This is a genomic window from Xenorhabdus ehlersii (assembly GCF_003610465.1).
In the GTDB taxonomy this organism is placed as follows: Bacteria; Pseudomonadota; Gammaproteobacteria; order Enterobacterales; family Enterobacteriaceae; genus Xenorhabdus; species Xenorhabdus ehlersii.
In genome coordinates this window covers 57,672-115,342 of the sequence record NZ_RAQI01000002.1, presented here as the reverse complement: position 1 = coordinate 115,342, position 57,671 = coordinate 57,672, and the positions used below count along the sequence as shown (strand labels likewise).

52 protein-coding genes, 1 tRNA gene, 1 pseudogene and 1 other annotated feature (1 of these 55 only partly in view) are annotated in these 57,671 nt (G+C 41.6%); of the genes and pseudogenes, 24 read left to right on the top strand and 30 right to left on the bottom strand.

The window, feature by feature from the left end:
- A protein-coding gene (locus BDE27_RS06375; protein WP_099132390.1) for an L-threonylcarbamoyladenylate synthase crosses the window boundary here: on the bottom strand, positions 1–110 show its 5' end (the start). Its footprint begins 511 nt before the window's first position; 110 of the gene's 621 nt are visible here — the first part of the coding sequence; its start codon is at positions 108–110; its stop codon lies off the left edge, out of view.
- A gap of 19 nt (positions 111–129) precedes the next feature.
- Positions 130–1,002 carry an RNase RNM gene (rnm, locus tag BDE27_RS06370; RefSeq protein ID WP_099132389.1) on the bottom strand — a complete coding sequence of 291 codons (873 nt, stop codon included), beginning with the start codon at positions 1,000–1,002 and terminating at the stop codon, positions 130–132.
- Between the two features lie 244 nt (positions 1,003–1,246).
- Positions 1,247–1,353, top strand: a sequence feature (Trp leader region).
- A 57-nt stretch (positions 1,354–1,410) separates the two neighbouring features.
- Between rnm and BDE27_RS06365 the strand changes: the two genes are divergently transcribed.
- From BDE27_RS06365 to trpA, 6 genes are all read left to right on the top strand, one after another.
- On the top strand, positions 1,411–2,970 hold the full coding sequence (locus tag BDE27_RS06365; RefSeq protein ID WP_099132388.1) for an anthranilate synthase component 1: 1,560 nt from the start codon (positions 1,411–1,413) through the stop codon (positions 2,968–2,970).
- Positions 2,970–3,548, top strand: coding sequence for a glutamine amidotransferase-related protein (locus tag BDE27_RS06360; RefSeq protein ID WP_099132387.1), 579 nt, complete (start codon positions 2,970–2,972; stop codon positions 3,546–3,548). The genes BDE27_RS06365 and BDE27_RS06360 overlap by 1 nt, the downstream gene beginning before the upstream one ends.
- Positions 3,549–3,610: 62 nt before the next feature.
- The gene (trpD, locus tag BDE27_RS06355; protein WP_099132386.1) at positions 3,611–4,615 is read left to right on the top strand and encodes an anthranilate phosphoribosyltransferase; all 1,005 of its coding nucleotides are present in this window, start codon (positions 3,611–3,613) and stop codon (positions 4,613–4,615) included.
- Complete coding sequence (trpCF, locus tag BDE27_RS06350) at positions 4,612–5,976, top strand: bifunctional indole-3-glycerol-phosphate synthase TrpC/phosphoribosylanthranilate isomerase TrpF (protein ID WP_099132385.1); 1,365 nt, start codon at positions 4,612–4,614, stop codon at positions 5,974–5,976. Before trpD ends, trpCF begins: the two co-directional genes overlap by 4 nt.
- A 30-nt stretch (positions 5,977–6,006) precedes the next feature.
- Positions 6,007–7,197, top strand: coding sequence for a tryptophan synthase subunit beta (trpB, locus tag BDE27_RS06345; protein ID WP_099132384.1), 1,191 nt, complete (start codon positions 6,007–6,009; stop codon positions 7,195–7,197).
- The gene (gene trpA / locus BDE27_RS06340) at positions 7,197–8,003 is read left to right on the top strand and encodes a tryptophan synthase subunit alpha (protein ID WP_099132383.1); all 807 of its coding nucleotides are present in this window, start codon (positions 7,197–7,199) and stop codon (positions 8,001–8,003) included. Before trpB ends, trpA begins: the two co-directional genes overlap by 1 nt.
- A 90-nt stretch (positions 8,004–8,093) precedes the next feature.
- On the opposite strand, the gene ompW is transcribed toward trpA, so the two are convergent.
- Complete coding sequence (gene ompW, locus BDE27_RS06335) at positions 8,094–8,735, bottom strand: outer membrane protein OmpW (RefSeq protein ID WP_099132382.1); 642 nt, start codon at positions 8,733–8,735, stop codon at positions 8,094–8,096.
- 494 nt (positions 8,736–9,229) lie between these two features.
- On the opposite strand from ompW, the gene BDE27_RS06330 reads away from it, so the two are divergent.
- Complete coding sequence (locus BDE27_RS06330) at positions 9,230–9,985, top strand: YciC family protein (RefSeq protein WP_099132381.1); 756 nt, start codon at positions 9,230–9,232, stop codon at positions 9,983–9,985.
- A gap of 65 nt (positions 9,986–10,050) precedes the next feature.
- Here the strand turns inward: BDE27_RS06330 and BDE27_RS06325 are convergent, their stop codons facing one another.
- Positions 10,051–11,757, bottom strand: coding sequence for a SulP family inorganic anion transporter (locus BDE27_RS06325; protein WP_099132380.1), 1,707 nt, complete (start codon positions 11,755–11,757; stop codon positions 10,051–10,053).
- A gap of 228 nt (positions 11,758–11,985) precedes the next feature.
- On the opposite strand from BDE27_RS06325, the gene BDE27_RS06320 reads away from it, so the two are divergent.
- Complete coding sequence (locus BDE27_RS06320) at positions 11,986–12,522, top strand: septation protein A (RefSeq protein WP_099132379.1); 537 nt, start codon at positions 11,986–11,988, stop codon at positions 12,520–12,522.
- 77 nt (positions 12,523–12,599) lie between these two features.
- On the top strand, positions 12,600–13,037 hold the full coding sequence (gene yciA, locus BDE27_RS06315) for an acyl-CoA thioester hydrolase YciA (protein WP_099132441.1): 438 nt from the start codon (positions 12,600–12,602) through the stop codon (positions 13,035–13,037).
- A 67-nt stretch (positions 13,038–13,104) separates the two neighbouring features.
- Here the strand turns inward: yciA and tonB are convergent, their stop codons facing one another.
- Together tonB and BDE27_RS06305 are read right to left on the bottom strand one after the other, a co-directional pair.
- Complete coding sequence (gene tonB, locus BDE27_RS06310) at positions 13,105–13,794, bottom strand: TonB system transport protein TonB (protein ID WP_099132378.1); 690 nt, start codon at positions 13,792–13,794, stop codon at positions 13,105–13,107.
- 252 nt (positions 13,795–14,046) lie between these two features.
- Positions 14,047–14,226 (bottom strand): YciY family protein, encoded by a 180-nt coding sequence (locus tag BDE27_RS06305; RefSeq protein WP_099132377.1) that lies wholly within the window; start codon positions 14,224–14,226, stop codon positions 14,047–14,049.
- A gap of 374 nt (positions 14,227–14,600) precedes the next feature.
- Between BDE27_RS06305 and cls the strand changes: the two genes are divergently transcribed.
- A complete protein-coding gene (gene cls / locus BDE27_RS06300; protein ID WP_099132376.1) occupies positions 14,601–16,061 on the top strand; it encodes a cardiolipin synthase in 1,461 nt (486 codons plus the stop codon).
- A gap of 148 nt (positions 16,062–16,209) precedes the next feature.
- Entirely contained in the window at positions 16,210–16,539 is a 330-nt protein-coding gene (locus BDE27_RS06295) for an HI1450 family dsDNA-mimic protein (protein WP_187652256.1), read from the top strand.
- 106 nt (positions 16,540–16,645) lie between these two features.
- Here the strand turns inward: BDE27_RS06295 and oppF are convergent, their stop codons facing one another.
- From oppF to BDE27_RS06265, 6 genes are all read right to left on the bottom strand, one after another.
- Positions 16,646–17,647: a murein tripeptide/oligopeptide ABC transporter ATP binding protein OppF gene (gene oppF / locus BDE27_RS06290; RefSeq protein WP_099132374.1), complete on the bottom strand. Its 1,002-nt coding sequence runs from the start codon at positions 17,645–17,647 to the stop codon at positions 16,646–16,648.
- Positions 17,644–18,642, bottom strand: a complete 999-nt coding sequence (oppD, locus tag BDE27_RS06285) for an ABC transporter ATP-binding protein (RefSeq protein ID WP_099132373.1) — start codon at positions 18,640–18,642, stop codon at positions 17,644–17,646. The genes oppF and oppD overlap by 4 nt, the downstream gene beginning before the upstream one ends.
- 9 nt (positions 18,643–18,651) lie before the next feature.
- A complete protein-coding gene (oppC, locus tag BDE27_RS06280; protein WP_099132372.1) occupies positions 18,652–19,560 on the bottom strand; it encodes an oligopeptide ABC transporter permease OppC in 909 nt (302 codons plus the stop codon).
- A 14-nt stretch (positions 19,561–19,574) separates the two neighbouring features.
- Positions 19,575–20,495 (bottom strand): oligopeptide ABC transporter permease OppB, encoded by a 921-nt coding sequence (gene oppB / locus BDE27_RS06275; RefSeq protein WP_099132371.1) that lies wholly within the window; start codon positions 20,493–20,495, stop codon positions 19,575–19,577.
- 81 nt (positions 20,496–20,576) lie between these two features.
- On the bottom strand, positions 20,577–22,220 hold the full coding sequence (oppA, locus tag BDE27_RS06270; protein ID WP_099132370.1) for an oligopeptide ABC transporter substrate-binding protein OppA: 1,644 nt from the start codon (positions 22,218–22,220) through the stop codon (positions 20,577–20,579).
- Between the two features lie 122 nt (positions 22,221–22,342).
- Positions 22,343–23,983, bottom strand: a complete 1,641-nt coding sequence (locus tag BDE27_RS06265) for an ABC transporter substrate-binding protein (protein ID WP_099132369.1) — start codon at positions 23,981–23,983, stop codon at positions 22,343–22,345.
- Between the two features lie 1,022 nt (positions 23,984–25,005).
- Between BDE27_RS06265 and adhE the strand changes: the two genes are divergently transcribed.
- Positions 25,006–27,669: a bifunctional acetaldehyde-CoA/alcohol dehydrogenase gene (gene adhE / locus BDE27_RS06260; protein ID WP_099132368.1), complete on the top strand. Its 2,664-nt coding sequence runs from the start codon at positions 25,006–25,008 to the stop codon at positions 27,667–27,669.
- 126 nt (positions 27,670–27,795) lie between these two features.
- Here the strand turns inward: adhE and BDE27_RS06255 are convergent, their stop codons facing one another.
- Positions 27,796–28,392, bottom strand: a complete 597-nt coding sequence (locus BDE27_RS06255; RefSeq protein WP_099132367.1) for a thymidine kinase — start codon at positions 28,390–28,392, stop codon at positions 27,796–27,798.
- A 644-nt stretch (positions 28,393–29,036) separates the two neighbouring features.
- Between BDE27_RS06255 and BDE27_RS06250 the strand changes: the two genes are divergently transcribed.
- A complete protein-coding gene (locus BDE27_RS06250; RefSeq protein ID WP_099132366.1) occupies positions 29,037–29,438 on the top strand; it encodes an H-NS family histone-like protein in 402 nt (133 codons plus the stop codon).
- Between the two features lie 238 nt (positions 29,439–29,676).
- Here the strand turns inward: BDE27_RS06250 and BDE27_RS06245 are convergent, their stop codons facing one another.
- The 3 genes from BDE27_RS06245 to galU are packed head-to-tail and all read right to left on the bottom strand — an operon-like array spanning position 29,677 to position 32,981.
- Positions 29,677–30,687, bottom strand: coding sequence for an NAD-dependent epimerase (locus BDE27_RS06245; RefSeq protein ID WP_099132365.1), 1,011 nt, complete (start codon positions 30,685–30,687; stop codon positions 29,677–29,679).
- Positions 30,688–30,695: 8 nt separating this feature from the next.
- Positions 30,696–32,039 (bottom strand): UDP-glucose dehydrogenase family protein, encoded by a 1,344-nt coding sequence (locus BDE27_RS06240; RefSeq protein ID WP_099132364.1) that lies wholly within the window; start codon positions 32,037–32,039, stop codon positions 30,696–30,698.
- Positions 32,040–32,063: 24 nt separating this feature from the next.
- Positions 32,064–32,981 carry a UTP--glucose-1-phosphate uridylyltransferase GalU gene (galU, locus tag BDE27_RS06235; RefSeq protein ID WP_099132363.1) on the bottom strand — a complete coding sequence of 306 codons (918 nt, stop codon included), beginning with the start codon at positions 32,979–32,981 and terminating at the stop codon, positions 32,064–32,066.
- A 296-nt stretch (positions 32,982–33,277) separates the two neighbouring features.
- On the opposite strand from galU, the gene BDE27_RS06230 reads away from it, so the two are divergent.
- The 3 genes from BDE27_RS06230 (at position 33,278) to BDE27_RS06220 (ending at position 34,984) form a co-directional block, all read left to right on the top strand.
- On the top strand, positions 33,278–33,739 hold the full coding sequence (locus tag BDE27_RS06230) for a YchJ family protein (RefSeq protein ID WP_208638569.1): 462 nt from the start codon (positions 33,278–33,280) through the stop codon (positions 33,737–33,739).
- Positions 33,740–33,806: 67 nt separating this feature from the next.
- Positions 33,807–34,655: a formyltetrahydrofolate deformylase gene (gene purU, locus BDE27_RS06225; RefSeq protein ID WP_099132361.1), complete on the top strand. Its 849-nt coding sequence runs from the start codon at positions 33,807–33,809 to the stop codon at positions 34,653–34,655.
- A 244-nt stretch (positions 34,656–34,899) separates the two neighbouring features.
- A tRNA-Tyr gene (locus tag BDE27_RS06220) sits at positions 34,900–34,984 on the top strand.
- 333 nt (positions 34,985–35,317) lie between these two features.
- Here BDE27_RS06220 and BDE27_RS06215 read toward each other — a convergent pair.
- Positions 35,318–36,181 (bottom strand): helix-turn-helix domain-containing protein, encoded by an 864-nt coding sequence (locus BDE27_RS06215; protein ID WP_099132360.1) that lies wholly within the window; start codon positions 36,179–36,181, stop codon positions 35,318–35,320.
- Between the two features lie 652 nt (positions 36,182–36,833).
- Between BDE27_RS06215 and xthA the strand changes: the two genes are divergently transcribed.
- Entirely contained in the window at positions 36,834–37,640 is an 807-nt protein-coding gene (gene xthA / locus BDE27_RS06210) for an exodeoxyribonuclease III (RefSeq protein WP_099132359.1), read from the top strand.
- Positions 37,641–37,695: 55 nt separating this feature from the next.
- On the opposite strand, the gene BDE27_RS06205 is transcribed toward xthA, so the two are convergent.
- The 3 genes from BDE27_RS06205 to BDE27_RS06195 are packed head-to-tail and all read right to left on the bottom strand — an operon-like array spanning position 37,696 to position 41,240.
- The gene (locus tag BDE27_RS06205) at positions 37,696–39,642 is read right to left on the bottom strand and encodes a DNA topoisomerase III (RefSeq protein ID WP_099132358.1); all 1,947 of its coding nucleotides are present in this window, start codon (positions 39,640–39,642) and stop codon (positions 37,696–37,698) included.
- A gap of 4 nt (positions 39,643–39,646) precedes the next feature.
- Positions 39,647–40,657, bottom strand: coding sequence for a selenide, water dikinase SelD (gene selD, locus BDE27_RS06200; protein ID WP_099132357.1), 1,011 nt, complete (start codon positions 40,655–40,657; stop codon positions 39,647–39,649).
- Between the two features lie 31 nt (positions 40,658–40,688).
- Positions 40,689–41,240 carry an NAD(P)H nitroreductase gene (locus BDE27_RS06195; RefSeq protein ID WP_099132356.1) on the bottom strand — a complete coding sequence of 184 codons (552 nt, stop codon included), beginning with the start codon at positions 41,238–41,240 and terminating at the stop codon, positions 40,689–40,691.
- 173 nt (positions 41,241–41,413) lie between these two features.
- On the opposite strand from BDE27_RS06195, the gene sppA reads away from it, so the two are divergent.
- From sppA to pncA, 3 genes are all read left to right on the top strand, one after another.
- Positions 41,414–43,291 (top strand): signal peptide peptidase SppA, encoded by a 1,878-nt coding sequence (gene sppA / locus BDE27_RS06190; protein WP_099132355.1) that lies wholly within the window; start codon positions 41,414–41,416, stop codon positions 43,289–43,291.
- 109 nt (positions 43,292–43,400) lie between these two features.
- A complete protein-coding gene (ansA, locus tag BDE27_RS06185) occupies positions 43,401–44,420 on the top strand; it encodes an asparaginase (protein WP_099132354.1) in 1,020 nt (339 codons plus the stop codon).
- Positions 44,421–44,444: 24 nt separating this feature from the next.
- A complete protein-coding gene (pncA, locus tag BDE27_RS06180) occupies positions 44,445–45,080 on the top strand; it encodes a bifunctional nicotinamidase/pyrazinamidase (protein WP_099132440.1) in 636 nt (211 codons plus the stop codon).
- 107 nt (positions 45,081–45,187) lie between these two features.
- On the opposite strand, the gene BDE27_RS06175 is transcribed toward pncA, so the two are convergent.
- The gene (locus tag BDE27_RS06175) at positions 45,188–45,469 is read right to left on the bottom strand and encodes a YeaC family protein (protein WP_099132353.1); all 282 of its coding nucleotides are present in this window, start codon (positions 45,467–45,469) and stop codon (positions 45,188–45,190) included.
- A gap of 194 nt (positions 45,470–45,663) precedes the next feature.
- Positions 45,664–46,077, bottom strand: coding sequence for a peptide-methionine (R)-S-oxide reductase MsrB (gene msrB / locus BDE27_RS06170; protein WP_099132352.1), 414 nt, complete (start codon positions 46,075–46,077; stop codon positions 45,664–45,666).
- A gap of 342 nt (positions 46,078–46,419) precedes the next feature.
- On the opposite strand from msrB, the gene gapA reads away from it, so the two are divergent.
- On the top strand, positions 46,420–47,415 hold the full coding sequence (gene gapA / locus BDE27_RS06165) for a glyceraldehyde-3-phosphate dehydrogenase (RefSeq protein WP_099132351.1): 996 nt from the start codon (positions 46,420–46,422) through the stop codon (positions 47,413–47,415).
- A 128-nt stretch (positions 47,416–47,543) separates the two neighbouring features.
- Positions 47,544–48,425 (top strand): D-hexose-6-phosphate mutarotase, encoded by an 882-nt coding sequence (locus BDE27_RS06160; RefSeq protein WP_099132350.1) that lies wholly within the window; start codon positions 47,544–47,546, stop codon positions 48,423–48,425.
- A gap of 78 nt (positions 48,426–48,503) precedes the next feature.
- Here BDE27_RS06160 and alr read toward each other — a convergent pair whose 3' ends face one another.
- The 3 genes from alr to fadR form a co-directional block, all read right to left on the bottom strand.
- Positions 48,504–49,571, bottom strand: coding sequence for an alanine racemase (gene alr / locus BDE27_RS06155; protein ID WP_099132349.1), 1,068 nt, complete (start codon positions 49,569–49,571; stop codon positions 48,504–48,506).
- A gap of 28 nt (positions 49,572–49,599) precedes the next feature.
- The gene (locus BDE27_RS06150; protein WP_099132348.1) at positions 49,600–50,901 is read right to left on the bottom strand and encodes a D-amino acid dehydrogenase; all 1,302 of its coding nucleotides are present in this window, start codon (positions 50,899–50,901) and stop codon (positions 49,600–49,602) included.
- A 578-nt stretch (positions 50,902–51,479) separates the two neighbouring features.
- The gene (fadR, locus tag BDE27_RS06145; RefSeq protein ID WP_099132347.1) at positions 51,480–52,202 is read right to left on the bottom strand and encodes a fatty acid metabolism transcriptional regulator FadR; all 723 of its coding nucleotides are present in this window, start codon (positions 52,200–52,202) and stop codon (positions 51,480–51,482) included.
- 275 nt (positions 52,203–52,477) lie between these two features.
- Between fadR and nhaB the strand changes: the two genes are divergently transcribed.
- Positions 52,478–54,022 carry a sodium/proton antiporter NhaB gene (gene nhaB, locus BDE27_RS06140; protein WP_099132346.1) on the top strand — a complete coding sequence of 515 codons (1,545 nt, stop codon included), beginning with the start codon at positions 52,478–52,480 and terminating at the stop codon, positions 54,020–54,022.
- Between the two features lie 178 nt (positions 54,023–54,200).
- Positions 54,201–54,719, top strand: a complete 519-nt coding sequence (gene dsbB / locus BDE27_RS06135) for a disulfide bond formation protein DsbB (protein WP_099132345.1) — start codon at positions 54,201–54,203, stop codon at positions 54,717–54,719.
- A 67-nt stretch (positions 54,720–54,786) separates the two neighbouring features.
- On the opposite strand, the gene BDE27_RS06130 is transcribed toward dsbB, so the two are convergent.
- The 5 genes and pseudogenes from BDE27_RS06130 to BDE27_RS06110 all read right to left on the bottom strand — a co-directional run.
- A complete protein-coding gene (locus BDE27_RS06130) occupies positions 54,787–54,990 on the bottom strand; it encodes a hypothetical protein (protein WP_099132344.1) in 204 nt (67 codons plus the stop codon).
- Positions 54,991–54,995: 5 nt separating this feature from the next.
- A complete protein-coding gene (locus BDE27_RS06125) occupies positions 54,996–55,802 on the bottom strand; it encodes a hypothetical protein (RefSeq protein WP_099132343.1) in 807 nt (268 codons plus the stop codon).
- Between the two features lie 21 nt (positions 55,803–55,823).
- Positions 55,824–56,390, bottom strand: a complete 567-nt coding sequence (locus tag BDE27_RS06120; protein WP_099132342.1) for a VENN motif pre-toxin domain-containing protein — start codon at positions 56,388–56,390, stop codon at positions 55,824–55,826.
- 77 nt (positions 56,391–56,467) lie between these two features.
- Positions 56,468–56,734 carry a hypothetical protein gene (locus BDE27_RS06115; protein WP_244208755.1) on the bottom strand — a complete coding sequence of 89 codons (267 nt, stop codon included), beginning with the start codon at positions 56,732–56,734 and terminating at the stop codon, positions 56,468–56,470.
- A gap of 64 nt (positions 56,735–56,798) precedes the next feature.
- Positions 56,799–57,374: pseudogene (locus tag BDE27_RS06110) on the bottom strand (POTRA domain-containing protein); the annotation flags it as partial.
- Positions 57,375–57,671: the final 297 nt, after the last annotated feature.

Here is a 57,671-nt window from a genome sequence, read left to right as displayed (position 1 = left end):
CCTGAATCAGTAGGATAGATGATAACTCCGCCTTTTTTCAGTACATCCACACTTTGATCAATAAGACGGATTTGTGGATTGTCAGGGTGGATATAAAAAAACTGGCTCATAAATATAACCTCTATACTTCTATGCAGCCCCAAGCCGTGACCAATCGTGCCATATCGGTACAACATCACCGGGTAACCACAAATTGCGCCCAAGTTCTATCCATGAACAAGGTTGGTGAAAATCCGATCCTAATGATACTTTCAACCCATATTCTCTTGCCAGCTGACCAAGTTGTTGTCTTTCATTAGGGGCTTGCTGGCACTGTGCAACTTCCATTGCATCACCACCATGTTGTTTAAACCAAACTATTAACCGTTTTAGCCACTTCGTCGACAAATTATACCTACCGGGATGGGCAATCACAGCCCGTCCCCCTGCCTGATGAATGGTTTCAATAGCCTGCTCGATTGTACACCATTGCGGTGGGACATAACCGATTTTTCCCTTTACCAGATATTTTTTGAACACTTTCGGGATAGTCGGTACAACTCCCGTTTCTACCAAATAACGGGCAAAATGGCCGCGAGTGACTTGTCCACCATTGGCTAATCTAGATGCACCTTCCCAAGCATCGGCAATGCCTGCTTTGGCCAACCGTTGCCCCATTTCAATACCACGCTGTTGCCTTAAATCAACTTGATGCGCTAAAAACTTCCGTAAGGAAATAGAGTTGATATCAATGTGTAAGCCAACGATATGAATTTCCAGATTTTGCCATAATGTCGAAATTTCAACGCCGGATATCAATGTTAATGGCAAATTATTTTGCTGAATATGATTTAAAGCAGACGGAATACCCTCCGTCGTATCATGATCGGTAATTGCCAGTACATCAATACCCATAGCAATGGCTCTGTCCACGAGCTGCTCAGGTGATAAAACACCATCTGAAGCGGTCGTATGGCTATGCAGATCATAGCGTTTTGTCATTTCACTGGCGGCTTCAGTCATTGTTTTTTTACCTGTTTTTCGGATGGGAAAAAGGCACTATCGATTAAAGTGATATGAAGCGCAATCAAGCGCAAAGCGGTAATGATAACACAAGAGTAAAAAAAATCATTGACAAGCAAACCTCGAACCAGTTTACTAGTACACAGGTTAACTGAAACACTCTTTACTAAAAAAACCTTTATCAAAAATCCATTGAATCAATGAGGCACTCGAAATGAGCGTATTTATGCAACCTAAGCAGTCAAAGCGTTGGTGGCACAACTTCCCAGTCAGGGCGGTTGGCTCACGCACATAAATCAAGAATAGATACGCAAGTGCCAAAACCCGCCCTCAAGAGGCGGGTTTTTTTGTAGCTATTTTCTTATAACGCAAGTTTTTATGAATAAAGATTAGAAATGGGGTATGAAGATGACTGGCAAAGAATTTAATATCTCTATAAGTCAGGTGGATACTCTCTACCAGACAGATCCAACACTGCTTTTTCACCAACTTTGTAGTAATCGCCCAGCAACGTTATTGCTGGATTCTGCTGAAATTCACAGTAAAAAGAATCTCAAAAGCATCCTGATCATTGATAGCGCTATGCGCATTACAGCCAATGGGCGTCAAGTTACTTTTGAAGCACTCACTGAAAATGGCCAAAACCTGATCCCGATACTCGCGAATTTACTTTCAGACAAAGCCCAATTAGACGTAGAGCCGAAGGTTATGCAAGCACGGTTTCCTGCTATTGAGCACAATCTGGACGAAGACAGCCGGCTAAAATCCGATTCAGTTTTTGATGCATTGCGTGCCCTGACAGCATTAGCATCCTTCTCAGAATCTCCCGATGCCATTTTTGTTGGTGGATTGTTTGCTTATGATTTAGTAGCCGGTTTTGAACCATTGCCTACAGTAGAAGATCGCCAACGCTGCCCTGATTTCTGTTTTTATCTCGCAGAAACGCTATTAGTGATCGACCATCAAGATAAACACTCACGTCTGCAAACTTTATTGTTTGGTGAATCCGATTCAGAAAGAAAACGCCTTAAAGAGCGTTTAGCAACCTTAGTTACAGCTATTTCAGCCCCACTTCAGCCACTCTTACCTGTCACACTGCCCGGTATTACTGTTGGCTGCGATCAAAGTGATGAACAATACGCAAATATCGTACGCCAGCTACAGCAATTTATCCGTCAAGGGGATATTTTTCAGGTAGTTCCATCACGTCGTTTCACCTTGCCATGCCCTTCTCCGCTGAGCGCTTATCATGTATTGAAAAAACAAAATCCAAGCCCTTATATGTTTTTTATGCAAGATCAGGATTTTTGCCTGTTTGGGGCTTCACCAGAAAGTGCTCTTAAATATGATGCCAACAACCGCCAGATCGAAATTTATCCGATAGCCGGTACTCGACCACGCGGACGCGATAACAACGGGGAATTGGATGCCGATCTTGATAGCCGAATTGAGCTGGAAATGCGCACGGATGCTAAAGAAATGTCTGAGCATGTGATGTTAGTTGATTTAGCTCGCAACGATTTAGCCCGTATCTGCGAACCAGGCAGTCGATATGTCGCCGATTTAACCAAAGTCGATCGCTATTCATTTGTTATGCATCTGGTTTCCCGTGTTGTCGGCACACTCCGGCATGATTTAGATGTCTTCCATGCCTATCAAGCCAGCATGAATATGGGCACATTGACGGGAGCCCCTAAAGTTCGGGCGATGCAACTCATCGCAGAATATGAAGGTGAACGGCGTGGCAGTTATGGCGGAGCCGTCGGTTACTTCACTGGCAAAGGGGATTTTGATACCTGCATAGTAATCCGTTCTGCCTATGTGGAAAACGACCAAGCTACCATTCAAGTTGGAGTAGGTGTGGTGCTGGACTCCATTCCCCAGTCAGAAGTAGATGAAACTCACAGTAAAGCCAGAGCCGTTATTCGCGCAATTGCACAAGCACATCATGTGGAGGTAACATTCTGATGGCTAATATTCTTTTACTCGATAATGTAGATTCCTTCACATATAACCTTGTGGATCAACTGCGTACTCATGGTCACCATGTCATTATTTATCGCAATACCGTGTCAGCAGCCATCATTATTGCCAAACTTAATGAGATGGAATCTCCTCTTTTAATGTTATCCCCCGGTCCAGGGAAACCCTCAGAGGCAGGCTGTATGCCTGAATTGATCAAGCAAGTGATAGGCCAGATCCCAATAATCGGAATTTGTCTTGGACATCAGGCGATTATTGAAGCTTATGGAGGAAAAGTTTCTGCTGCTCAGGAAATTCTGCATGGCAAGGCAACACCCGCTATCCATGATGGGAAAGATATGTTTTCCGGCCTACCAAATCCTTTGTCTGTTGCTCGTTACCATTCTCTTGCCGCTGTGCATACTCCGACAGCACTGACTGTCTCTGCTTCATGTGGCGATATCGTGATGGCTGTGCGCCATGATGAGCACAAAGTTTGTGGTTTTCAGTTCCATCCCGAATCTATTTTAACTACGCGGGGTGCCAAACTGCTCGAACAAACACTGGCTTGGGCATTGAGCTGACGATTTAAGGGTTGTGAGTTTGGGTATCGAATGAAAGGCACTAAACTTAAAGGGATGGAAAAATGCAGTTGATTTTTGACAAATTATTCAGTGCTCAGGCACTGACACAACAAGAAAGCCAGCAGCTATTCACTGCCATTATTCATGGTGAGCTGAGCGATACACAACTGGCTGCTGTGTTAATTAGCCTGAAGCTGCGTGGCGAGCAGCCACAAGAAATTGCGGGCGCAGCCCAGGCGTTCCTGGCAAACGCAGCCCCCTTTCCTCGCCCTGATTACACGTTTTGTGATATCGTCGGCACAGGTGGAGACGGTTCCAATAGTATCAATATTTCAACAGCCAGCGCCTTTATTGCTGCTGCTTGTGGCCTTAAGGTGGTAAAACATGGAAATCGCAGTATTTCCAGTCGGTCTGGATCATCTGATTTATTAGCTGCATTCGGCATTGCATTGGATGCCCAAGCTGAAAAATCACGCAGAGCCTTGGATGAAATTGGTGTCTGCTTCCTGTTCGCACCTCAATATCACAGTGGATTCCGTCATGCGGTGCAAGTTCGCCAGCAACTAAAAACTCGAACATTATTTAATGTGCTTGGCCCGTTGATCAATCCGGCGCGTCCTCCTGTTTCTCTCATCGGAGTCTATGGCCCTGAATTAGTTGAACCCATAGCCCATACCTTACACGCTTTGGGTTATCAACGCGCCGCCGTTGTACACAGTGGAGGAATGGACGAAGTTGCCTTACATGCACCAACCTATGTTGCAGAACTTCATCACGGTGAAATTAGCCAATATCAGTTAACAGCAACAGATTTTGGTTTGCCAAGCCATCCCATATCTTCACTGAAAGGTGGATCACCTGAAGAAAACCGCAACATGTTAGCAATGTTATTGCAAGGCCACGGAAGCAAAGCCCATGCTCATGCCGTAGCAGCTAATGTGGCTCTGTTAATGAAGATCCACGGGCAAGAAGATCTACGGGAAAATACTCAATTGGCACTCGATACTATTTACAGCGGCCAGGCTTATGAAAAAGTAACGGCATTGGCAGCAAGGACTAGATCATGAAAACCAGCGTATTACAGAAAATTGTTGAAGATAAAGCAGCATATCTGGTTACTCGTAAGGCAGAGCAACCGCTGGAAAGCTTTATTGATGTTATCGTTCCAAGTCATCGTCGGTTTTATCAGGCGTTGACCCATAAGCAAACCGTTTTTATTTTGGAATGCAAAAAGGCATCTCCATCAAAGGGGCTGATTCGTGAAGATTTCGATCCCGTTCATATTGCAAAAACTTATCAACCTTATGCTGCTGCAATCTCTGTCTTGACCGATGAAAAATACTTTCAGGGCAGTTATGATTTTCTGGCAATGGTCAGTTCTGCGGTACATCAACCTGTTTTGTGCAAAGATTTTATTATTGATGCCTATCAGGTTTATCTTGCCCGTTATTATCAGGCTGATGCTATTTTACTGATGCTTTCTGTCCTTGATGACGATACGTATCGTAAATTGTCTGCATTGGCACACAGTCTTGATATGGGTGTACTGACCGAAGTCAGTAATGAAGATGAACGGCAACGGGCAATTAAATTGGGTGCAAAGGTTATTGGCATCAATAACCGAGATCTACGTGATTTGTCCATTGATTTAGAGCGTACCCGTAGACTGTCTGTTGGTTTACCTAAAGACACTATCGTCATCAGTGAATCTGGTATCCACCAACATCTCCAGGTGCGGGAATTGAGCCAGTTTGCCGATGGTTTTCTTATTGGTAGTTCTTTAATGGCACAACAAAATTTAGATCTCGCTTTACGCCGCCTGATTTTGGGTGACAACAAAGTTTGTGGCCTGACTCGCCCACAGGATGCGAAAGCTGCGTTGCAAATGGGTGCCGTTTACGGTGGTTTAATTTTTGCTGAAAAATCACCGCGCAAAATCAGTCTGCAAAAAGCTCAACAAATCATCAATGAAGCCTCTCTTCTATATGTTGGTGTGTTTCAAAATCAACCCATTGATTTTGTCAATAATATCGCCCGTAAACTTTCGCTCACCGCAGTTCAACTGCACGGAGGTGAAGATGAAAACTACATTAACTCCCTACGCTCGGTACTACCTGAACATTGTGAAATTTGGAAAGCCATTAATATGTCTAATGCTGTAGCAGTTTCCGCAATACCTCATGTTGATCACTTATTGTTGGATAACGGAGCAGGAGGAACAGGAAAATCATTTGACTGGCAGTTAATCAACCCACTCATTCAGCATAACAGTTTTCTGGCTGGTGGCCTGAACGCTGAAAACTGCCAAATGGCAGCAACATTTGGCTGTTATGGACTGGATTTTAACTCAGGAATTGAAGTGTCTCCGGGTATCAAAAGCAGCCAGAAAATCAAGCAGGTGTTTCAACAATTGCGCTGTTATCACTAATTTTTCAGATAAAAATGGATGAGTAGAACAATGAGTAAATTGAATCCTTATTTTGGCGACTTTGGTGGACAATTTGTGCCACAAATTTTGATCCCTGCACTTAACCAATTAGAAGAAGCCTTTATTGACGCACAGAAAGATCCTGAATTTCAGCATACATTTCAGGATCTCCTGAAAAACTATGCAGGCAGACCCACTGCCTTAACACTGTGTCAAAACCTGACTAAAGGGACAAAAACACGTTTGTACCTGAAACGTGAAGATTTGCTCCACGGCGGTGCTCACAAAACCAATCAGGTTTTAGGACAAGCATTGTTGGCAAAACGCATGGGAAAGCATGAAATCATTGCTGAAACAGGCGCTGGTCAACATGGCGTCGCAACCGCCCTGGCTTGTGCGTTATTAGGGCTGAAGTGCCGTATTTATATGGGAGCAAAAGATATTGAACGCCAATCGCCCAATGTTTTTCGCATGCGTTTGATGGGGGCACAAGTGCTCCCTGTCCATAGCGGCTCGGCAACCTTGAAAGATGCCTGTAACGAAGCAATGCGTGACTGGTCGGGTTGCTATGAAAAAGCGCATTATCTATTGGGCACTGCGGCTGGCCCTCACCCATATCCGACAATGGTACGAGAATTTCAACGTATGATTGGTGAAGAAGCCAAAGCTCAAATTCTGGAAAAAGAAGGCCGTTTACCTGATGCCGTCATTGCCTGCATTGGTGGTGGTTCAAATGCCATCGGTTTGTTTGCTGAATTCATTCCAGAAAATGATGTCCGCTTGATTGGTGTTGAACCTGCTGGGCATGGTATTGAAACTGGAGAGCATGGTGCCCCATTGAAACACGGAAGATTGGGAATTTACTTTGGCATGAAAACGCCAATTATGCAGACAGAAGACGGGCAGATTGAAGAATCTTATTCCATTTCGGCGGGTTTAGATTTTCCTTCCGTTGGTCCGCAACATGCCTATTTAAACAGCATCGGAAGAGCCGATTATGTTTCAATTACTGATGATGAAGCGCTGGAGGCCTTCCAGGAACTCTCACGCAATGAAGGTATTATTCCTGCACTGGAATCCTCTCATGCTTTGGCTTATGCCTTGAAAATGATCCATGAGTCTCCAGACAAGGAACAATTATTCATTGTCAATTTATCTGGCCGTGGTGACAAAGACATCTTTACCGTTCACGATATTTTAAAATCCAGGGGGGAAATCTGATGGGACGTTACGAACAACTTTTTAAGAAGCTGCAAAACAAAAAACAAGGCGCTTTTGTTCCTTTTGTCACCCTTGGCGATCCTAATCCCGAATTATCGTTGGAAATTATTGATACCTTGATTTCAGGTGCTGCTGATGCGCTTGAATTGGGTATTCCGTTCTCAGATCCCCTGGCTGACGGCCCAACTATCCAAAATGCCAATCTGCGTGCGTTATCATCCAAGGTCACTCCCACATTATGTTTTGACCTGCTGGCTAAAATTCGAGCTAAACACACTGATATACCCATTGGCCTGTTAGTTTATGCCAATCTCGTCTTTCACAATGGCATTGATGAATTTTATCGTCGCTGCAAAAATGCGGGTGTTGACTCCGTACTTGTGGCTGATGTGCCGTTATCTGAGTCATCGCCTTTCCGTTCAGCCGCCATAAAGCATGATATTGCCCCGATCTTTATTTGTCCCCCTAATGCAAATGATGATTTACTGCGTGAAGTTGCTTCATTTGGACGTGGATATACCTATCTGCTATCAAGAGCGGGAGTAACTGGTAGTGAAAATCGCGCTCCACAGCCACTTAATCATATTATTAACAAGCTCAAAGAATATCACGCTGCCCCTGCTATACAAGGTTTTGGCATTTCAGAGCCAGAGCAGGTTATGAACGCTCTCAATGGCGGTGCGGCGGGTGCAATTTCAGGTTCAGCTGTTGTCAACATTATTGAAGATAACTTGCATCAACCCAACATCATGCTGGAAAAATTAATGAATTTTGTTCGTGCCATGAAAAACGCCACCCAATTATGAACACGCGATAGATAGTAAGTACAAAAAATGGGGCAATTACGCCCCATTGGTTCTCTCTTATGTCAAAGTCAAACACACACGTAGCTTTAATTAGAAACTATAACCAACACCGAACATAAAGACCCACGGATCAAGGCGGGTTTTATATTTTTTATCTACATCACCGGCTTTGAATTTCACATCAGTTTCAATATTCATCCACCAAAGCGAAGTATTCAGCATCCAGTTTTTGTTCAGTTGATAATCCAGACCAACCTGCCCAGCGATACCCCAAGAATCTTTCAGATCCAAGCTATTTAAATTAGCAGCCTTCACGGTTGCATTATTATTAAATTTTTCGCTAAAGAAAGTAGTGTAGTTAACACCAATCCCAACATAAGGACGAAATTCATTTTCTGTAGCACCAAAATAATATTGTGCCATTAGCGTTGGTGGTAAATGTTTAACTTCAGCGACCTCACCCGCTCCTGGTAAACTGACTCTATGCTGGAATGGTGTCGCTGCCAATAATTCAACACCAATATTATCAGTAATCATGTAACCAAAAGTTAAACCCAACTGAGTATTATTATTGACACCAAAAGATCCCAATCCTAATACATTATCAGAACCCGCATGAGGCCTTACCGTTGCTGTACCCGCACGGAACAGGAAGTCACCTGCTTCATGGGCAAAAGTCAATGACGGGGCTAACGTAGCAACAGCCAATACAAGCGCAGAAATCTTCTTCATTATCCATCCCATTTATGTGGTTTTAAACCAGTCCGAAATATACCCGTTTGTTTACCATTGTGATCTAAGACAGATCACATCTTTTAAATATTTTTGGCGAAGTAAGGTATTTACCGCTTACCGCTTTATTATTTCATTTACTGGACATTTTAAATTGATCTAAATCAAAATTCTCTGCATATTAATTTTAATACCACCCATGATTTATATCTTAATATCAACTTTTAAATGAATAACAATAAATAATAATAGAAATTATACATTAAAAACCTTTATTTAATATTCCAACCTCTCATCAATTTATTAACACAAAGTTAATGAATTGATCATTTATATAAAATCTACACTGAGGAAATCTGGCAAAAAAGAACGCTTACTCCCACTAGTCTCAACATACAGGATCAAGCATTGGAGTAAATCTTAGGTATCCAATAATCCCCCTAACAAGGTACAATTGTTCCCTATTGTTGTTTTATTTGATAGGAGCCACTTTCATGCCCATCACGGCAAATACCCTGTATCGTGACAGCATCAACTTTTTAAAGAATCAACTGTTGAATATTGTCATCCTCTCTGTCTTAGCCGCGCTGGTGACAACACTGCTGGGGCATTTACTCATGCCGAATGATGAACAGCTCAATTTATTAGCCGAGTTGCAAAATATAGTCAAAGAGTCCGGCAATACAGGTATCCAACGTTTCGTGATGCAATTAACGCCAGATGAGCAGTTCATGTTAATGCGCACAATGTTCGGAGTTTTATTTACCCATATATTTGGTAGTACCCTACTAACGGCCAGTATGCTGGTACTCATCAGTGCTATCTCTAGCGGTCAGCAAACTAATGCCATTCATGCCAGTACATTATCAATAACACAACTACCCAAGATGTTCTTGCTAATGTTTATTAGTACCCTATTGGTCCAAATCGGCTACGCTTTAATGGTCTTGCCGGGGATACTGTTTTCTATTGCATTCTCACTGGCTCCTATTTTTTTGTTTGAAAAAGGCAAAAATGTTTTTGCAGCCATGCAAAATAGTTGGAAGTTGGCATTTGGTAATATGCGGTTGTTGATCCCAGCTATACTGTTATGGCTTGTCGCCAAGCTAATCCTGGCTCTTGTACTGACAAAAATGCCCGATATGTTGCTATCAGTACTGGATAATTTCTTATCATCCCTGTTACTGATTTATCTATTCCGTTTGTATATGTTAATCAAACCACAAAATAAAACCATACACGGTATCTAATAATCACTGAATAATAAGCACCTAAAATAGTTCACCTCACTGCAATGTAGCGAGGTGAACTGCAGTTACTTCTCCTGTTTTTCCTCCACATGCTGCTTACTTTGAAGTAAACGAATAGCAAAATAGAGATCCGGCACAACTATCAAATCGTCACCGCTACGACTCAGTTTGTTCTGTTTAATCCAGCGATTCAGTTCTGTCCTGCGCCCTGCTAAGACCAATGTCACACCTTTCTCTTTTAATTCTGTGATTAACTCATCCAACACGGCAAAAACACTGACATCATCGTAAGTAAAACTAACCGTCGCATCGACCACTAACCACACAGGATCATTTGCAGCACTGTTCACATGTTGTAATACCCGTTTTTTGAAATATCCAACGTTAAAATAAGTGAGTGGAGAGTTAAAGCGGTACATCATAATGCCATCAACGGGTTTGATATCATTATTCTTATGGATGGAACGAACCATACCTTGGTCATTCACGCCCAGCAACTGATCCGAAGGCCGAAAAACTATCCGCAAAAATTGCAATAATCCCAACAAAACGGCAAAACCGATACCATCGATCACTCCCACCAGCAAGACGGCAATTAACGTAAAGATTGACAGGGTAAAAGCCTGACGATTGCGTTTTCGATAAGCCCAAAGATTTTTTAGACTCAATAAAGACCAAGTGGAAAAGATCAAAACAATACCCAGTGATGACAGAGGGATATACACCAAAAGTTCTGTCATAAATAGCAATACCAGCAAAATGGCACAAGCCGCTATCACCGACACCATTTGCGTTTTACCGCCTAGCGCATCATTGACCGCAGTACGGCTACCCGCAGCACTGACAGCAAAACCTTGTGATAATGACGAAGCAATATTGGCGATACCCAATGCCCTAAGTTCCAAATCTGCATCGACTTGGTAGCCATTTTTACTGGCAAAACTACGAGCAGTCATCATAAAACTGACGAAACTGATCACCGCTAAGTTAATAGAAGGAACCACTAAATCACGTATGATACCGGGTTCAAATTCGGGTATAGGAACAATAGGCAAACCACTCCCCATACTACCCACAATCTGGATGCCATAATGGCTGAGTTGAAATTGCCAGCTGATATAAGTCGATACGATCATTGCCACCAGTGGAGCAGGCCAACTCGGACGGAGAAAATGTACATTAAGCAGTACCAGCAGCGTCATTATTGACATCCCTACCGTCGGCCAGTGAGATTCTAATAATTTACGGGGAAGTGCAATCAATCGTTCAATCAATTCCACAGGCAACCCAGACAGCCCAAAAACTTTAGCCAACTGATCAGCCATAATGGTAATCGCAACACCGTTAATAAAGCCTTTCAAAATGGGACGAGATATAAAATCAGCGAAGGCACCCAGTCGAAAATGGCTGGCCAAAATACACCAAAATCCCGTCATTAACGTCATCACTATGGCAAGCTGCCAACGCACATGCTCATTTCCCAATGCCAGCGGTGTAACAGCAGCAGCAATGACAGCACAAGTTGCCGCATCTGGCCCAACAATCAACTGCCGCGAAGTACCGAACAGTGCATACGCAAGCATCGGTAAAATACAGGCATATAAACCAATAATGGCACTAATTCCCATTAATTCAGCATAAGCAATCGCAACGGGCAGCGCTACTGCGGCAACAGAGAGGCCCGCACGCATATCATGGCTGAAATATTCTCTACGATAATGACAGATATTTCCCAAGCCCGGCATCCAGCGATGTAATCTTTCCCACAACATGGCCTTTATGTCCTTTTGTGAAAATGGAACCTAGTTATAATGCGTTGCTAAATGGAAACTCACAAACTTCCCCTCTCCCACACTTAGCTTGTCACTCATTGTGATAAAATTACCTAAACAGATGAAAAATGTTTTTTACCTGATAAATAAACCATTTCATTGAGATCTGGTACACTCTGGCACAAATTCAAAAACATGCCATCATTGACTTCACAATGGGTTCAATTTATGAAACAACTTTTAGACTTTTTGCCGCTAGTCGTTTTCTTCGTCGTCTACAAAATGTACGACATTTTCTATGCATCTGGCGCCTTAATTGCAGCAACAGGATTAGCTGTTGTCATTACTTACCTCATTTATCGTAGAGTTGAAAAATCCTCCTTAATTACATTTGTTATGGTTGCTGTTTTCGGCACTCTGACACTGGCCTTCCACAGTGATTTATTTATTAAATGGAAAGTGACTGTAATTTATGCCATTTTTTCTCTGGTACTACTTATCAGCCAATGGGTGATGAAAAAGCCGCTAATTCAACGGATGTTAGGCAAGGAGTTAGAATTACCTGATTTTGTCTGGAACAAACTGAATATGGCTTGGGCAATCTTCTTTATTGCCTGTGCATTAGCAAATATTTATGTCGCTTTCTGGCTACCTCAAGATGTTTGGGTAAACTTTAAAGTGTTCGGATTAACGGCATTGACACTAGTCTTTACTGTATTGAGTGTGGTATATATCTACCGTCATCTTCCTCGCGAACAAAAATAATATAATGACCTTTATATGGATACCTGCCGATGCAGCGGCAGGTATTGTTGTATTCACCAAATAAAGCAAGTTTTCTAATGACACAACAACAATGCTTACCAAACGGAGAATTGGTTCTCCGTACACTGGCCATGCCTGCTGATACTAATGCCAATGGGGATATTTTCGGTGGCTGGCTGATGTCTCAAATGGATATTGGCGGCGCAATTTTGGCAAAAGAGATTGCTCTGGGGCGCGTAGTAACTGTTAGCGTAAATGGCATCAGTTTTCTGAAACCGGTTGCGGTAGGTGACGTCGTATGCTGCTACGCCCGTTGTCTTAAAACGGGAAATTCATCTATTACCATTCATATTGAAGTTTGGGTGAAAAAAGTGGCTTCTGAGCCAGTCGGTCAGCGTTATCGTGCAACAGAAGCTGTTTTCACCTATGTTGCCGTTGATGAAAATAACTCTTCCCGTCCTTTGCCTGAAGATAAAAGGCACTTTAAATTGGAACGCAGTGATTCAGAGTCATAATTCATTTTACTGATGAAGTTAGGGGATGCTTTACATCCCCTATTCAGGAAAGAGACAGTTTGGTAAGTTAAGATTGTGAAATACCAGTAGTTTTAAACTCGATAGTCGTTATATGTCCGATAGCAGGAATTTTTTCATAACGCCATTTTCTCATCGCGTTTTTCACTTCACGTTCAAAGACATTTTTTGGATCAGCAGAAATAATTTCAATATTCTTAACTCGACCATTTTCATCAATATCAAATTTTACCTTTACCTTCCCCTCAGTCCCCAACTGTAGTGCTCTGGATGGGTAAATGGGATCTGGCCTATTCAATGCCTTTGGTCCTCTGTGTACCCCGGCTTTTTCACTAATGGTATGGTGCTCCGATTTTTGATCATCCAAATTCTTCGCCGTTTGAGTTTCTTGATCAGAAATAGGTTTCAGCGGTTGTTCTGAAGCTTTTTCTGTCTTTTTCTCTCTTGGCTTAACTTCTTTTTTAACAATTTTTTTCTTTTCAGGTTTAGGCAAAGCAATTTCCGCAACAGGTTCAGGTTCAGGCTCCGGCTCAGGAAGTGATTCAGACACGGCAGGTTTGGAGACAGGTGTCTCTTCAGCAGCCAACTGGATCATGGCAACAGACATAGGTGTAACTTCTGCCTGCTTCCCTGGTTCAATGGCATGAAAAAGTGCCGTAGCAATGGAGATGTGTAAACAAATGGAAAGTAGTATCGGCCAATGTATCCAACGCATAAGAGAATTCTTGCTTAACAGCATGATAGTCAGTTTTCAGATAGATATTAGTTTAAATGCAAATGACTATCATATTCAATAAAGATTCAAAAACATCTATCCCTGACTTGCATTTCTCAAATTAAAACCTTATTGGATACACACGCTCATTCCAGTCATATCGCATAATTATTGGCTATAATCTTGGAGGTTGAAAATGTTTTTCTTAACGGAAAAATATCGAGTTGTTAAGAAAATGCTGCACATTGACCCTAAGCAATTTGCACTATATTAACATTAAATCCACTCTATATTCTGGATGAATAGAATCGATCTACGACGCTTATAAGCATCTGCCTTACGCAGTGCATATATTCGTAAATTACGACGTGACTGTCCTTCCAACCAGCGACGGCGACGACAAATACCTTGGCGGAGCATTCTCCAACGCCCTACTTCTCTTCTGCTATGTTTCATAAGTATTCCGGGTAATCTCTCATTGAATAAATAACATTATTCTTAATTGTCACTATTAGCGATGTCAACCCATTGCCAATCTATTCCATGACTCTGGGCATAATAGTACATTGTTCGAAATCATCAAATTAATAACTATCATCAACCATTCATGATTTATTTATATCAATTTGCATATATTGCATACAGTTTATGAAGTTAAGTTGTAGTTATAACTAGCTAAATAGTAATGATATTTATCATAATTAGCGCTTTTTTGCTAAAATTGCACTCTGTTCAATTAATGATATTAAGTTGATAGTTTGCCCGAATTTCTAGAAACTTGCGGCAATGACTCCATTAACTATTTAAATAAATAGGATTGATTGCCACATATGACAACTTTCTACTCTGTACTGAGCTGGCTGGCGATTTTTTTCTACTGGCTGATTATTGCCGGTATCACTATTCGAGTGTTGATGAAACGTCGTCCAGTGACATCAGCAATGACGTGGTTACTCATTATTTACATTTTTCCTTTAGTCGGAATCGTTGCTTACTTGTCATTCGGCGAATTACATCTTGGCAAACGCAGGGTTGAGCAAGCCAGACAAATGCGCTCATCTGTAGCCAAATGGTTAGCCGAGTTAAGAAACTCCCCTCAAATTTTTGCCGATAGAAACAGTGAAGTCGCGACTCCGCTGTTTCAGCTATGTGAGCGTCGACAAAAGATCAAAGGTGTCAGTGGCAATAAAATGCAATTAATGACATCTTATGATAACTCACTAAAAGCAATTGTTCATGATATTGAAAACGCCAAATACAATATCGAGATGGTGTTTTATATATGGCAATCCGGAGGGCTGGTTGATCAGGTCACTGATGCCTTGATGTGCGCAGCCAAACGCGGTGTTAAATGTCGAATCATGGTAGATTCGGCAGGAAGCTGGCAATTTTTCCGTAGCCCTTATCCTGATATTATGCGAAAGGCAGGTATTGAATTTGTCGAGTCGCTAAAAGTGAATATCTTCCGTTTATTCTTGCGTCGTATGGACTTACGCCAGCATAGAAAAATTATTCTGATCGATAATCATATTTCATACACCGGCAGCATGAATATGGTTGACCCTCGTTTTTTTAAACAAGATGCAGGAGTCGGTCAATGGGTCGATATCATGGTGAGAATGGAAGGGCCTGTTACAACAACACTGGGGATCATTTACGCTTTTGACTGGGAAATGGAAACAGGACAACGGCATCTTCCTCCTCCACCTGAGCGTGTCACTATGCCCTTCGAACAAACCAGTGGTCATATAGCTCAAGTTATTGCTTCCGGGCCAGGGTTCCCTGATGAATTGATCCAACAATCCCTGATGACTGCTATTTTTGCTGCCCGCAAACAGCTTATTCTTACTACCCCGTATTTTGTTCCCAGCGATGATTTAATGCATGCGATTTGCACTGCGGCTATGCGCGGTGTTGATGTCAGTATCATCGTGCCAAGCCAAAATAACTCATTTCTTGTTCGCTGGGCCAGTCGGGCGTTTTTTACGGAATTACTGGAAGCCGGCGTGCAAATTTATCAATTTGAAGATGGTCTGTTACACACTAAAAGTGTCTTAGTCGATGGGCAACTCAGTATGGTCGGTTCTGTCAATTTAGATATGCGTAGCTTGTGGCTGAATTTTGAAATTACAGTGGTAATTGATGATGAACACTTTGGCAATGATTTAACACTGGTTCAACAAAACTATATTATGCGTTCAACATTGCTTGAAAACAATAAATGGGAAAAACGTCCTGTTTGGCATCGTATCCTTGAACGTATCTGTTACTTTTTCAGTCCACTTTTATAATTCATGATAGAAAAAATTGACCAGTCACTTTTTCAACATGAATATTTTCATCACGAATAACAGTATTCATTCAATACAGAACATGTTTTAATTTCACCTTGTGATTAATCTCGGACCTTGCATCATGGAAAATCAACCGACACATTCTATGCAATTGGACTTAAATAACCGAATGACTGAAGATGAAGCGCTTGAAAAAGCCTATGATATCTTTTTGGAACAAGCGCTTTCTCATCTCGATCCGGCTGACAGCCTATTGTTTAATTTGCAATTTGAAGAACGGGGCGGTGTTGAATTATTGGAACCGTCAGGAGTCTGGTTTGAACATGTTGATTTTGATCTGGATCCAGACTTTTTTTCAGAAGTCATTATTGGCCTGGCTGAATCAGACGATGCCGAAATTGATGACATCTTTGCCCGTGTCTTGATCTGCCGGGAAAAATCTCACTCCATCTGCCATATCCTATGGAAAAAATAATCAGACAGCCCTCCCCAAGGTACCTCCCTGATCGGTAAAAATGCCCTCATTTTGAGGGCATTGAATTTAAATTCGTGACAGCGTCACACTGGCAGAATCTAACGGGTTAGAGTGGATCAACCTTAAGGCAAGACACCGCATGTTTAAAACTTCCTTCAAGCAATGGTCGAGTCTTGGCACATTCGGCATCAGCCTTTGGACAGCGAGTGCGGAATACACATCCAGACGGGGGATCAATCGGTGAAGGCAGTTCTCCTTCCAACAATTCAATACGCTTGTTGCGCTCTTTGTCTGGATCAGGGATCGGCACCGCCGACATAAGCGCTCTGGTATATGGATGCAACGGATTATGATAAACCTCGTCGTAAGTGCCTAATTCTACAGCATTCCCCAAATACATCACCAAAACGCGGTCTGATATGTGTTTTACTATTGATAGATCATGGGCAATAAATATCAGGGAAAGTCCCATTTCCCGCTGTAATTCCTGCAACAAATTAACGACTTGTGCCTGAATGGAAACATCCAATGCTGAAACAGGTTCGTCGCAGATAACTAATTTAGGTTCCAGAATCAAGGCGCGAGCAATTCCAATACGCTGGCACTGTCCACCCGAGAATTCATGCGGGTAACGGTTTATCAGGTTAGGCAACAACCCTACCCGCATCATGATCTTTTGAACTTTTTCTTTTACTTGCCCATCTTTCATTTTGGGGTAATACGTTTTCAATGGCTCTGCAATAATATCACCAATGGTCATACGCGGATTCAACGATGCCAAAGGGTCCTGAAAAATCATCTGAATATCATTGCGAATATCCCGCCATTGTTTGTCATTCATATCCAGCAGGTTCTTGCCAAGCCAGGTGACTGCACCACCAGACGCTTTCACTAACCCAATGACTGCTCTGGCAAGTGTTGATTTTCCGCAGCCAGATTCTCCCACAACTCCCAGAGTTTCACCTTCATATAGCCTTAAGGTAACGCCATCTACCGCTTTTAAGGTTTTTGCCTGCTGCCAGAACCACTGTTTTCCATCTTTAATATCAAAATAAACTTTGAGGTCATCAACTTCCAATAAGGCACGTTTTTCAGCTATTGTGCTCATACTAATTCCTCCTGGCGTTTAAAGCAGGCACGCAAGCGCCCAAGGCCAAATTGTTCCAGCTGTGGTTCCTCACGAACACAATGCTCTGTGGCAAATTGACAACGCGGCTGGAATGGGCATCCCTTTGGCAAACGCAATAAATTGGGGGGATTGCCTTGAATCGTTTCCAATGATTCCTCATCACCGTCCAGACGGGGAACCGCATTCAATAACCCGATAGAGTATGGATGTGTAGGCCGGTAAAATACGTCACGCGCCGTGCCATATTCCATCGTTCTCCCTGCATACATCACTAATACTTTGTCACAAATGCCGGCAACCACCCCCAGGTCATGGGTAATCATGATGATGGCAGTGTTAAACTCTTTTTTCAGCTCGTTAAGCAACGTCATAATCTGTGCCTGAACGGTCACGTCCAATGCCGTTGTCGGTTCATCGGCAATCAACAACTTCGGTTGACACAATAACGCCATAGCAATCATGACTCGTTGGCGCATACCACCAGAGAATTCATGAGGGTACATTTTCATACGCTTACGAGCTTCTGGCATCTTAACGGCATCCAACATACGAATGGATTCCTCAAAAGCCGCGCTTTTACTCATACGTTTGTGCAGCATCAATACTTCAATTAATTGATCACCCACCCGCATATAAGGGTTAAGGGAAGTCATGGGATCTTGAAATATCATCGAGATCTCTTCTGCCCGCATTCGGTTCAGTTCTTTTTCTTTCAGGTTGAGAATCTCTCTCCCATTAAAGTGGGCAGAACCACTGACAGAACCATTGCTGGCCAATAACCCCATTAATGCAAATGCCGTCTGCGATTTGCCAGAACCGGATTCGCCCACGATCCCCAGGGTTTCTCCGGCCTGTAAGTCAAAATTCAATTTATTTACGGCAGTTACGTTACCGTCTGGCGTGCTGAATATGACATCCAGATCTTTTACCGATAGGAGTGATTCAACATTTTTCGAAGTTTCTACGCTATTCATAGGCTCTCCTTAACGGTCTTTCGGGTCGAGGGCATCTCGCAGGCCGTCACCAATAAAGTTAAAACAAAACAGGGTCATTACCAGAAAGCCTGCCGGAAATAACAGTAACCACGGAGCTACTTCCATTGAGTTGGCGCCATCACTTAACAAAGCGCCCCAACTGCTGAGTGGTTCCTGAGTTCCCAAGCCAAGGAAGCTTAAGAAGGATTCAAACAGGATCATACTAGGTACAAGTAATGAGGCATAAACCACCACAACACCCAATACGTTTGGCACGATATGGCGCAAAACGATATTACGGGTAGAAACCCCACAAACCAACGCTGCTTCGATGAATTCCTTGCGTTTTAAACTCAATGTCTGACCACGGACGATACGTGCCATGTCCAGCCACGACACCATGCCGATTGCAACGAAAATCAACAGGATGTTTTGACCAAAGAAAGTAACCAGAAGGATAACAAAGAACATGAATGGGAAAGAGTTGAGGATTTCCAACAAACGCATCATAACCATGTCAATTTTGCCGCCAAGATAGCCTGACATCGCACCATACAACGTGCCAAATAACACGGCAATTAAAGCTGCGGCAATCCCAACCATCAATGAAATGCGCCCGCCAATGGCAACGCGCACCAACAGATCACGCCCTGATGAATCGGTGCCAAAATAGTGTTTGGATTCAAAATCCGGCGGCATCGTCATCATATTCCAATCTGTATCATCGTACGCAAATTGGGACAACATCGGGGCTAAGATCACAAATAATGTGATCAGGAATAGAATACATAAACTCGTAATCGCCGCCTTGTTATGCATAAAACGGCGACGAGCATCCTGCCACAAACTGCGGCCCTCAATTTCCAGTTGCTCAGAAAAATTTTCCAGAGCTTCGCTATTTTTTTTATTCAGTAACATTGCGTGCTCCAGTTCTAATAACGAATTTTCGGATCAATGACGGCATACAGCACATCAACGATGGCATTAAATATAATGGTCAGGCTCCCCACCAGAATCGTCAAACTCAGTACCAGTGAGTAATCACGGTTTAATGCGCCATTGACAAACAATTGTCCCAAGCCAGGTAAACCGAAAATGGTCTCGATAACCATTGAACCCGTAATGATCCCCACAAATGCAGGCCCCATGTAAGAGATAACGGGCAATAAGGCAGGTTTTAACGCATGACGGAAAATAATCTTCCGCAATGGCAACCCCTTGGCCCGTGCCGTACGAATAAAGTTGGAATGCAAAACTTCTATCATGGAACCGCGGGTAATACGGGATATGCTGGCAATATAAGAGAGGGAAAGTGCAACCATTGGCAAAAGTATATACTTAGGTGCCCCGCCATTCCAGCCTCCTCCCGGCAACCATTTTAGTGTAATGGCGAATATCAAAACTAATAAGGGGGCAACCACGAAACCAGGGATCACGACTCCTGTCATGGCAAACCCCATTACCGTGTAATCCCATTTCGTATTCTGGTTCAATGCCGCAATAACCCCTGCACTGACACCCAATATAACCGCCATAACAAAGGCAGCAAATCCCAATTTAGCAGAAACAGGCAAAGCTTCTGCAACCAGATCATTGACACTGTAGTCTTTATATTTGAATGAAGGGCCAAAATCCCCTTTAGAAAGTTGAATTAAGTAATTGAAATATTGTTTATAAATAGGATCATTTAGATGATATTTTGCTTCAATATTTGCCATAACTTCTGGCGGTAGCTTCCTTTCTCCTGTAAATGGGCTACCTGGAGCAAGCCGCATCATAAAAAACGAAATAGTAATAAGTATAAAAAGTGTCGGGATCGCCTCTAAGCAGCGACGTAAAATAAATTTTAGCATTGCCCGTTCCTACTGTTTGGCCAAACCGTGGCTTTTAATTATTTAACAAGCAGGTGACCCCACTAGATCACCCGCTAATTCCTAATGTTTTATTATGTACAGATCTTTGGTATGGAAGTTGTCTAATGGATCTTTACCGGTATAACCACCTACATAAGGTTTTAGCAAACGAGAATTTGTATAGTAATAGATTGGAATAATTGCAGAATCTTTATCCAATTGCGCATTAGCCTTAGCATAAACTTCAGCACGTTCTTCATCCGTTTTTACCTGAAGTGATTGCTTCATTAATGCATCAAATTCTTTGCTCTTATAATGGGCGGTGTTATTACTGCTATTGGATAACATAGGATTCAAGAAGGTAGAAGCTTCGTTATAATCAGCACACCATCCTGCACGGGCGATGTCATAGTTGCCTTGATGGCGGGAATCAAGGAAAGTTTTCCATTCCTGATTTTCAAGAGAAACATCTATACCGATATTCTTTTTCCACATAGAAGCAGCGGCAATGGCTAACTTTTTATGCAGATCGGAAGTATTGTATAGTAGCTTAATTTTCAAGGGATTATCTTTAGTAAATCCAACCTCTGCCAAAAGTTTTTTCGCTTCTTCGTTGCGCTGCTGCTGATTTAATTTGGTATACCAGTCTGGTTTTTCATCTTTAAAATCGGCGATATAAGGTGGTGTATAACCATAGGCAGGTATATCACCCTGATTTTTTACCTTATTAGTCATAAGATCTCGATCTATACCCAACTTCAATGCGGTACGTACTCGCGGATCGTTAAATGGTGGCTTCTGGTTATTAATTTCATAGTAATAAGTACACAATTTCGGATTAACGTGCAGCTGTTCGGGGATTTCTTTTTTTAGTTTTTGGAATAACTCAATCGGTAAGTTGTCATAAGACATCTCAATTTCGCCAGCGCGATAACGGTTAACATCTGTGACTTCAGAGGAAATAGGCAAGACAGTTATTTGATTAATGACCGTATTTTTATCATCCCAATAGGTTGGGTTACGTTCGAAAACAAGGCGTTCATTGATCACCCAACTTTTCAGTTTATAAGCGCCATTACCAACAAAATTCTGTGGTTGCGTCCATCTTTCACCATATTTTTCTACAGTTGCACGATGAACTGGTGATGTACTTGTATGAACAAACAATTTGACTAAATAAGGTACAGGTTCGCTGAGTGTCAATTCTAACGTATGATCATCCAATGCTTTGATACCCAATGTTTCAGGTTTCTGTTTACCTCTGATGATATCGTCAACATTAAGAAGATGGGCATATTGAAGAAAACTTGCATATGGGGATGCAGTATTTGGATCTACCACACGGCGCCAACTATAAACAAAATCCTGCGCAGTGACAGGGTCACCATTAGACCATTTTGCATCTTTACGCAGATGGAATGTCCAAACTGTGAAATCCTTATTTTCCCAACTTTCTGCAACTCCCGGTATAATTTTACCGTCAGGGTCATTGATCACCAGAGTTTCAAATAGATCACGGGCGATGTTAGATTCTGGTACACCTTCAATTTTATGCGGGTCCAACGATTGGGGTTCAGAGCCATTGTTGCGAACCAGCACTTGTTTTGCAGCGTCTGCAAGTTGCACGCCAGCAGGCACTTGTGCTGCAAAGGCCGGCCACCCGATCATCATGCCTAACGCTACTGTAATGCCAGTAGCCCGTTTTTTCTTTGTTGTGTTTATCATCTTATTCTCTCCAATTGATATCATTTGACCCATTAAAGTCATATCCACGCATTGGGATGGTTATTTTCCGTATCTAAAAGGAACTATTTTGTTTACGGTAAAACAATATGTTGTGACGATAATTAGTTATTCACCTTTTTAATATACAAATTCTTTAGATCGACATAATCCATAGGATCTTTCCCTGTCATTCCCCCAACCGTCGGGCGAATGAGGCGCACACTGACGCGGTAATAAACTGGTATCAGCCCTGAATCTTTATCAAGCTGGGCTTCAGCTCGCTGATAAAATGCCTTACGTGTAGCATCATCTTTGGCAGTCAGAGCATGGTTGAGATAGTTATCAAAAGCCTCACTTTGATAAAAACCAGTATTGTTACTGCTACTTGACAGCAATATATTCAGAAAAGAAGAAGGTTCGTTATAATCGCCACACCATGTTGCCCTCGCGACATCATAATTCCCTTGATGGCGGTTCTGGAGCGAGGTTTTCCACTCCTGGTTTTGCAGCGTGACTTTTGCACCAATATTTTTCTGCCACATAGAAGCCGCAGCGATGGCTTGTTGTTTGTTTTGCTCGGATGTGTTGTACAACAAGGTAAACTTAAGAGGATTACTGGCATCAAAACCCGCCTCTTTCAACAATTCCCTTGCCCGTTGATTACGCTGCTCCTGTGTCCAACTCGCCCATGCTGGATTAATGGACAATCCCCCCCCAATATAAATCGGAGTAAATCCATAAGCTGGAATTTGTCCCTGTGCCATAATTCTTTCAGTAATGATATCTCGATCAAGACTCAGTTTTATGGCTTCCCGCACCCGTTTATCTTTAAACAGAGGTTTTTGGTTATTAATTTCGTAGTAAAACGTGCACAGATAAGGTGAAACGTGCAATTGTTCAGGAATATCCTGTTTCATTTTTTGGTATAGATCAGGAGGAATAGCATTATCAGTAATATCGACTTCCCCGCTACGATAGCGGTTAACACCACTAACTCCAGAGACAATAGGCAGGAAAGTGCCTTTTTCAATGATGGTTTCTTTATTGTTCCAATACCGGGGATTGCGCGTTAAAACAATGCGCTCATTGACCACCCAATCTTTCAACGTATAAGCACCATTACCAATATAGTTTTCTGGCAAAGTCCATTTGTTCCCCCATTTTTCAATTACATCTTGCCTGATGGGTTTCATCGCTGTATGGCTTAACATCTCAATCAGATAAGGAACTGGCTGGCTGAGCGTTACCTGGAAACGGTGATCATCTAACGCCTTAATCCCCAATTGTTCCGGTGATTTTATTCCTTTCAGAATATCGTCAACGTTCTGAATATAGGCATATTGCAAGTAACTGGTATAAGGCGATCCTGTGCTTGGATCAGCAAGCCGATGCCAACTGTAAACAAAATCCTGTGCAGTCACAGGCTTACCATCACTCCATTTGACGTCGTTACGTAAATAGAATGTCCATACCTTATAACCTTCATTCTCCCATCTTTCTGCCACGCCAGGCACAGTTTCACCATTTGGCCCAGTCGTTACCAACCCTTCCAGCAGATTACGGATAATGATAGTTTCTGGAGCACCCTCAACTTTATGAGGATCCAATGAAGTAACTTCGACACCATTGTTAACAGTTATTTCTTGTTTTTCAGCCAGGGTAACGCCTGCTGGAACAGTTGCAGCAATGCTCTGTGCTGCGGGAAAAGATAATAAAACGATACTCGAAATCAACTGACCTAACTTTGATGTTTTTTTTCTCATATTTTACTCCAAGTTATAAACAGTAAATGAATCGTTTTTAATCTACTAACTCCAATAATTTACTTATCTCGTTAACAAAGGGTAATTAACCTACTAAAAAACGATGTCCACATAATAATTGTTATTTGTTTTTTATAATGAATTTATTAAAACATTAATATCATTCGTTATCCCTGTATACAATACATTTGAAAAACCAATGTAACATAATGATAATTATAGGTTTTATTCTGTTATTTCCATATGATATGCGTGGAATATTATCAAAAGAGAAAATAAACATTATTTTAACAAAATGCAATCACCACAGAGTAAAAGTCCATCTTCATCACAAAACAACGATACAAGCCACCTGTTAGATAAGATTATGAAATGCAAAACAGTGTAGAAAATTACAGTATCATTTTAAGAAAATCACAGATTAAAAAGGAATAAAATATGAACAATGTTTCAAGAAAAGGACATCAAAAGCGATGTTATCAACCAATTACACTTTAATTGATCATTTATTAGTTAATTTTTGATTAATCAACACTCCTTTTAAGGATAAAATTTCAACTTATTACATTAATAATTTAAATAAATACATAAGTTATCTTTGCTATATCCTAGTAACCCAGGAAATAAGGCTATGCCCTTATGCCAAACATATTAATAATAATCCCATAATTCGAGTAATCACATTAATACCAATCCACCGAAAAGTTAATAGATTGTATTTGTATGGTTAAATAATCAACTGATATTCATTTCCTCAGAAACAACAGCTGAATTGAGTCAGCTTAATGTTTTCATGATCTAAATCACAATACAAATGCCTGTAAATGGTAAGCTGTATTCAACGCAAAATTTCAAGGAAAGAAACTATTCCTATATTAATCATTTTATTAAGTAATTTTTTAAGGCAATTAGCTATATTCACGATTAAATCTAAACGATTAATCTCATAATATTATTTAATAAATTAATAATCTCGCAGCTAATTGCCCTAAAAAATTTAACATCTCTCAGGAGTAATTTTTATGGCTGTAACTCACGTCGCAGAACTCAATGAATTAGTTGCTCGCGTAAAAAAAGCCCAGCATGAATTTGCCAATTTTTCTCAGGAACAAGTTGACCGAATTTTTCGGGCTGCGGCTCTTGCCGCTGCTGATGCCCGTATTTCCTTGGCAAAATTAGCCGTATCTGAATCAGGCATGGGAATTGTGGAAGATAAAGTGATCAAAAACCACTTCGCTTCAGAATATATTTATAACGCCTATAAAGATGATAAAACTTGCGGTATCTTATCTGAAGATAATACCTTCGGTACTATTACTATCGCTGAACCTATTGGCCTAATTTGCGCCATTATTCCAACAACAAACCCAACATCTACCGCAATTTTCAAAGCGCTTATCAGCCTGAAAACCCGTAATGGTATTATTTTTTCCCCTCATCCTCGTGCTAAAAAAGCAACCAACAGAGCAGCAGAGATTGTCTTAAAGGCAGCGGTTGAAGCAGGTGCTCCAAAGGATATCATTGGCTGGATAGATGAACCTTCCGTTGAACTCTCAAATGCCTTAATGCATCACCCTGACATTAATCTGATTTTAGCAACAGGTGGTCCCGGCATGGTAAAAGCAGCCTATAGTTCAGGTAAGCCCGCTATTGGTGTCGGTGCAGGCAATACCCCTGTCGTGATTGATGAATCGGCTGATATCAAACGTGCCGTTGCATCTATCCTGATGTCTAAGACGTTTGATAACGGCGTGATTTGTGCTTCAGAACAATCTGTTATCGTCGTTAATTCTGTTTACGAGCAAGTCCGTGAACGTTTTTCAACTCACGGTGGCTATCTTCTCCAGGGAAAAGAGCTAAAGGCCATTCAAGATGTTATCTTGAAAAACGGTAATTTAAATGCAGCGATTGTTGGTCAGTCAGCAATAAAAATTGCTGAAATGGCCGGTATTAATGTTCCCGAAAACACCAAAATTCTTATTGGTGAAGTTACTCAGGTAGATGAAGCAGAACCCTTTGCTCATGAAAAACTATCACCACTGCTTGCTATGTACCGTGGTAAAAACTTTGAAGATGCGGTCGAAAAAGCCGAGAAATTGGTTGAGATGGGGGGTATTGGACACACGTCATGCCTCTATACCGAACAAGATAATCAGGCAGAGCGTATTAAATACTTTGGCAACAAAATGAAGACCGCGCGTATTTTGATCAACACACCTGCATCTCAAGGTGGTATTGGAGACCTGTACAATTTTAAGCTGTCCCCTTCTTTGACGCTGGGTTGTGGTTCTTGGGGAGGCAACTCTATTTCTGAAAATGTTGGGCCAAAACACCTGATCAACACAAAAACCGTCGCCAAAAGAGCCGAAAATATGTTGTGGCACAAACTTCCAAAATCAATCTATTTCCGACGCGGTTCTCTGCCCATTGCCTTGGAAGAAGTCGCTACTGATGGTGCTAAACGCGCTTTTATTGTGACAGACCGTTTCTTATTCAATAACGGTTATGCCGATCAGGTTATTAATGTCTTGAAATCTTATGGCGTTGAAACGGAAGTATTCTTTGAAGTCGAAGCAGATCCAACATTAAGCATCGTTCGCAAAGGTGCTGAACAAATGCATCTGTTTAAACCGGATGTCATCATTGCCCTTGGCGGCGGTTCCCCGATGGATGCAGCTAAAATTATGTGGGTGATGTATGAGCATCCAGAAACACATTTTGAGGAACTGGCTCTGCGCTTTATGGATATCCGTAAGCGTATCTATAAGTTCCCGAAAATGGGTGTAAAAGCTAAATTGATCGCCATTACCACCACTTCAGGCACTGGTTCAGAAGTCACGCCTTTCGCGGTTGTTACCGATGACGTAACCGGGCAGAAATATCCTTTGGCAGACTACGCACTCACCCCTGATATGGCGATTGTTGACGCGAACCTCGTCATGGATATGCCAAAATCGCTATGTGCCTTTGGTGGCCTGGATGCAGTAACCCACGCATTGGAAGCCTACGTTTCTGTTTTAGCCAATGAATACTCTGATGGACAAGCACTGCAAGCACTAAAGCTGCTAAAAGATTACCTGCCTGTTAGTTACCACGACGGTGCAAAAAACCCCGTTGCCCGCGAACGTGTCCATAATGCAGCAACGATAGCAGGTATTGCCTTTGCTAATGCATTCTTGGGCGTATGTCACTCTATGGCCCACAAACTTGGCTCTGAGTTTCATATCCCACATGGCTTAGCTAATGCACTGTTAATTTGTAACGTAATCCGCTACAACGCTAATGATAACCCAACAAAACAGACTGCTTTCAGCCAATATGACCGCCCACAAGCGCGACGTCGTTATGCGGAAATTGCAGATCATCTGGGGCTAACCTCATCAGATGATCGTACCGCTGCCAAGATTGAAAAACTATTGGCTTGGCTGGAAGAAATGAAGTCTCAGCTAGATATTCCAGCTTCAATTCGTGAAATAGGTGTGCAAGAAGCTGACTTCTTGGCAAAAATCGACAAGCTTGCAGAAGATGCATTTGATGACCAATGCACCGGTGCAAATCCGCGCTACCCATTAATTTCTGAGTTGAAACAACTGCTGCTAGATTCTTTTTATGGCCGTAAATTCACCGAAGAGGACAAACCACAGGAGACAGTAAAATCAAATAGAAAAAATAATAAGAAAGAATAATAAATGATAGGCTGATGGATGTAACTTAAAAGGCGTTAGGGCAACCCAGCGCCTTTTTATTATTTTATTTTCTGGCCTATCTTAACCTATATAGTTTTAGATTTCTCAATTACAACTGGGGGCGTATTAAACCTTTTTTGCCCTGGCTTCACGAATAACGTCAGTATAATGCCTACGACACACTGAGACGTATTTTTCGTTACCACCAATATCAACCTGAGCACCATCGTAAACAACGTTGCCATCGCTGCCAAAACGAAGTACACGGCTGGCTTTTCTCCCACAATGACAAATTGTTTTCAACTCTACCAATTTATCTGACCACGCGAGGAGATATTCACTGCCGCTAAATAACTCACCTTGAAAATCTGTCCTTAAACCATAACAAAGAACAGGGATATCGTCATAATCTACAATTTCACAAAGTTGCTCGACATGTTCTTTCGTTAAGAATTGGCATTCATCAATCAAAACGCAATGGACTTTTTCTGCCTCATTTTCCTTTCTGATAAGCTCAGCAATATTTATTTTCGGTGAAAACAACAACGCTTCAGCCGATAAGCCAATACGGGAACTAACCTTTCCTTTACCGAATCGAGTATCGATTTCTGCTGTAAAGATCAGCGTTCTCATTCCTCTTTCGTTATAGTTATAGGAAGACTGCAATAAGGAAGTTGATTTCCCAGCATTCATGGTAGAATAATAAAAATAAAGCTGAGCCATTGGCCTGTTCATCCTCTTGTCAAATTTAATCAGGCGATATAACAGCAACAGTTTACCACAAACTTTGGTTGAAATTATCTTTGTTGTTGTCAAATGTGGAGTAACAGAAACAAATTAGGTTGAATAACAAAAGATTATTTTCATGATAATCATCACATTTGCGCATATAAAATCAGCACCACAAGTACTTACTGCATGCCAAATGCACAAAATTAACATAAAAAGAAAATAGTTATTTTTACCCTCATCCTTTGAATATTAATAATCAAAGTGGTTTACTTTTGTTCAATTCACCCATCATGATCATAACTAATGGATTACCCATAAAAAAACTTTCATCACACACTTACTCTTCAGTTTATTTCTAGCAAAACAGTTAATGTTTCTTACGGATTGACTATAAATTGGTTTTATACCCTAGGTTTTATTCCTTACTAAACTTTACAGTAATCCCCGTCATTCTTATTGAAAAATGGTAAACCCAATAGCAGGATTAAAACGCAATATATCGATTACTTCAAAAATTGCATTTTAAAATGACATGTTTTATCCTGAGAAAGTAAATTCACTATTGCAGAAAATAAAATAGCATTCTATTATTATCTCTACATCGGCTATCATCATTATAATTTGAGACCAGGACAATGAGCGAAAATTTAAAATCCTTAAATAACATCCGTACCTTGCGCGCACAAGCAAGAGAATGTGAACTTAGTACTTTAGAAGAAATGCTGGAAAAACTTACGACTGTTGTTGAAGAACGTCGCGATGAAGAAAACCAGGTTCGTGTACAATTAGAAGAGCGCACACGTAAGCTTCAAGAATACCGTGAAATGCTGGAAAAAGACGGTATTGAATTAAGCGATTTAGTGGATGCTTTAAGTGGTAAATCTACTGGTAAATCTAAACGTGCTGCTCGTCCAGCAAAATATTCATACATTGATGACGGTGAAACTAAAACCTGGACTGGCCAAGGCCGTACACCAGCTGTAATCAAAAAAGCAATTGAAGAAGAAGGCAAATCACTGGACGATTTCCTGATCTAATCAGTTGCTTTGTAAACCTGATAACAAAAATACCCTATCAAGGGTATTTTTGTTTTATGCTTAATATAAACTAACTAGGTTAATTACAGGCTGATGTAGAAACACAGAGAGTTATATTAATGGCTAAATCGCTTTTATATTCTCGATGTGATAAAAAATAACTTAACACTAACTTAGTTTTTTATTAACATAATTTAGTAAAAAAAGGAGCTAATCGCTCCTTTTCCTATTTCTACTGTCACAGCTTTTGATAAAAGTCTAAATACCAATCAGTAAATCGTTTCACCCCTTCCTTTACCGGCATGTTAGGTGAAAAGCCAATCTTATTGTAAAGCGCGCTTGAATCTGCACACGTTGACAATACATCGCCATCTTGAATTTCCATAAAGTTTTTCTTCGCCTCAATTCCTAATGAGGTTTCAATGGCTTCAATAAAATCACCCAGTTTTGTCGGTTGTCCATTGCCAATATTGTAAACTCGATACGGCGCAGAGCTGGCAGATATTTGCCCATCTTCGACTGACCAGTCTTTATTGGAAGTAGGAATGATATCCTGCAACCTGATTATTGATTCAACAATGTCATCAATATATGTGAAATCTCTCACCATATTGCCATGATTATAAACATCAATCGGCTTACCTTCTAACATAGCTTTAGTGAATTTAAATAAAGCCATGTCAGGACGCCCCCACGGTCCATATACGGTAAAAAATCTTAATCCTGTAGTGGGAAGTTGATAAAGATGTGAATAGCTGTGAGACATTAATTCATCAGCTTTTTTCGTTGCTGCATATAAAGAAACCGGATGATCAACTGAGTCATCAGTAGAAAAAGGTTGCTTTTTATTTAAGCCATATACTGAACTGGAAGATGCATATAATAGATGCTCTACAGAATGATGGCGGCAACCTTCAAGTATATTGATATGACCGACGATATTGGCATCTATATATGCCATAGGGTTTTGTATTGAATAACGCACACCCGGCTGAGCCCCTAAATGGATCACTCGCTGGAATTGATGTTGCGCGAACAATTCGGGTATTGCAACTCTGTCAGCCAAGTCTAATTTTTGAAATTTGAAATTTGAATAAGGGAGTAATAAATTTAATCTCGCCTGTTTCAAATTAACATCATAATAATCGTTGAGGTTATCAATACCAACAACCTCATACCCCATATTCAATAACTGCTGACTAACATGAAAACCTATAAAACCAGCAGAGCCTGTAACTAAAAATTTCATAAATTAACTCAAATGACGGGTCTGATTGAGGCACCGCGGCCAATACCATAATAAGTAAAACCACGCGATTGTAGGCGTTCAGGATCATAAAGATTGCGTCCATCAAAAATCACAGGCGTTTTTAATGAATCTTTAATCACATCAAAATCAGGTGCTCTGAAGTTTTGCCATTCTGTACAGATAATCAAAGCATCAGCACCTTTTAATGCTGCTTCTTTTGTTCCCATTAAAGAGAGATCATCACGCTGCCCATAAATACGCTGAGCTTCTTGCATAGCCTCAGGATCATACGCCTGAACTTTAGCGCCACATTTCCATAACGTTTCCATCAAGACACGGCTCGATGCCTCACGCATGTCATCTGTATTAGGTTTAAATGACAGCCCCCAAATAGCAAATGTCCTATCCGATAAATCATCACCAAAATGTTGTCTTACAAAAGCAGGCAATTTATTTTTCTGTTTTTCGTTAACCTGCTCCACTGCCTGAAGAATTTTTGGCGTATATCCAATTTGTTCAGAAGTCCGGATCAGTGCCTGAACATCTTTAGGGAAACATGAACCACCATATCCACATCCAGGGTAAATAAAGTGATATCCGATGCGTGAGTCGGAACCAATTCCCTGGCGCACATGTTCAATGTCAGCTCCCAGTATTTCAGCCAAGTTAGCAATTTCATTCATAAAACTGATTTTTGTCGCCAACATGCAGTTAGCTGCATACTTAGTCAATTCAGCACTGCGGATATCCATGACTATCATACGATCATGATTACGATTAAATGGCTCATACAGCTCGCGCATGACATCAACCACATCATCATTATCACAACCAATAATAATGCGTTCAGGCCGCATACAATCAGCAACAGCGGCGCCTTCTTTCAAAAATTCAGGATTGGAAACGACATCAAATGGAAGTTCCAGATTACGTTCTGCCAATGTTGCTTGCATCACTGCCCTGACTTTATCAGCTGTACCTACTGGCACAGTTGACTTGTCAACAACAACTTTGTAACCATCCATATTTTCCGCAATAGTTCTGGCTACAGCAGTTACATACTTAAGATCAGCAGAGCCATCTTCATCAGGAGGTGTGCCTACTGCAATAAACTGTAATTTGCCATGAGCAATACCGGCTTTGGCATCCGTTGTAAAATTCAGCCGTCCTTCAGCATGATTTTTCTTTACCAAGGGCGTCAAGCCCGGCTCAAAAATAGGAATTTGACCATTTTTCAGGTTCTCGACTTTTTTTGCATCAACATCGACACAAAGAACATCATGCCCCACTTCAGCAAATACGGTTGCTTGTACTAAGCCTACGTAGCCAATACCAAATACAGTAACTTTCATATCACACCTTAAAGTACTAGTAGATTATTTTTCGAACTGATTTTGCAAGGTCATGATCCAATCCGCGAATGACTTGCCCAATTCTTTATGTTTCATGCCATATTCAACAAATGCCTGCATATAACCCAACTTATTACCACAATCATGACTACGGCCTTGCAAGTGATAAGCCTCAACAGGCTCTTTTTCCATCAGCAGGGCAATAGCATCAGTCAGTTGTATTTCATCTCCTGCCCCTGGCGCAGTTTTAGCCAATAATGGCCAGATTTTTTCAGATAATACATAACGACCAACAATGGAAAGATTCGATGGCGCTTCTTCTGGTTTTGGTTTTTCAACAACACGGGCAATCGGTTTGCTATCCCCAGGCTGTAAATTTTCCCCCAGGCAATCAACAATGCCATAATCGGCAACACTTTCTACAGGGACAGGTTCAACTAGAATTTGGCTTGCACCACTGCTGTTGAAGCGTGATAACATTTCGCTCAAATTATATTTTGATAGGTCGGTACTGTACTCATCCAAAATAACATCCGGCAGAACAACAGCAAACGGCTCATCACCAATAAGTGGTTTAGCACATAACACGGCATGTCCCAATCCTTTTGCAATTCCCTGACGGGTTTGCATGATTGTCACATGATTTGGACAGATAGATTGTACCTCGTCCAGTAATTGGCGCTTAACTCTTTTCTCAAGAATCGCTTCCAACTCAAAGCTGGTATCAAAATGGTTTTCTATCGAGTTCTTGGATGAATGTGTGACCAGAATGATCTCATTAATACCTGCTTTGATACATTCATTGACCACATACTGAATAAGTGGTTTATCCACCAAGGGGAGCATTTCTTTCGGGATGGCTTTGGTGGCTGGCAACATCCGGGTTCCCAAACCAGCAACAGGTATAACCGCCTTCTTGACCTTTTTATTTATTACTGACATTACATCGTCTCCTACTGCTATGTTTTCACTGATATGTTTTCACTGAAAAACTCCTTTACAGTTTAAACAATAGCATTAACTCTCAAAAAAAATCGTATGTGTGAAGAAAATTGCACTCGCAAAAAATAACGCGCACGAGTATACACCAGTTAATTCGGCCAGATATACAATGCGCTAGCTTTTAATCACATTTCAATGATTAGATGTCGGGTTGTGCATTTAATCCTATTCAACAAATACTAATTTACCTTACAATTAACGATAATCTGCAACTTCTTTAAATAACTGGAGTTATTTTGACAAAAATGTGTCCCTGCGGCAGTGGCTCATCTTTCGACCTTTGCTGTAGTCCCTATCTTGAAAATCATCACCCTGCCCCAAATGCTGAATCCCTGATGCGTTCCAGATATAGCGCTTACGTTACACAAAATGCAGACTATCTTATCGCTACCTGGCACCCAGATTGCCAGGCTGAAAATTGGCGTACAGAAATAGAACAAAGTTTTGCCGGTGTACAATGGCTGGGATTAAATGTCCTCGAAACTCATCAGGGGAAACATAATAACGAAGCTTATGTTGAATTTTCAGCTTGCTTTATTGAACAAGGAAAGCAAGATAAGCAATTGATTCATGAGCGCTCACGTTTTTTGCGCATTGATCAACGTTGGTTTTATATAGATGGCATTCGCCCTGAAATAGGCCGAAATAGCCCTTGCCCATGTGGTTCAGGCAAAAAATATAAGAAATGCTGTGGTTAAATCAGCATCTAAATATCAAACATAACAACTCACACACAGTGAAGAATATTTGAGGTTCTCGTAATCCATGCAAAACGCAAACATACAAAAAAAAATCTTGCGGACGATTTGTCCTGATTCCAAAGGATTGATCGCAAAAATCACAAACATTTGTTACAAACATCAATTAAACATCGTTCAAAATAATGAGTTTGTTGATCATCGTACTGGCCGATTTTTTATGCGTACCGAGCTGGAGGGTATTTTTAATGACGAAACTCTTCTGGCAGATTTGGATGACGCTCTACCGGCGGGTTCAAACCGTGAATTGAATACAGCGGGCCGACGTCGTATCGTTATCATGGTGACAAAAGAAGCGCATTGCATTGGCGATATTTTAGTCAAAAGCGTCTATGGTGGACTGGATGTCGAAATTGCTGCTGTCATCGGCAATCATACTACTTTGCAAAAATTGGTTGAGCAGTTTGATATCCCATTCCATTACATCAGTCATGAGGGTCTAACCCGTGAACAACATGACGAAGCATTGATAGCCCAAATTGATCAATATAAGCCGGATTATGTTGTGCTTGCCAAGTATATGCGAGTCTTAACACCGGCATTTGTTCAGCATTACCCAAATCAAATAATCAATATTCACCATTCATTCTTGCCCGCATTTATCGGTGCTCGCCCTTACCATCAAGCTTATGAGCGTGGTGTGAAAATTATTGGCGCGACGGCTCATTATGTAAATGACAATTTGGATGAAGGGCCGATTATCACCCAAGATGTGATAAATGTGGATCACACCTATACCGCTGAGGAGATGATGCGGGCAGGACGGGATGTTGAAAAGAATGTATTGAGCCAAGCATTACACTGGGTATTTTCCCAGCGGGTTTTTGTATATGGTAACCGTACCGTTATTCTTTAATCAACCATGTTATTTTTTAATAAACAATAAAGTATTGTGTCTATAGCTGCTTGGGCAAAATGCAACCTGTAATACAGATACTTTCTATCGATGATATTACCCAGTAGGTTGCAACACAATCACCCGGATCAAAAAGTAATCATACGATACTTTATTTTCAATTAGCTACTTTACAGCGGCGGTTTATCTGATATCATGCCGCTCGCTGCTAACGATAGCATACAATTCAAAAATCCAAAAATCTGGTGGGGTTCCCGAGCGGCCAAAGGGAGCAGACTGTAAATCTGCCGTCACAGACTTCGAAGGTTCGAATCCTTCCCCCACCACCATCAAGAACTCACATTTCATTTCATAAAATGAAACATACTTATCCTTACTAAAGCAGATTATAGCTTGCTGGCTCATAGAATGTATCGATTTGGAAAGTGTTAATGCGTTCAGCTAACATTCAAATTGGAATACCACAGAATGGCTATGGGCAAGAGAAGCAAGATGAAATGACAGATGTGTAATACCTATATAAGCCAAAGGTGAGGAACGAAATAACACATCATCCTTCCTCACCACCATCAAAAATCTATTCTAAGCTCTTTTAATGCATTTGGGCAAACACCCATAGCGGAGCTGAGAAACCTGATAGTTCGCTCCGCTCACGCAGTCAGTTACTCCATATCACTGACGGAGTCGATGAAACGATTTAACACACTTGAATGAGATTTTGATTTGTAGACATAACACTGATTAATTGCATCAGGCCGTGATATAGAAATGAAGCCTAGGCTTTCTCCCTCTTCCAATGCACCGGAATGGGAATCTGTAATAAAAACATAATCGGTTGACTGAATAAAATTGAGACAGCATTCGATATTATCCATCTGTCGAATATTAACTTTTTCTCCGTTTTTTATCATTTCCTCTTCCAAATTCTTTATCAAATTGCCTTTATAGAGCACTGGATCACATAACCACGTTCTCTTTCTCAGCAATTGAGTAAAGTCCCCATTGACTTCAGCCAATAACTCTTTACGGCAGCAGATCCCCAAATTTGGGCCATCAATTTTCCTTACCAGGCTGAATCGATCACTAAGTATTTTTTCTGAACTTAAAATTATTGTATTGCCCTCATAGTCAACTATTTCATCAATGTTATCATAACTGAAGCGTAATATATTAACTTGAGCATTATTTCTGTCCGCTGCTTTATAAAGCGAAATCAGATGCTTTTTCTTACCCCAATCATGGTATATATTTACAACATTACAAATACTCCCGCTAATGTGTTTCTTTGTAATTTCTTTCTCTTTCAAATAGAGCTCTTTTAAGTCATTATATAACTCCACTCCGTCTTTGGTCAGAATCATCCCAAACTTCTCCCTTTTGAATAAGCGCTTTCCTAACGTCGCTTCAAAGTCTTTAATTGATTTAGCGACTGGGGGAGTCGTACGGTTCATCACTCTTGCCGCTTTGCTTAAAGAACCCATTTCCACCACCGCCATGAATGCTTCTAATTTACGAGAAAAAAACATAATTCACCGTTCCTATGTAACTTGTGGCTAAAATAATTTCCTTGAAATGGCCTTCTCATCAGGTAACCGCTAAATCAAACTTGATATTATGAAGGTATAATTTTGTACAATAAAAATAAGTATTTTTCAAATGACATTTATATAAAATGCCAGTCCCTGATGCAATAATGCGGTTTAGATGAACTATATTATTCATCTATATCATGATGAATATTCCACCGTGATTGTAAACCATTAATAAATATAACCCTGGCCTACAAGTTCAAATTTCTATCAGAGATTGATTAACTCTTCTACTTTTTCATTAATTAATTTTTGTAACACACAACATAAAATAAATTTCAAGAATAAAAACTCTCACGGAAAATTATAATATCAAATGTTAAATATAACACATAACAATTAGTGAATTGTTATACATCAATTAATTTACTATTTATTGATTTGGTGTCTTTTTATTATTTAAAAATCGATTCGACACTTTAAATTTGGGGTAACGAGGGCATTATACTCAATATAGTATTACATATATGAGTAAAATAGCGAATCATCAAAATAATTAGGTAAAATTTATTATTTAATAAATAGTTACATCCTTATTTGTATCTGTTAACATTAAGAATAAGAATATTATATAGGTGATTATAACAATATGAAATTTATATCATTCAATATTAATGGGTTAAGAGCACGTCATCATCAACTCGCTGCCATTGTTGAACAACACCAACCTGATGTTATCGGATTACAAGAAATAAAAGTCCATGATGAAATGTTTCCTCTGGAAGAAGTCAGTAAGCTGGGTTATCACGTTTTTTATCATGGTCAAAAATCGCACTACGGTGTCGCCCTGTTGACTCGCCAACAACCCGTAGATATCCGTAAAGGTTTTCCTACTGATGGCGATGATGCACAGCGCCGCATTATTATGGCCGATATCGAGACACCTCTTGGTTTATTAACTGTAATCAATGGCTATTTTCCTCAAGGGGAGAGCCGTGATCACCCAATTAAATTTCCTGCAAAAGAAAAGTTTTATCAGGATTTACTGTCTTACCTGGAAACTAACCATTCTCCGGAGTCACACATTCTGATTATGGGAGACATGAATATCAGTCCAACAGATCTCGATATTGGTATCGGAGAAAACAACCAGAAACGCTGGTTAAAGACGGGGAAATGTTCTTTCCTGCCAGAAGAGCGTGAATGGATGGCACGCTTGAAAAATTGGGGATTCATCGATACATTCCGAGCACTAAGCCCCGAAGTCAATGACCAGTTTTCTTGGTTCGACTATCGTTCAAAAGGCTTTGATGATAATCGTGGGCTGCGCATTGATTTGCTGCTGGCCAGCCATCCATTGGCAGAAAGATGTATCTCTTCTGGTATCGATTATGCTATCCGCAGCATGGAAAAACCATCCGATCATGCCCCTGTTTGGACTGAATTTAAGATATAAACAGCGATCATGAAACACAGCACCATAATAGGTGGTGCTGTGTCAGCATTTCAGATTATCCCTGATTGGCTTGATCTTTCTTTGCCCTGCTCTTACTGGATTTTGCCTGCTTTCCTTTCCCTTTTTTGGCATTAACGGGAACAGGAGGCAAGTCCCTAAAAGCCGTCAAATTACGATGCTGTTTTGCCTGCCAAATCAACTGCTGCAATGTTTCCTGAAGGGGGAACATAAAATCCTGATAACGGAATTGCTTTTCGCTGATTTGCGTCAACCGAGATTCCCAATGTGCAGTCATATCTGGCAATACCGCCATGTCCGGCAATACATGAATTAAAGCCCTGCCAGCCGGAGTCGCGTGAATATGGCGCCCTTTTTTGTACAGGAAATCCCGTTTGAATAGCAACTCAATGATCCCTGCTCGGGTCGCTTCCGTACCCAAACCATCAGTGGCACGAAGCACCTTTTTCAAAGCTTTATCCTGCACAAATCGGGCTATGCCAGTCATTGCAGACAATAGTGTTGCATCAGTGAAAGGCCGTGGAGGTTGTGTCTGCCTTTCCACCACTTCGCCTCTCTCACACAATAATTCATCTCCTTTAGCAACAACAGGTAATGGCGTACCTTCATTCTCTTCATCCCGTTCCTTGTTGCCAAGCAGAGTCCTCCAACCCGCTTCTGCCAGAAAACGTGCCTTGGCGATAAATTTCCCCCCTGCAATATCAAGTTCAATCGTACATTTCCGAAATACCGCATCAGGAAAAAACTGCATCAGGTATTGTCGCGCAATCAAACTATAAATATGGCTTTCATTTTCGGTTAAATTGACTTGGCTACTACGTGCAGTAGGAATAATGGCATGGTGAGCATCAACCTTCTTATCATCCCAACAGCGGTTCTTTTGCTCTATATCTAAAGCATCCTGCGGAAGCAAATGAGTAGCATGAACCGAAATGGCATTCAGGACCGCATGACGCCCAACAAAATGTTCTTCCGGCAGGTAACGACTGTCAGAGCGTGGATAAGTGATCAATTTATGGGTTTCATAAAGCCGCTGACAAATGTCAAGTACATCTTGAGCGCTCAAGCCAAAACGCCTGGCCGCTTCAATCTGTAAAGATGACAAGGAAAAAGGCAATGGTGCCGTTTCTGATTCACGCTTATCCTGATAGGAAGAGACATAGGCGGGTTGTCCGGTAATACGAGCAACAACATGCTCAGCTAACGGCCGGTGAATAATTCTCCCTTCTTCATCCTGAAAATCAATGCAAGATTCACTGGGTTGCCATAAAGCCGTAAATCGCTCTTCATTGGGTGTAACAACATGTGCTTTGACTTCAAAAAAGTCTTTTGGCACGAAATTTTCTATCTCTTCATCGCGGCGCACAACCAAACCTAAAACAGGAGTTTGGACACGCCCAACCGATAATACCCCTTGATAACCTGCATTTTTGCCTAATAAGGTGTAAGCGCGGGTCATATTGATGCCATAAAGCCAGTCCGCTCTGGCTCTGGCGAGTGCAGAAACACATAAGGGGATAAACTCCCGATTGCTCCTTAACCGTTCAATCGCTTTTACGACCGCCTGGGGATTTAGATCATTGATTAGGCATCGTTGGACATTGTGTTTTTTATCCGTATCCAGATCTAAAAAGTCCAGCACTTCATCCACCAACAATTGACCTTCACGATCAGGGTCTCCTGCATGGATTATTTCGGTCGCTCTTTCCAATAGGGATTTAATTATGTTGAGCTGTTTGGCCACGGCTGCCCGTGGCTTTAGCTGCCATTTTTCAGGAATGATCGGTAAATCAGCCAAGACCCAACGCGCATAACGGCTCTCGTAGGCATCGGGTTCGGCCTGTTCCAATAGATGACCAACACACCAAGTCACAAACTGGTTATTACCACATTCGATAAACCCATCCCCACGTCGATGGGGCTTCGGTAAAACATCTGCGATGGCTCTCGCGAGGCTGGGTTTTTCTGCAATAAAAAGACGCATGGAATTATTCAAGAACTTCAATTAGTGCTCTGCCTGAGCTTGGCTCAGTCAGTTCACCAATAGCAAAAAAATCAATGTTGTGGCTTCGTGCAACGGCTTTCGCCTCTTCCACGGCATCCGGCAAAATCGCCAGCAACAAACCACCCGAAGTTTGTGGGTCACACAGGAGATGGCATTGATGAGGAGTCATCTTTCCAACTAAGTGCCCATAGCTGTCAAAGTTGCGTCCTGTGCCTCCAGGTACGCAACCTTTTTCGATATAAATATCAACATCTGGCAATCGCGGAATTTGTGAAAATTTGACCTTCGCCTGAACACCAGAACCTTCACAAATTTCACTCAAATGCCCTAACAAACCGAAGCCTGTTACATCCGTCATCGCTGTAACACCCTCAATTCCTGCAAAATCTGTCCCCGCGTTATTTAACTGGCACATAGTTTCTTTCGCAATACCTTGGTGTTCAGGTTGAAGCAAACCTTTCTTTTCAGCCGTAGTCAATACGCCAACACCCAAAGGTTTAGTCAGAAACAGGAGATTCCCCGCCTTTGTCTGATCATTACGCTTTACACGTTCAATATTGATAATACCCGTCACTGACAAACCGAATATGGGTTCAGGTGCATCAATAGAATGCCCTCCAGCCAGAGAAATGCCCGCTTCCTGACAAACAGCCCTGCCTCCCTCAATGACATTTTGAGCGATTTCCGGGGCCAGCTTATTAATTGTCCCCCCCATCGCGTAAATATCACTGATAGCATTAGTGGCCGCAACACGGCCAAAATCAAACGTATCATCAACAATCGGCATAAAAAAATCCGTAGTACTAATGATACCTGTACCATTACCAATATCATACACAGCAGCATCATCACGGGTTTCATTGCCGACCAAAAGATTAGGATCGAAAAATTTTGCCTGTTCACTGTGCAAAATAGTTTCCAGCACTTTAGGCGAAATTTTGCAGTCACATCCGGCATCATGGCTGTATTGAGTCAGACGGATTTCAGTTGACATTAGTCGCTCCAGTTAAGAAGTCACTGGCAAATTAGAAGTAACTGACAAAATTCGTTAAATCTGGTATTGCAACTTTTGCAGGTGCCCTGAGTTCAGGGGTTCCTAAGTAAAGGAACCCAACAATCTTGTCATTTTCCTCACATCCCAAACCAGCCCTGACAATGGGATCTTCTGTCCATGAGCCTGAACGCCATATGCCGCCAAAACCTTGGGTGACTGCGGCCATTTGCATCGCGTGAACGGCACACCCCGCAGCAACAACTTGTTCCCATGCCGGAACTTTTGCATGTTCAACTACCTTGGCGATAACGGTAATAATCATAGGTGCTCGGTAAGGGGCATTTTTTGCTTTCTCCTCAACCTCCTTTCCCAATCCACCCTCAATGGCTGCTTTTTCAAGGAGGTTACTGAATTTATTTATGCCTTCCCCTTCCATCACAATAAAATGCCAAGGACGCAAAGCCCCATGGTCAGGCGCTCTCATCCCTGCGGCTAAAATATGTTGCAATTCATTACCTTTTGGGGCGGGGGTTGTTAAACGTGAAACTGAACGACGATTTAACAAAAGTTCCAAAGCATTCATTATTTTCTCCTAAATAAGATAATCTGTCTCAAACCAACATTCTCTGTTTATTCGTCAATGAATGAAAGCACATAAACTATTTTTTCAATCAATAACATGATTTCCAGCTGACATTTCCCAACGAGCTGATTAGGATAACCCCATTTCCATTTGATACCATAATCGGAGACAATATGCGCAAATTATGGCACTTCACGGCAGCATTATTTAAATGGAGTTGGAAACTCCTAAATTTTGTTCGCCAATTTATTTTCAATCTTATTTTTATTCTGTTGATTGTTGTCGTCGTTATTGGAGTCATCGTTTACCAACAACAATCCAAACTTGACGATAACTCTCACGGGGCATTGTATGTCAACTTATCTGGTATTGTTCTTGATCGCGTAACGGATCGCAGTCCATTTGAACAATTCGCAAAAAATCTTTTTGGACCATCCAATAGCAATTACAAAGAAACCTCCGTGTTTGACGTTGTTGACAACATTCGCCGCGCAAAAAACGATCCCAAAATTACAGGCATGGTATTGAAGCTAAATGATTTCATCGGCTCAGATCAGGCTTCTATGAGATATATTGGCAAGGCTATCAACGAATTTAAAACAGCAGGAAAACCTGTTTTTGCGATTGGTGACTCTTACAGTCAATCACAATATCTTTTAGCCAGCTATGCCGATAAAATATATCTATCTCCACTCGGCTCTGTTGATATCCATGGTTTCTCTACTAACCATTTATACTACAAGTCATTGTTGGATACGTTGAAAGTATCTACCCATATTTTCCGTGTGGGAACCTATAAATCAGCAGTTGAACCCATGTTACGTAACGATATGTCAAAAGAGGCTCGTGAAGCTGACAGCCTTTGGCTCAACGAATTGTGGGACAATTACTTAAATACTATCGCAGTTAACCGACATATCCCTGCCGATCAGATCTTCCCTGGCGCAGCAAACTTTATCGAGAAATTCCGTAAAGCTGGCGGAGACACTGCACTGTATGCGTACCAAAACAAACTGGTGGACTATATTGAGCCACGCAGTGCCGTTGAAAAGAAAATGCAGGAGAAATTCGGCTGGAATAAAGAACAAAAACATTTCAATTACATCAGCATTTATGATTACATCGACCAAAAACCAATACAAAATACAGATAATAAAGGCAACATTGCTGTCATTGTTGCTGAAGGGGCCATTTTAGAAGGCAAACAATCAACCGGTATCGTTGGAAGTGACACTATTGTTGAACAACTACGTGCCGCACACCATAACCCCAACATCAAAGCGATCGTATTACGAGTAAACAGCCCAGGTGGCAGTATCAGTGCGTCTGAAATTATTCGCAATGAATTGGCAGCTATCCGAGATGACAAGACAGGAAATGCGAAACCTATTGTAGTTTCCATGGGGGGGGTGACTGCCTCAGGGGGTTATTGGATTTCTACCCCTGCTAACTACATTATTGCTGATCCGAGTACCTTAACAGGCTCGATTGGTGTTTTTGGTGTTATTCAAACCATTGAAAAGAGCCTCAATTACGTTGGTGTGAATACCGACGGTGTTTCAACAACGCCATTAGCCGATATCTCTGCAACCAAAGGCATCAACCAGACATTTTCAGATGTAATACAGTTGGCTATTGAGAATGGCTACAATAAGTTTATCGGGCTGGTAGCAGTTGCCCGTAATAAGTCTCTGAATGAAATCGATAATATCGCTCAGGGGCGTGTTTGGAGTGGCATTGATGCCAAAAAACATGGTTTAGTCGACCAACTGGGTGATTTTGATGATGCCGTTAAAAAAGCCGCTGAGCTGGCAAAGGTCAAAAATGTATCACTGGACTGGATGCAACCTGAACTTTCATTCTCAGAAAAATTCATGTTGGGACTGACTTCGTCAGCGCAAGCACTATTACCAAATACTTTGCAGTCAATGTTGCCGGCTTCACTTGCCGAAGTCGCTCAAGATGTGAAAAAACAAGCTGCATTTTATAACAATATGAAAGATCCGCAGAATATCTATACCTTCTGTTTGAATTGTGTCGATATTCGTTAAAATTACTGACTAATTTTCCAACAAACTTAAAGCCTGATTTCGCCATCAGGCTTTTTTTATTCTTGATACTCCCTATAATCCAGCTAAATGTTTTTATTGAGGCGTTACCATGCAGAAGAAATCGATCTACGTTGTTTACACTGGCGGTACTATTGGGATGCAACATTCTCCCAATGGATACATTCCCGTTTCCGGCCATTTACAACAACAACTCGCCAAAATGCCAGAATTTCACCGTCCAGAAATGCCAACATTCACAATCCGTGAGCACCAACCCCTGATTGATTCTTCTGATATGAGTCCTGACGACTGGAGCATTATCGCAAATGATATCTATCAGAATTATCATGACTATGATGGTTTTGTGATTCTGCACGGTACAGATACCATGGCTTTCACTGCGTCAGCACTCGCCTTCATGTTCGAAAACCTTAACAAACCTATTATTGTGACAGGGTCACAAATTCCTCTGGAAGCATTGCGTTCCGATGGACAAACTAATCTTCTTAATGCATTGTATCTCGCAGCAAATTATCCTATTAACGAAGTCAGCTTATTTTTTAACAATAAGTTATTTCGTGGCAATAGAACAATTAAAGCCCATGCAGATGGTTTTGATGCTTTTTCATCCCCAAACTGCCCACCACTGATGGAAGCCGGGATAAATATTCGTACCTTCAAAACAAACCCCATACCTGTTAGTCACGGCGAGTTTGGTGTGAACTCAATCACATCACAACCGATTGGTGTTGTAACCATCTACCCGGGATTATCCGGTCAGGTGGTAGAAAATATTCTGATGCAACCAGTCAAAGCATTAATTTTGCGCTCATACGGTGTTGGCAATGCTCCGCAACGTGCTGATTTGTTGCAAACGTTAAAGAAAGCAACTGAGCGAGGTATTATTGTGGTCAATTTGACACAATGTATTTCTGGCCGAGTCAACATGGAAGGCTATGCGACGGGTCATTCTCTGGCTGCATCAGGTGTTATCAGCGGTTATGACATGACTTTCGAAGCAACTTTAACGAAATTGCATTATTTATTAAGCCAATCTTATACACCTGAAGAGATCCGCTATCTGATGCAACAAAATCTGCGGGGAGAATTGAGTTATTCCGATGAATAATAAATAGGTGAGTCGAGAAATATGATGAAAACAGCATTATTACTTATCGATCTACAAAATGACTTTTGTACTGGGGGAGCCCTGGCTGTCAAAGACAGTGATGCAGTAATTGAGGTAGCCAATAACGTTATTGCACGATGTCAGGAAAATAATATTACGGTTATCGCCACTCAGGATTGGCATCCAGCCAACCATATGAGCTTTGCAGAAAACTCAGGACAGAAAGTAGGTGAATTAGGAAAACTCAATGGCATTCCTCAAGTATGGTGGCCGAGCCACTGTATACAAGGAGAGTTTGGTGCAGAATTTCATCCTTTGTTAAACCAATCTGCTATTCAAGAAATTTTCCGAAAAGGTGAAAATCCCCAAATAGATAGCTATAGTGCATTCTTTGATAATGACCATAAAAGTAAAACCCGTCTGGATGCATGGTTAACAGAGCAGAATATACAACGCCTCTTTGTCATGGGTATCGCCACTGATTACTGCGTAAAATTTACCGTACTTGATGCCCTGGCACTAGGTTATGAAACCTATGTCATTCTTGATGGCTGCCGTGGTGTTAATATCCAAGAAGACGATAGCCAACAAGCAGTTGAGGAAATGACCAGAAAAGGGGCTAAGTTAGTTCCACAAAGTGAAATGATACCCATTTTATGACCCAACCCCAATCATTAATAAAATTAATTTATACATCTAATTGATGTAACTAAAAATAACCTCGTTCTTAAACAAAAAATAGGACGAGGTTCTCAATTCATGCCATTTCAATCTTCTGACTGAGGTTTTAATTTTGCGACCATGTCGGACTGAAATATAGCCTTTAACTCCTGTTTACTTTTTATGGTAATTTGGCCATCTGTGCCAATCGTCATATGTTCAGGATCATGATTATATTTTGCTTGCCAGAGCATCACCGCCTGTAAACTGTATTCTTTCTGTTCTGGCGTAAGTGGTACACCATCCTGCCATTTTCCCAGTTCAACAGCCTGAACTAATCGCTGATAAATTTCAGGAGTCATGGCGGAGAGTAAATCATCCAACTTCATCGAAATTTCCTTAATGGCTATGCGCTTCTATTTCACTACATATTTTACTTGTACGGCTGTAAGCCGACATGGTTATTATTAATATATTGACCTTAAGAACAGTTAAGAATACTTTGTCAAAAAATGAGCTGAATCGTTTCTCATCAGCTCATAAAGCCAACATTTCATTTAAATTCAGAGTATTCAAAATAACATTAACCTACCGTTTCTTCGCCTGTTTCTTTATCAACAAAACGCAGCGCTGCTGAATTAATACAAAAACGTTCTCCTGTCGGTTTGGGACCATCGGGAAAGACATGCCCCAAATGTGCCTGACATTGGCTACAACGCACCTCTATCCGATGCATGTTATGAGAATAATCATCAAGATATGTGATGGAACCATCACGAATCGGTTGGTAGAAGCTCGGCCATCCACATCCCGAATCAAATTTCGTATCAGAAACAAATAATGGCTGGCGGCAACACAAGCAATAATAAATGCCATTTTTTTTGTTGTGCAGTAGTTTTCCTGAAAATGACGGCTCAGTACCTGCTTCTTGTGTAACATAGCGCTGCATTTCACTAAGCTTTTCTATAGAAAGGGAAATATTTTGACTTTTAGTCATAATGACCACCTTTTAAGGTCAATATTTTCAATAAAATATCATCGGAAACAACCCAAAATTAACACCAAAATGTCAAAACGCATTCTAACCCATCCAACATAGCAATTTACTTTACTAATTGTGATAAGTCTCACATAACTAACCAATGGTAACTTTAAATATCTCCTTATACCCCGATAATAGTGTGCGTAGAGCTTGTCCCAGCTGTATAACAATCGTCTAGATAGTGATTATTAAATTGATATTTTTCAATTGTTGACACGATTCCGCTTGACGGCTGGCAAGATTTTGGTAACTTTAGAAACAACTTTTAATTCACTAAAAAATAGCTGGTGGAATACTATGACTATCAAAGTAGGTATTAACGGTTTTGGTCGTATCGGCCGTATTGTTTTCCGTGCTGCTCAGGAACGCTCAGACATTGAAATCGTTGCGATCAATGATCTGTTGGATGCAGAATACATGGCATACATGCTGAAATACGATTCAACCCACGGCCGCTTCAAAGGCACTGTTGAAGTTAAAGACGGTCAACTGGTTGTTAACGGCAAAACCATCCGTGTGACATCTGAAAGAGACCCAGCTAACCTGAAATGGAACGAAGTCGGTGTTGATGTTGTTGCAGAAGCAACGGGTATTTTCCTGACCGACGAAACTGCACGTAAGCATATCGCGGCAGGCGCGAAAAAAGTTGTTCTGACCGGTCCATCCAAAGACAATACTCCAATGTTTGTTATGGGTGTCAACCACAATGCCTACGCAGGCCAGGATATCGTTTCCAACGCATCCTGTACCACTAACTGTCTGGCTCCACTGGCTAAAGTTATCAATGACAAATTCGGTATCATTGAAGGTTTGATGACTACAGTTCACGCAACAACTGCTACCCAAAAAACTGTTGATGGTCCTTCAGCGAAAGACTGGCGTGGTGGCCGTGGTGCAGCGCAGAACATCATCCCATCTTCCACTGGCGCAGCAAAAGCAGTAGGCAAAGTTATCCCAGAACTGAACGGCAAACTGACCGGCATGTCTTTCCGTGTTCCTACTCCTAACGTATCTGTTGTTGACCTGACTGCACGTCTGGCTAAACCAGCAACGTATGCAGAAATCTGTGACGCGATTAAAGAAGCAGCAGAAGGCGAACTAAAAGGCATTCTGGGCTATACTGAAGATGACGTGGTTTCCACTGATTTCAACGGCGAAAAACTGACTTCTGTATTTGATGCAAAAGCAGGTATCGCGTTGAACGATAACTTTGTAAAACTGGTTTCCTGGTATGACAACGAAACTGGTTATTCCAATAAAGTCCTGGATCTGATCGCTCACATCTCCAAATAATTGAGCTTTTATCCACTTTCAAAAGCCATCTGTTTACAGGTGGCTTTTATATTTATATAACTAAAATATTGAGATATTCTTGTCCCTTGGTTCAACTGCCAATTTAAGTTTACATAAGGTCATGACAGATGCTTGATAAAATTTTCTCATTACCGATTGTAGAACAGCTTTCCCCTTATATCAGCCAGCGAAACATTGATGGTTTTCCGTTAATTGTTGTTTCCCATCCTAAAGCTCGCGGCGTGATCAGTATTCAAGGTGCACACCTGATTACCTGGCAGCCCAATAACGAAAAACCCGTATTATGGGTAAGTGATAACACTCTTTTCAGCGCAGGCACTGCTATTCGTGGTGGTATTCCCATCTGTTGGCCTTGGTTTGGTTCGTTTGCAGTTCCCAGTCATGGATTTGCACGGATACTCCCCTGGGAACTCAAAGCACATGATGAGAATGAAAATGGCGTTATTTTGACGTTTACATTACAGGATAACGCATATACCCGTAAGTTATGGCCACATGAATTCACGCTGATTGCCCGCTTTAAATTGGGGGAAACTTGCGAAATAGAATTAGAACCCCACGGTGAATATCAAGCCACGTGCGCCCTTCACTCTTACTTCAATGTGAGTGACATCAATCAAATTCGGATTAGTGGGCTTGGTTCACATTTTATTGATACCCTCACCGATAACGAGCAATCTATTGATGAAGATTTAGTCTTCCACGGGAGAACCGACCGCATTTATACAGAACCAGACGATTTTAACCTGCTCAGAGATCCGCTATGGAAACGAACAATTGAAATACACCACTATCACCATAGCGAAGTAGTATGTTGGAACCCTGGCGCTGCACTTTCCAGTAGTATGAAAGACATGAGCAAAGAGGGTTATAAAAATATGGCTTGTATCGAAACTGCACGTATCAATAACCCATTACAGCCTAAGAATGGTCACCCTGACAGGCTTTCTATTGTTATCCGTTGTCGTAAGTTCTCAGATAACAATTAGCCAAGTGGAACATAAAACAGGCATTTTTACTCCAAAACCAAGGATAGAAATGCCTGAATTCTTAAAGATAGACAAGAATTAAATCACAGTGGCAGGAACACGCTTCGCTAAAGCGCACAAAAGCTCGTAACCAATGGTTCCTGCCGAGTTTGCGACTTCATCTACGGGTAGCTTTTCTCCCCACAACTCAGCAATGCTGCCTATGTTTGCTTGAGGACACGGAGTCAAATCAACCGTCATCATGTCCATTGATATAGCACCCAATAACTGGGTGCGAACACCATCAATTATAACAGGAGTTCCCGTTGGGGCATGCCGCGGATATCCATCCGCATAACCACAAGCAACTGTACCGACACGCATGGATTTCTGGGTTGTATAGCGGCTGCCATAGCCAATTTTTTTCCCCTTGGGAAGTTCATGTACTGCAATGATTTCACTTTGTAGCGTCATGGCTGGTTTCAACCCAATATCGGCAATATCACGCCACTTTCCACTCGGAGACGCGCCATAAAGAATAATACCTGGCCGTATCCAATCTTTATGTGTTTTCGGATGCCACAACACAGCACCAGAATTCGCCAGACAATGAGGCAGTGAATTCATTTGCAAACGTTCAACAACCGCGAATTGTTCATCAATACCAATTTCATTATCCGAATTGGCAAAATGGGTCATTAAAGTCACTGACTTAATATTTTTAACCTTTTTCGCCATTGAAACTATCTGTGGATACTCTTTTGAGGTGAATCCCAATCGATTCATGCCACTATTGAGTTTCAAATAGATATCAATGGGAGTATCTAATTTAGTTTTTTCTATCTCATCAAGCTGCCAATGACTATGTACTACGGCTGTCAAACGGTATTTATTGATAATCTGTAAATCCGCGGGTTTGAAAAAACCCTCCAGTAGCAAGATTGGCCCTTGCCATCCCTGCTCTCTTAAATAAATAGCTTCATTCATGTCAAGCAGTGCAAATCCATCTGTCTGCATGAGTGATTGCCATATTCTGTCCAATCCATGCCCATACGCATCCGCTTTTACTACCGACCAAATTTTACTGTTACCCACCATTTGACGAATAACCGACAGATTATGGCGAAATGCATCGAGATGGATCGTTGCCAAAATAGGACGTGGCATGACGACCCCTTCTTATTTGTTTATTAGTTTATGCCGTATGTAAATGAGGCTTCATTGGAAACACTTTTATATTAAAACCATCGATATATCTGAATACAGAGAGATCATCTGCCGCGATATCAGGCTCTTTGCCAGAAATTAAATCAGCCAGTAACTTCCCTGAACCACAGGCCATCGTCCAACCTAGTGTTCCATGTCCAGTATTTAAATAAAGATTCGCATATTTGGTTGGCCCAACAACAGGAGTACCATCCGGGGTCATAGGACGCAAACCTGTCCAGAATGAGGCCTCCGCAATATTGCCACCATTGTGGTATAGATCCTGTACAACCATTTTTAACGTTTCACAACGATTCTGGGGAACATTCAAATTAAATCCGACCACTTCCGCCATACCACCAACGCGAATACGATTATCAAAACGCGTAATGGCAATCTTGTAGGTTTCATCCAGCACAGTTGAGACAGGCGCTTTTGATTCGTCCATAATCGGCATCGTCAATGAATAACCTTTCAGCGGATAAACCGGAATTTTAACCAGCTCTTTTAAGATTCCAGTAGAATAAGATCCCATCGCTACCACATAGTGATCCGCTGTCATGATGCCATCATCACATTGAATACCCGTGACTTTATTTCCATCCACTAAAATCCGTTTAACCTGCTTATTGAATACAAACTGCACACCAATATCTTCTGCCATTTTGGCCAAGTCTTTGGTAAAAAGTTGACAATCACCCGTTTCATCATTCGGTAATTGCAACCCGCCTGTCAGTTTATGGGAAGCATTGGCAAGCGCTGGCTCCACTGTAGCCAATTGCTCGGCAGTTAATAACTGATAAGATACCCCTTCTTGTTCTAACACTTTGATATCATTGGCAGCATTATCAAATTGCTTAGTGTTCCTGAACAATTGCAGGGTTCCCCCCTGACGCCCTTCATATTGGATCCCCGTATCGGCTCTTAACTGTTTAATACAATCCCGACTATATTCTGCCAAACGTACCATTCTGCTTTTATTCATCGCGTAATGGCTTGCATCACAATTACGCAGCATTTGCCACATCCAGCGTAACTGAAACAGGGAGCCATCAGGGCGAATAGCCAAAGGTGCATGACGTTGAAACACCCACTTTATTGCTTTTAGTGGGATCCCTGGAGCCCCCCAAGGGGTCGCATACCCTGGTGAAATTTGACCTGCATTAGCGGCACTAGTTTCTTCCGCAGCACTATTCTGGCGATCAATTACGGTAACTTCATGACCTGCTTGTGCAAGATACCATGCGCTGGTTACGCCAATAACACCGCTGCCTAAAATAAGGACCTTCATTTTACCCCCTACTGGCAAGTGATATTTGCAAGCATAATATGCTAAACATAAAAAGCCAATACAGAATAATAGACTATGACACAATTAACTAACATTTAGGATTTAAGTCACATTTACATTACAAAATATAAAAAATACATTTCTTCAATAAGCGTAGCATTTCAATATAAATTCATTTAAATCAAAATATTAAAGAAGATAAAAATACTGTTTATCACTTTAATTTCTACTTATTAAAGTGATTTAAACGGCAAAAAATAAACATTTCACTCACAAGAACAAAATTTACAAAATTCTAGACAAATGAAAATTTTTGGAATTTAACTAAACATCACCGTTAATTAAGTAGAATAATAATTTAAAAAATCGCATTACACAGTTGGGAGTGTTGCTAAATAGCACACATGTGTTAAGTGATGATTAGAGAAATGCCCCAGAAACATAGATAATTATGCATCATATAATTGCATATTATATGACCTAACCATGATATCACTACATAACTGGGGTAAATAAATGTAACCAATAGCGAGGCAAACAAAAAACGAAGAGTTTAACCAACTTAAGACATGTTTCTGTTAATTCGTTGATCTTTCCGTCAATTCATTGATCATAATACTCTGCATACTATGCCAGATAATGCCACTCTCTTTACCATAATTACGCACACAACCCATAATTTTGTCATAGGCTTTTTCCCGACATAATGAGCTTAACTGCTGGTAGAAATTCAACGCTAAATTACGTGCTTCAGGACTGGAGAAATAATAACGACCAACACGGGTATACAACCCTTTCAGCCCATTAATAATCAAACCATAAATTGGGTTTCCTGACGCAAAAGCCAGACCACGGAAAATATCGTAGTCCACAGAACTGAAAGCTTCAGCGGTATCTTCCACGCTTTCTTTTCCTGCCAAAATTTCCAATGATTTTTCAGGATTGTTCCTAAATGCCGTGCGGATAAAGATGGCTGCAATATTGGTTCGCACAGCTAATAAGTTATCAATCAACTGGGGAACGCGATCATGATCAAGACGCGCCAAAGTTTCCAGAATATTAAGACCGGATGTTTCCCAGAAATTATTAACCTTGGTTGGTTTACCATGCTGAATAGTCAACCAACCATCACGGGCAAGGCGCTGCAACACTTCACGCAAGGTCGTACGGGTGACACCGATCAATTCAGATAATTCACGTTCTGCTGGCAGTATGGAGCCGGGTGGAAAGCGATTATTCCAAATACTTTCAATGATATACTCTTCCGCGAAACTCGCAGGACTTTGAGCCTTAATTACCATAATTTTAATTATTCCAAAGCAGTTTTCTTGGCTAATAATAGCGATTGATGATACCAGAATGTGCTTGCTCGACATAGTTACCGGGTAAATAAACCATGAAAGAGTGAAAGGACTCATAAAAAATGCGATCATTGGTAGATTAATTATGCGCTAATGCCCTTAAATTGCTATCGCATTGAGCATACTATACCGCTCCGATATGTTTCTATAGTGGTCGTTTTGATTTATAGCTACTTAGATTTTTTCTACATCCACAAAGAGGAATATCAATAATAATGGAAATCAGTATCCAACGTGCAGTGGTGAAGAACTTTCTCGGCAATTCGCCGGATTGGTACAAACTAGCTATCATTGTTTTTCTGATTATCAATCCACTGGTCTATTTCTTTATCAGCCCCTTTGTTGCTGGCTGGATGCTCGTTGTTGAATTTATCTTCACACTAGCAATGGCATTAAAATGTTATCCTCTGCAACCTGGAGGATTACTCGCTATTGAAGCAGTCATCATTGGAATGACTTCGCCAAAACAAATAAGTCATGAAATTGCCAACAATCTGGAAGTCATTTTATTGCTGATTTTCATGGTTGCGGGCATTTACTTCATGAAACAATTATTGCTGTTTGTTTTCACAAAGCTGCTACTCAGTATCCGCTCCAAGAAAATGCTGGCATTAGCATTCTGTCTGGCGAGTGCTTTCTTGTCCGCTTTCCTTGATGCCCTGACTGTCATTGCCGTTGTCATCAGTGTTTCAATCGGGTTTTACGCCATCTATCACCGATTCCTTTCCCACAATAGCAGTTTTGAATTGAGTGATGATAAGTACATTGACAGTGAGGATCAAAAACAGACGCTGGAACAGTTCCGGGCATTTCTGCGCAGTTTGATGATGCATGCGGGAGTTGGTACTGCACTGGGCGGCGTGATGACTATGGTTGGTGAACCCCAAAACCTGATTATTGCCAAACATGTTGATTGGGATTTTGTCACATTCTTTATTCGTATGTCGCCAATCACCATTCCTGTGTTGATTTGTGGTTTGCTGGTCTGTTTGCTGGTTGAACATTTTAAACTGTTCGGTTACGGTGCTGAATTGCCTGAGCGTGTTCGCTCTGTTCTGGAGGATTACGATCAAAAAGCCTGTGAAAAACGTACCCGCCAAGAAAAATCCCAGCTTGCTGTTCAAGCATTGATCGGCATCTGGTTGATTGTAGCACTGGCTTTTCATTTGGCTGAAGTGGGTTTGATTGGCCTATCAGTCATTATTTTAGCGACTGCATTCTGTGGTATTACCGAAGAACATGCGTTAGGTAAAGCATTTGAGGAAGCCTTACCGTTTACTGCCCTGTTAACCGTGTTTTTCTCTGTGGTTGCCGTCATTGTTGACCAACAACTGTTTGCGCCATTTATTCAATTTGTCTTGCAGTCTTCACCGGCTTCACAGCTTTCCTTATTCTACTTGTTCAACGGATTGCTCTCCACGGTTTCTGATAACGTTTTCGTCGGTACGGTTTACATTAATGAAGCACTGAACGCCCTGAAAAGTGGCCTGATTTCACAACAACAATACGAATATTTGGCCGTTGCCATCAACACAGGAACTAACTTACCATCCGTGGCAACCCCTAATGGACAAGCAGCTTTTCTGTTCCTGTTAACTTCTGCCTTATCTCCATTGATCCGTCTCTCTTATGGTCGCATGGTAATGATGGCCTTGCCTTATACCATTGTGATGACACTAGTAGGTCTGTTGTGTGTTGAATTCTGGTTAGTGCCTGCCACTGAATATCTCATCAAACTTGGTTTGATCACTCCACTATAATTGGAGACCGAATTTATCGTTATATCCTGCCGGATGGTGTAGTTTTGCACACTATCCGGTTTTTTTGTTAATCACTTGCCTGAAAAAATAGCTCAGTTGATTTTAATTTTATTTTTTTATGGCTGATGAAACGGCACAATAAACCAGTTATTTATCTTGAAAATATGGGAAGAAAAAAATGTTTCAATTTTTAAATCAAAGTTCCCAAGGGCGAGGCGCATGGTTATTGATGGCGTTGACAGCTCTTATCCTGGAAGCGACAGCACTCTATTTTCAACATGTGATGCAGTTACAGCCTTGCGTAATGTGCATTTATGAGCGTGTTGCGTTGTTTGGTATTTTAGGCGCTGCGCTGCTTGGTGTCATCGCACCTAAAACGCCTTTGCGCTGGTTGGCTATCTTGCTGTGGATTTATAGCGCATGGCAAGGATTACAACTGGCATGGGATCACACCATGATGCAGTTATACCCTTCTCCGTTTAATACTTGTGAATTTTTTGTCCAATTCCCATCTTGGTTACCGTTGAATGATTGGCTACCTTCGGTGTTTCAGGCAGTTGGGGATTGTTCAATGAAACAGTGGAAATTTTTAACCCTGGATATGCCGCAATGGCTGATTGGCATTTTTGCCGCTTATCTGCTGTTGAGTATATTGGTGCTTGTGAGTCAGTTTTTTCGGATTCAGGGTAGATCTTAAGAGTAAGAAATTGTCCCAAAGGGGTCTTGTTAAGGAGATCCCAGCACTTTAGCTGGGATCTTTGAAGTCAAAGCAATCTAAAACGGTATGCCAGCCAAATGATTGCGCCACCAGCTCCACCGAGAGTACTTCCCATTTTAAAACCTTTTATCCAATCGAGCTGATAAATATTTTTATCAGTCAAAATCCATTCCAGTGCTACAAGACCAAATGAACATGTTAACCCATACGCAAGTATCAACAAGATCAAAGTAATCAAAGGACGTTTCATTATCTTTAATCCTTATTATTTACTTTGTCGTTAGTCATGCTATTGCTGATATGATTACCACGTATCGTTTGACCATTTGTGATATTACTGTTTACTTCAGCCCCACTAGCTTCTAAGAAAATAGAACCAATAAATCCTCCAGATATGCCAGGAAGCGGACCAAAATTAGCTTCCCCATATATAAAATTGGAATACACAGGTTTTTCTGCATACTTAAATGCGTCTCGGCTTGCAGGCATACCAAAATAATTTTTAATTGCATTGGCTTCTAACTTACTTGTAATTGCAGAGCCAAATCCGTAACCCAATGTTGTACCGAACGCGGCCCCAACGACTGCCGCCTCTGAGTTCTGACCGGCTACCTGACTACTAAAATACGCACTACCCGCGTTTAATTGGACATTCGTATGCAGTGATCGACCTGTACCTGTCCAACCGGTGAAACCCGCGAGGAATAAGCTCGTATAATCAAATTTATCTCCGGTATTACCGTTGTAAACCTGAACACCGGCATTCGCGCCCATACTCAGCCCGGTACCGACTACTTTAGCTCCTGCGGATGCATTTGAATTCATTAAAGAACGGCCTCCCGCTATCAAACCCAGCATATTTTCGGGTTCAGCAATGAAAGCACCTGCTCTGTCCCAATTGTCCATATGCTTGTTACCATATTCCGCATCCAGACTATTAACATAAAGCACAGCATTTCTGACCTCTTCATTATCCAGTGAACCATATAACCATGTCGGTCTTGTCGCTGCTGAAATCCCGCCATCAATCTTGAGCTTATCTTCACCCGTTGCACATACCAATGAGTTTTCTTGGCAAGCCTTCTAATATCTTTCGGAATTTTCCTTGTGTATTGCAGCATATTTGTCAATGACCGGTTGACAGTCTTTGCCTGCCGCTTTACAAGCGGTTATTTCTTTATCAAAAGCACGCGCCTCATCAAAACTCAGGAAGTTATTCTCCACCGCATTCTTCGCCGCCGACGCCCCGCTCACCCCGCCTGCCGTGGAATCCGTTGCCAGTCCTGCCGCTATCCCTCCTGCCAGTGTAGACAAGTTACTGACTTTTTCCTTCTCATCTGGCGGCAATTCACTCAGATTTTTGGCTGGGTAAAGCGCACTGGCTATCGCCGAAGCGGCCAGTTCACCACTGACCGCCCCCACTGCGCCGGCGGACGCTGAACCACCTTTCATCTCAGCAATCACGCCGCCCAAAATCGCATGGGCCACCAGATTGGTCGCTTTTTCTTCTGCTGTCAGTTGCTCATACGGCTTACCGCCGTAGGTCAACTCCTTGACCGCATTGGCCAGATAAGGCGCCGCGCCGCCAGCGATGGCGGCTTTAATATCCCCGCCGGCCAGTCCTTGCAGGGCAGTCACGACAGCCGTCACGGCCTGACGCTGCCCTTATTGACACTGGCAGAGAATTTGATGCCGTAACCCATACCGTCTGCGGGCCAGCGGCGGTCTCAACCGTCTCGCTCACCAGCCAGACGATACCCGGACTGGTTGTCGATGCTGCCGGCCGCTTTCACGGTCAGCTGTTGCTCAGAAAATAGCTTGCCCTCGCCGTTTTGGAGATCCCCCGACGTCACATGCAACGCGGACAGCCCCTGCAACATGCCGCGCTGGTTATCGATAGTGCCCGTCGTGTTCACGGTCAGCGCTTGGTCCGCTAACAGTTTGCCGTCACTGTTATTGATATGGAGGGCAGAGATATCGCCCCCCGATGTCACGTTCAATGCGGACAGCCCCTGCAACGTGCCGCGCTGGTTATCAATGCTGTTGCCCGTGGTTATGGGCAATGCGGCCGGGCTGGAGCGTCAGCGTCAGCACACCCCCAGTCAGATCCTGCTCCTGCACCATGACACGGGTGGTGACATAACCTTTGGTCAGAATGGCATTTTGCACCTTGTTATTAACCAACAAAATCCCCTGCCCGCCCAGGCAACGCCCTTTGGCATCCCCTGCCGCGTCCAGTACCCACTGAAAACGGCGAGCGGAATCGCCTTCCAAACGTAAGGTATTGATCGTAAAACAAGGATGTTCATCCGCCGGATAATCAGACAGGCGCACACCGGGGCGCGTAAGCCGGATATCGCTATCCGGTGTCTGTTGCTGCTGTAGTGCGTGCTGCCTTTCCTGCTGCCGGAGTTGCTCCTGAGTATCCAAGGTCGCCGCACTTTGCACGAGGTTATCGGAAAAAGGCTCAGTAAGCCGCACAAACGGTATGGGGGTTTCCAGACGTTGTTCTGCTGTCTGTGATTGCTGTTTTTGCTGAATAAAGGGCGGGTCATCGGCCTGTACGGGGGAGAATACAAATACAGTCCATCCGGCCAGCCCGGCTATCATGTTGCGGGAAGTTACCGTTGCCATAGTAAACCCATAGGATATGTAATTATTATTGAACAGTAATAAGGGAATTTTAAGATGAAGTATTATGGTCGGCGGAGTTTAATTATCAAGCCAGTAGATGAGATATTCATCACGCCGGCGTGAATTCAGGCTACTTAACTCTAAAAATGCAACAATATGGCAACGAATCAACAGGATCACAACACATTATGCGCAACATTAAGCAGATTAATCCGGGTTTTAAATTTATCCAAAACAAAAATGCAATGAATATGATGAAAAAAAATGATGAATAGGGTGATATTCAGAGTATTCCTA

Bases quoted from the DNA above. Each gene is read 5' to 3' on its own strand.
- rnm (WP_099132389.1), bottom strand. From the start codon at position 1,002: ATGACTGAAGCCGCCAGTGAAATGACAAAACGCTATGATCTGCATAGC.
- BDE27_RS06365 (WP_099132388.1), top strand. From the start codon at position 1,411: ATGACTGGCAAAGAATTTAATATCTCTATAAGTCAGGTGGATACTCTC.
- BDE27_RS06360 (WP_099132387.1), top strand. From the start codon at position 2,970: ATGGCTAATATTCTTTTACTCGATAATGTAGATTCCTTCACATATAAC.
- trpD (WP_099132386.1), top strand. From the start codon at position 3,611: ATGCAGTTGATTTTTGACAAATTATTCAGTGCTCAGGCACTGACACAA.
- trpCF (WP_099132385.1), top strand. From the start codon at position 4,612: ATGAAAACCAGCGTATTACAGAAAATTGTTGAAGATAAAGCAGCATAT.
- trpB (WP_099132384.1), top strand. From the start codon at position 6,007: ATGAGTAAATTGAATCCTTATTTTGGCGACTTTGGTGGACAATTTGTG.
- trpA (WP_099132383.1), top strand. From the start codon at position 7,197: ATGGGACGTTACGAACAACTTTTTAAGAAGCTGCAAAACAAAAAACAA.
- ompW (WP_099132382.1), bottom strand. From the start codon at position 8,735: ATGAAGAAGATTTCTGCGCTTGTATTGGCTGTTGCTACGTTAGCCCCG.
- BDE27_RS06330 (WP_099132381.1), top strand. From the start codon at position 9,230: ATGCCCATCACGGCAAATACCCTGTATCGTGACAGCATCAACTTTTTA.
- BDE27_RS06325 (WP_099132380.1), bottom strand. From the start codon at position 11,757: ATGTTGTGGGAAAGATTACATCGCTGGATGCCGGGCTTGGGAAATATC.
- BDE27_RS06320 (WP_099132379.1), top strand. From the start codon at position 11,986: ATGAAACAACTTTTAGACTTTTTGCCGCTAGTCGTTTTCTTCGTCGTC.
- yciA (WP_099132441.1), top strand. From the start codon at position 12,600: ATGACACAACAACAATGCTTACCAAACGGAGAATTGGTTCTCCGTACA.
- tonB (WP_099132378.1), bottom strand. From the start codon at position 13,794: ATGCTGTTAAGCAAGAATTCTCTTATGCGTTGGATACATTGGCCGATA.
- BDE27_RS06305 (WP_099132377.1), bottom strand. From the start codon at position 14,226: ATGAAACATAGCAGAAGAGAAGTAGGGCGTTGGAGAATGCTCCGCCAA.
- cls (WP_099132376.1), top strand. From the start codon at position 14,601: ATGACAACTTTCTACTCTGTACTGAGCTGGCTGGCGATTTTTTTCTAC.
- BDE27_RS06295 (WP_187652256.1), top strand. From the start codon at position 16,210: ATGCAATTGGACTTAAATAACCGAATGACTGAAGATGAAGCGCTTGAA.
- oppF (WP_099132374.1), bottom strand. From the start codon at position 17,647: ATGAGCACAATAGCTGAAAAACGTGCCTTATTGGAAGTTGATGACCTC.
- oppD (WP_099132373.1), bottom strand. From the start codon at position 18,642: ATGAATAGCGTAGAAACTTCGAAAAATGTTGAATCACTCCTATCGGTA.
- oppC (WP_099132372.1), bottom strand. From the start codon at position 19,560: ATGTTACTGAATAAAAAAAATAGCGAAGCTCTGGAAAATTTTTCTGAG.
- oppB (WP_099132371.1), bottom strand. From the start codon at position 20,495: ATGCTAAAATTTATTTTACGTCGCTGCTTAGAGGCGATCCCGACACTT.
- oppA (WP_099132370.1), bottom strand. From the start codon at position 22,220: ATGATAAACACAACAAAGAAAAAACGGGCTACTGGCATTACAGTAGCG.
- BDE27_RS06265 (WP_099132369.1), bottom strand. From the start codon at position 23,983: ATGAGAAAAAAAACATCAAAGTTAGGTCAGTTGATTTCGAGTATCGTT.
- adhE (WP_099132368.1), top strand. From the start codon at position 25,006: ATGGCTGTAACTCACGTCGCAGAACTCAATGAATTAGTTGCTCGCGTA.
- BDE27_RS06255 (WP_099132367.1), bottom strand. From the start codon at position 28,392: ATGGCTCAGCTTTATTTTTATTATTCTACCATGAATGCTGGGAAATCA.
- BDE27_RS06250 (WP_099132366.1), top strand. From the start codon at position 29,037: ATGAGCGAAAATTTAAAATCCTTAAATAACATCCGTACCTTGCGCGCA.
- BDE27_RS06245 (WP_099132365.1), bottom strand. From the start codon at position 30,687: ATGAAATTTTTAGTTACAGGCTCTGCTGGTTTTATAGGTTTTCATGTT.
- BDE27_RS06240 (WP_099132364.1), bottom strand. From the start codon at position 32,039: ATGAAAGTTACTGTATTTGGTATTGGCTACGTAGGCTTAGTACAAGCA.
- galU (WP_099132363.1), bottom strand. From the start codon at position 32,981: ATGTCAGTAATAAATAAAAAGGTCAAGAAGGCGGTTATACCTGTTGCT.
- purU (WP_099132361.1), top strand. From the start codon at position 33,807: ATGCAAAACGCAAACATACAAAAAAAAATCTTGCGGACGATTTGTCCT.
- BDE27_RS06215 (WP_099132360.1), bottom strand. From the start codon at position 36,181: ATGTTTTTTTCTCGTAAATTAGAAGCATTCATGGCGGTGGTGGAAATG.
- xthA (WP_099132359.1), top strand. From the start codon at position 36,834: ATGAAATTTATATCATTCAATATTAATGGGTTAAGAGCACGTCATCAT.
- BDE27_RS06205 (WP_099132358.1), bottom strand. From the start codon at position 39,642: ATGCGTCTTTTTATTGCAGAAAAACCCAGCCTCGCGAGAGCCATCGCA.
- selD (WP_099132357.1), bottom strand. From the start codon at position 40,657: ATGTCAACTGAAATCCGTCTGACTCAATACAGCCATGATGCCGGATGT.
- BDE27_RS06195 (WP_099132356.1), bottom strand. From the start codon at position 41,240: ATGAATGCTTTGGAACTTTTGTTAAATCGTCGTTCAGTTTCACGTTTA.
- sppA (WP_099132355.1), top strand. From the start codon at position 41,414: ATGCGCAAATTATGGCACTTCACGGCAGCATTATTTAAATGGAGTTGG.
- ansA (WP_099132354.1), top strand. From the start codon at position 43,401: ATGCAGAAGAAATCGATCTACGTTGTTTACACTGGCGGTACTATTGGG.
- pncA (WP_099132440.1), top strand. From the start codon at position 44,445: ATGAAAACAGCATTATTACTTATCGATCTACAAAATGACTTTTGTACT.
- BDE27_RS06175 (WP_099132353.1), bottom strand. From the start codon at position 45,469: ATGAAGTTGGATGATTTACTCTCCGCCATGACTCCTGAAATTTATCAG.
- msrB (WP_099132352.1), bottom strand. From the start codon at position 46,077: ATGACTAAAAGTCAAAATATTTCCCTTTCTATAGAAAAGCTTAGTGAA.
- gapA (WP_099132351.1), top strand. From the start codon at position 46,420: ATGACTATCAAAGTAGGTATTAACGGTTTTGGTCGTATCGGCCGTATT.
- BDE27_RS06160 (WP_099132350.1), top strand. From the start codon at position 47,544: ATGCTTGATAAAATTTTCTCATTACCGATTGTAGAACAGCTTTCCCCT.
- alr (WP_099132349.1), bottom strand. From the start codon at position 49,571: ATGCCACGTCCTATTTTGGCAACGATCCATCTCGATGCATTTCGCCAT.
- BDE27_RS06150 (WP_099132348.1), bottom strand. From the start codon at position 50,901: ATGAAGGTCCTTATTTTAGGCAGCGGTGTTATTGGCGTAACCAGCGCA.
- fadR (WP_099132347.1), bottom strand. From the start codon at position 52,202: ATGGTAATTAAGGCTCAAAGTCCTGCGAGTTTCGCGGAAGAGTATATC.
- nhaB (WP_099132346.1), top strand. From the start codon at position 52,478: ATGGAAATCAGTATCCAACGTGCAGTGGTGAAGAACTTTCTCGGCAAT.
- dsbB (WP_099132345.1), top strand. From the start codon at position 54,201: ATGTTTCAATTTTTAAATCAAAGTTCCCAAGGGCGAGGCGCATGGTTA.
- BDE27_RS06130 (WP_099132344.1), bottom strand. From the start codon at position 54,990: ATGAAACGTCCTTTGATTACTTTGATCTTGTTGATACTTGCGTATGGG.